General features: G+C 65.6%; 43 protein-coding genes (1 of these 43 running past the window's edge). 15 read left to right on the forward strand and 28 right to left on the reverse strand.

What is annotated here, in order from left to right; translation table 11 throughout:
• Positions 1-63: the 5' end (the start) of a hypothetical protein gene (locus D9T14_RS08180; protein ID WP_121588287.1), read on the reverse strand. It extends 1,038 nt beyond the left edge of the window; 63 of the gene's 1,101 nt are visible here — the first part of the coding sequence; its start codon is at positions 61-63; the stop codon falls past the left edge of the window.
• An 89-nt stretch (positions 64-152) separates the two neighbouring features.
• Positions 153-662: a peptidylprolyl isomerase gene (locus D9T14_RS08185; protein WP_374955786.1), complete on the reverse strand. Its 510-nt coding sequence runs from the start codon at positions 660-662 to the stop codon at positions 153-155.
• A 412-nt stretch (positions 663-1,074) separates the two neighbouring features.
• Between D9T14_RS08185 and D9T14_RS14575 the strand changes: the two genes are divergently transcribed.
• The 3 genes from D9T14_RS14575 (at position 1,075) to D9T14_RS08200 (ending at position 3,658) form a co-directional block, all read left to right on the forward strand.
• Positions 1,075-1,608, forward strand: coding sequence for a sunset domain-containing protein (locus D9T14_RS14575; RefSeq protein ID WP_510403365.1), 534 nt, complete (start codon positions 1,075-1,077; stop codon positions 1,606-1,608).
• 44 nt (positions 1,609-1,652) lie between these two features.
• Positions 1,653-2,828 (forward strand): GNAT family N-acetyltransferase, encoded by a 1,176-nt coding sequence (locus D9T14_RS08195; RefSeq protein WP_232012480.1) that lies wholly within the window; start codon positions 1,653-1,655, stop codon positions 2,826-2,828.
• A 122-nt stretch (positions 2,829-2,950) separates the two neighbouring features.
• The gene (locus D9T14_RS08200) at positions 2,951-3,658 is read left to right on the forward strand and encodes a hypothetical protein (RefSeq protein ID WP_119161718.1); all 708 of its coding nucleotides are present in this window, start codon (positions 2,951-2,953) and stop codon (positions 3,656-3,658) included.
• Positions 3,659-3,689: 31 nt separating this feature from the next.
• Here D9T14_RS08200 and D9T14_RS13335 read toward each other — a convergent pair whose 3' ends face one another.
• The 3 genes from D9T14_RS13335 to D9T14_RS08220 form a co-directional block, all read right to left on the reverse strand.
• Entirely contained in the window at positions 3,690-4,523 is an 834-nt protein-coding gene (locus D9T14_RS13335) for a DUF4282 domain-containing protein (protein ID WP_126464187.1), read from the reverse strand.
• A gap of 112 nt (positions 4,524-4,635) precedes the next feature.
• Positions 4,636-5,685, reverse strand: coding sequence for an anthranilate phosphoribosyltransferase (gene trpD / locus D9T14_RS08215; protein WP_119161721.1), 1,050 nt, complete (start codon positions 5,683-5,685; stop codon positions 4,636-4,638).
• The gene (locus D9T14_RS08220; protein ID WP_119161722.1) at positions 5,685-6,200 is read right to left on the reverse strand and encodes a DNA-binding transcriptional response regulator; all 516 of its coding nucleotides are present in this window, start codon (positions 6,198-6,200) and stop codon (positions 5,685-5,687) included. The genes trpD and D9T14_RS08220 overlap by 1 nt, the downstream gene beginning before the upstream one ends.
• 173 nt (positions 6,201-6,373) lie before the next feature.
• Here D9T14_RS08220 and D9T14_RS08225 point away from each other — a divergent pair, with 173 nt between their 5' ends.
• On the forward strand, positions 6,374-7,837 hold the full coding sequence (locus D9T14_RS08225; protein ID WP_119161755.1) for a GuaB1 family IMP dehydrogenase-related protein: 1,464 nt from the start codon (positions 6,374-6,376) through the stop codon (positions 7,835-7,837).
• Between the two features lie 86 nt (positions 7,838-7,923).
• On the opposite strand, the gene D9T14_RS08230 is transcribed toward D9T14_RS08225, so the two are convergent.
• The 3 genes from D9T14_RS08230 to D9T14_RS08240 form a co-directional block, all read right to left on the reverse strand.
• Positions 7,924-8,274: a HesB/IscA family protein gene (locus D9T14_RS08230; protein WP_119161756.1), complete on the reverse strand. Its 351-nt coding sequence runs from the start codon at positions 8,272-8,274 to the stop codon at positions 7,924-7,926.
• Between the two features lie 81 nt (positions 8,275-8,355).
• On the reverse strand, positions 8,356-9,249 hold the full coding sequence (locus D9T14_RS08235; RefSeq protein WP_119161723.1) for a glycerate kinase: 894 nt from the start codon (positions 9,247-9,249) through the stop codon (positions 8,356-8,358).
• A gap of 92 nt (positions 9,250-9,341) precedes the next feature.
• On the reverse strand, positions 9,342-10,136 hold the full coding sequence (locus tag D9T14_RS08240) for a PspA/IM30 family protein (protein ID WP_119161724.1): 795 nt from the start codon (positions 10,134-10,136) through the stop codon (positions 9,342-9,344).
• 244 nt (positions 10,137-10,380) lie between these two features.
• Between D9T14_RS08240 and D9T14_RS08245 the strand changes: the two genes are divergently transcribed.
• From D9T14_RS08245 to sucB, 3 genes are all read left to right on the forward strand, one after another.
• A complete protein-coding gene (locus D9T14_RS08245) occupies positions 10,381-10,968 on the forward strand; it encodes a DUF3043 domain-containing protein (protein ID WP_170175665.1) in 588 nt (195 codons plus the stop codon).
• Positions 10,968-11,192, forward strand: coding sequence for a hypothetical protein (locus tag D9T14_RS08250; RefSeq protein WP_119161726.1), 225 nt, complete (start codon positions 10,968-10,970; stop codon positions 11,190-11,192). The genes D9T14_RS08245 and D9T14_RS08250 overlap by 1 nt, the downstream gene beginning before the upstream one ends.
• Before the next feature lie 267 nt (positions 11,193-11,459).
• A complete protein-coding gene (sucB, locus tag D9T14_RS08255; protein WP_119161727.1) occupies positions 11,460-13,112 on the forward strand; it encodes a 2-oxoglutarate dehydrogenase, E2 component, dihydrolipoamide succinyltransferase in 1,653 nt (550 codons plus the stop codon).
• 167 nt (positions 13,113-13,279) lie between these two features.
• On the opposite strand, the gene D9T14_RS08260 is transcribed toward sucB, so the two are convergent.
• Positions 13,280-14,368 (reverse strand): glycerol dehydrogenase, encoded by a 1,089-nt coding sequence (locus tag D9T14_RS08260; protein WP_119161728.1) that lies wholly within the window; start codon positions 14,366-14,368, stop codon positions 13,280-13,282.
• 357 nt (positions 14,369-14,725) lie between these two features.
• Here D9T14_RS08260 and D9T14_RS08265 point away from each other — a divergent pair, with 357 nt between their 5' ends.
• The 4 genes from D9T14_RS08265 to D9T14_RS08280 all read left to right on the forward strand — a co-directional run bounded on the left by D9T14_RS08265 (position 14,726) and on the right by D9T14_RS08280 (position 19,683).
• On the forward strand, positions 14,726-15,487 hold the full coding sequence (locus tag D9T14_RS08265) for a DUF4191 domain-containing protein (RefSeq protein ID WP_119161757.1): 762 nt from the start codon (positions 14,726-14,728) through the stop codon (positions 15,485-15,487).
• Positions 15,488-15,530: 43 nt separating this feature from the next.
• The gene (locus D9T14_RS08270; RefSeq protein WP_374955788.1) at positions 15,531-17,321 is read left to right on the forward strand and encodes an ABC-F family ATP-binding cassette domain-containing protein; all 1,791 of its coding nucleotides are present in this window, start codon (positions 15,531-15,533) and stop codon (positions 17,319-17,321) included.
• Between the two features lie 474 nt (positions 17,322-17,795).
• The gene (locus D9T14_RS08275) at positions 17,796-18,767 is read left to right on the forward strand and encodes an asparaginase (RefSeq protein ID WP_119161758.1); all 972 of its coding nucleotides are present in this window, start codon (positions 17,796-17,798) and stop codon (positions 18,765-18,767) included.
• 28 nt (positions 18,768-18,795) lie between these two features.
• Positions 18,796-19,683, forward strand: coding sequence for a polysaccharide deacetylase family protein (locus D9T14_RS08280; protein ID WP_119161759.1), 888 nt, complete (start codon positions 18,796-18,798; stop codon positions 19,681-19,683).
• A 471-nt stretch (positions 19,684-20,154) separates the two neighbouring features.
• On the opposite strand, the gene D9T14_RS08285 is transcribed toward D9T14_RS08280, so the two are convergent.
• The 19 genes from D9T14_RS08285 to D9T14_RS08380 all read right to left on the reverse strand — a co-directional run bounded on the left by D9T14_RS08285 (position 20,155) and on the right by D9T14_RS08380 (position 50,845).
• Positions 20,155-21,624, reverse strand: a complete 1,470-nt coding sequence (locus D9T14_RS08285; protein ID WP_119161730.1) for an ABC transporter ATP-binding protein — start codon at positions 21,622-21,624, stop codon at positions 20,155-20,157.
• 29 nt (positions 21,625-21,653) lie between these two features.
• Positions 21,654-22,388, reverse strand: coding sequence for an energy-coupling factor transporter transmembrane component T (locus tag D9T14_RS08290; protein ID WP_119161731.1), 735 nt, complete (start codon positions 22,386-22,388; stop codon positions 21,654-21,656).
• Positions 22,388-22,990, reverse strand: coding sequence for an MptD family putative ECF transporter S component (locus D9T14_RS08295; RefSeq protein WP_119161732.1), 603 nt, complete (start codon positions 22,988-22,990; stop codon positions 22,388-22,390). The genes D9T14_RS08290 and D9T14_RS08295 overlap by 1 nt, the downstream gene beginning before the upstream one ends.
• 1 nt (position 22,991) lies before the next feature.
• Positions 22,992-24,110: a transposase gene (locus D9T14_RS13655; protein WP_182482063.1), complete on the reverse strand. Its 1,119-nt coding sequence runs from the start codon at positions 24,108-24,110 to the stop codon at positions 22,992-22,994.
• A 333-nt stretch (positions 24,111-24,443) separates the two neighbouring features.
• Positions 24,444-24,587, reverse strand: a complete 144-nt coding sequence (locus D9T14_RS13660) for a hypothetical protein (protein WP_170175603.1) — start codon at positions 24,585-24,587, stop codon at positions 24,444-24,446.
• A gap of 48 nt (positions 24,588-24,635) precedes the next feature.
• Complete coding sequence (locus tag D9T14_RS08315) at positions 24,636-25,451, reverse strand: thioesterase II family protein (RefSeq protein ID WP_119161734.1); 816 nt, start codon at positions 25,449-25,451, stop codon at positions 24,636-24,638.
• Complete coding sequence (locus D9T14_RS08320) at positions 25,451-33,226, reverse strand: non-ribosomal peptide synthetase (protein WP_119161735.1); 7,776 nt, start codon at positions 33,224-33,226, stop codon at positions 25,451-25,453. Before D9T14_RS08320 ends, D9T14_RS08315 begins: the two co-directional genes overlap by 1 nt.
• Positions 33,227-33,238: 12 nt before the next feature.
• Positions 33,239-34,879 (reverse strand): AMP-binding protein, encoded by a 1,641-nt coding sequence (locus tag D9T14_RS08325; protein ID WP_197720649.1) that lies wholly within the window; start codon positions 34,877-34,879, stop codon positions 33,239-33,241.
• Positions 34,876-35,484: a VOC family protein gene (locus D9T14_RS08330; RefSeq protein ID WP_119161737.1), complete on the reverse strand. Its 609-nt coding sequence runs from the start codon at positions 35,482-35,484 to the stop codon at positions 34,876-34,878. Before D9T14_RS08330 ends, D9T14_RS08325 begins: the two co-directional genes overlap by 4 nt.
• A 5-nt stretch (positions 35,485-35,489) precedes the next feature.
• A complete protein-coding gene (locus D9T14_RS08335; protein WP_119161738.1) occupies positions 35,490-41,045 on the reverse strand; it encodes a non-ribosomal peptide synthetase in 5,556 nt (1,851 codons plus the stop codon).
• A gap of 52 nt (positions 41,046-41,097) precedes the next feature.
• Positions 41,098-42,180, reverse strand: a complete 1,083-nt coding sequence (locus D9T14_RS08340; protein ID WP_119161739.1) for a Gfo/Idh/MocA family oxidoreductase — start codon at positions 42,178-42,180, stop codon at positions 41,098-41,100.
• Positions 42,177-43,454: a saccharopine dehydrogenase family protein gene (locus D9T14_RS08345; RefSeq protein WP_183085916.1), complete on the reverse strand. Its 1,278-nt coding sequence runs from the start codon at positions 43,452-43,454 to the stop codon at positions 42,177-42,179. Before D9T14_RS08345 ends, D9T14_RS08340 begins: the two co-directional genes overlap by 4 nt.
• A 293-nt stretch (positions 43,455-43,747) precedes the next feature.
• Positions 43,748-45,106, reverse strand: a complete 1,359-nt coding sequence (locus D9T14_RS08350; protein WP_119161740.1) for a sugar nucleotide-binding protein — start codon at positions 45,104-45,106, stop codon at positions 43,748-43,750.
• The gene (locus tag D9T14_RS08355) at positions 45,107-46,351 is read right to left on the reverse strand and encodes a glycosyltransferase (RefSeq protein ID WP_119161741.1); all 1,245 of its coding nucleotides are present in this window, start codon (positions 46,349-46,351) and stop codon (positions 45,107-45,109) included.
• Positions 46,348-46,968 (reverse strand): sugar O-acetyltransferase, encoded by a 621-nt coding sequence (locus tag D9T14_RS08360; RefSeq protein WP_119161742.1) that lies wholly within the window; start codon positions 46,966-46,968, stop codon positions 46,348-46,350. Before D9T14_RS08360 ends, D9T14_RS08355 begins: the two co-directional genes overlap by 4 nt.
• 138 nt (positions 46,969-47,106) lie before the next feature.
• Positions 47,107-48,270 carry an isochorismate synthase gene (locus D9T14_RS08365; RefSeq protein ID WP_121592109.1) on the reverse strand — a complete coding sequence of 388 codons (1,164 nt, stop codon included), beginning with the start codon at positions 48,268-48,270 and terminating at the stop codon, positions 47,107-47,109.
• Complete coding sequence (locus D9T14_RS08370; protein ID WP_119161744.1) at positions 48,270-49,061, reverse strand: ABC transporter permease; 792 nt, start codon at positions 49,059-49,061, stop codon at positions 48,270-48,272. Before D9T14_RS08370 ends, D9T14_RS08365 begins: the two co-directional genes overlap by 1 nt.
• Positions 49,058-49,846: an ABC transporter permease gene (locus D9T14_RS08375; RefSeq protein ID WP_119161745.1), complete on the reverse strand. Its 789-nt coding sequence runs from the start codon at positions 49,844-49,846 to the stop codon at positions 49,058-49,060. The genes D9T14_RS08370 and D9T14_RS08375 overlap by 4 nt, the downstream gene beginning before the upstream one ends.
• 3 nt (positions 49,847-49,849) lie before the next feature.
• Entirely contained in the window at positions 49,850-50,845 is a 996-nt protein-coding gene (locus tag D9T14_RS08380; RefSeq protein ID WP_197720648.1) for an ATP-binding cassette domain-containing protein, read from the reverse strand.
• Positions 50,846-51,012: 167 nt separating this feature from the next.
• Here D9T14_RS08380 and D9T14_RS08385 point away from each other — a divergent pair, with 167 nt between their 5' ends.
• The 4 genes from D9T14_RS08385 to D9T14_RS08395 form a co-directional block, all read left to right on the forward strand.
• A complete protein-coding gene (locus D9T14_RS08385) occupies positions 51,013-51,306 on the forward strand; it encodes a hypothetical protein (protein WP_119161747.1) in 294 nt (97 codons plus the stop codon).
• Positions 51,307-51,721: 415 nt separating this feature from the next.
• Positions 51,722-52,123, forward strand: a complete 402-nt coding sequence (locus tag D9T14_RS08390; protein ID WP_170175664.1) for a transposase family protein — start codon at positions 51,722-51,724, stop codon at positions 52,121-52,123.
• 176 nt (positions 52,124-52,299) lie between these two features.
• On the forward strand, positions 52,300-52,575 hold the full coding sequence (locus D9T14_RS14465; RefSeq protein WP_375154065.1) for a transposase: 276 nt from the start codon (positions 52,300-52,302) through the stop codon (positions 52,573-52,575).
• Positions 52,572-52,930: IS3 family transposase (locus D9T14_RS08395; protein WP_147434118.1), on the forward strand; the 359-nt coding region annotated here is incomplete at its 3' end. The genes D9T14_RS14465 and D9T14_RS08395, both read left to right, overlap by 4 nt.

Consider the following 52,930-nt stretch of genomic DNA (forward strand, 5'->3'; position numbering starts at 1 on the left):
GGGCACGACGAGCGCCAAGGCCGCCGCCGAGGCCAGGAGACGCCGGGTGGTCCGCATGCTCACCGCGTCGTCCGGTCGTACCGTCCGGTGCGCAGCACGGACAACGCGCGGGACCCGCCCGCAGGTTGGTCCCGCGTCATCGTCACCGGCACTCAGATGATCTCGACGCTGTCGACGACGACGTCCTCGACAGGACGGTCCATCGGGCCGGTCTGCACGCCGGCGATCGCGTCGACGACCTTCTGGGACGCCTCGTCGGACACCTCGCCGAAGATCGTGTGCCGCATGTTCAGGTGCGGGGTGGGTGCGACCGTGATGAAGAACTGCGAGCCATTGGTGCCGGGGCCGGCGTTCGCCATGGCCAGCAGGTACGGCTTCGAGAAGGTCAGGTCGGGGTAGAACTCGTCGGCGAAGCGGTAGCCCGGGCCGCCCCGGCCGGTTCCCGTGGGATCACCGCCCTGAATCATGAAGCCGGCGATGACCCGGTGGAAGATCGTGCCGTCGTAGAACGGGGCGGTGCTCTTCTGGCCCGTGTTCATGTCGAGGTACTCACGCGTCCCCTTGGCCAGCTCGACGAAGTTCGCCACCGTCTTCGGGGCGTAGTCGTCGAACAGGTCGAGCGTGATGTCGCCGTGGTTGGTGTGCAGGACGGCCTGCGTCACGTGCATCCCCTTTCAGCCGTCGATACAAGGACGTCCCCATCCTCCCAGGTCATTCAATGCCGTTCCGGACCCGTCGAGGCCGATCCGGGTTCGGATCGAGGTCGTGCCTGACCCTGAACCGGACCCGGCACGACCCGGCCGAACAGGTGGCGACGGTAGGCTGGCGTCAGCTCGACCACGAGCAGGCTCGATCACGAGCAACCACCGATCATCGGAGAATCTCATGTCGAAGAAGGCTTTCAAGAAGTCCATGGCCGTCGCCGGCGAGAACGCCCGTGAGACCATCAGTGCAGCAGCCGAGAAGGTCGGGCCGCTGTACGGCCAGACCCGCGAGACCGTCAGGGACGGCCTGGAGACGCTCAACGAGAATCTGTCCGAGGTGCTCGAAAGGGCCAGTGACAACAAGTACGTCATGGAGGCGACCCGCCGCGGCGGGGAGGTTCTCGACACGGTACGGGAGAAGGCCGACGACCTGCCCGATCCCTTCAAGAAGCACCTGGCGGAGCCGGCCAAGCCGGCCAGGAAACGCCACCGCCTGCTGACCTGTCTCGGCATCGCCGCCGTGGTCGGCGCCGTCTTCCTCGCCGTCCGCCAGATCCTCCTGCCCAAGGACGACGGCTGGACACCGCACGAGCCCAGCGGGGCCTTCGGCGACGACGACGTGACCACCGATTTCAGTGAGGCCGTCGCCGCCGAACCCGAGACGGCCGTCGAGGAGGCCGCCGAGGCCCCGGCCGAGCCCATCCTGTCGGACACCGAGAAGGACTACGGCGAGGACGCCTACGTCGGCTCCAATCCGCCCGAGGGCTACACCATCAAGGGCAACGAGCGCTCGATGAAATACCACACCCCCGACGGGGCCGGCTACAGCCGCACCAACGCCGATGTGTGGTTCGTCTCGAGCGAGGCCGCCGAGGCCGCAGGCTTCACCAAGGCGCTCCGTTGACGTCCTGACCATTCACCACGCCGATTGTCCGAGGGGTCCCGTCCGTGGGGACGGAACCCCTCGTGCATGGGCGGGCCGCGACCACGGCAGTAGGCTCGTCCGTCATGGAGCCCTTCCGCATCACCGCAGACGGTCTGGTCCTGTCCGCCCCGGGACCGGATGACACCGACGCCTTCGCCCGCATCTGCGCCGAGCCGAGCATCTGGGACTGGACGACGATCCCCGCCGGGTTCACTCGTGCCGATGCGCGGCGCCTGGTGACCGATTCGGCGCGGATGGGCTGGGAGACCGGCGCCCACCCGATGTGGGCCCTGCGGACCGCCCCCGATGGTGAACCGGTCGGCATGCTGAGCCTGCAGGCCCGTCCACTGGGCACCTGGGAGATCGGTTACTGGACGAGCGAGGCCGCCCGCGGGCAGGGCCTGACCTCCCGCGCGGTCCGGGCTCTCGTCGACGCGGCCTTCGAGCCCGGCGGTGAGATCCGCGCCGAGCGTCTGCTGTGGCGCGCCGAGATCCACGACGGGGTCCCGAACTGGGCCAGCTGGCGGATCGCCTGGAAGACGGGTTTCCGCAAGCAGGGCCGGCTGCGTCGTGCCGCCGTCAACGCCGGACGCCGGCACGACATGTGGCTGGCCGATCTGCTGCCGGATGATCCCCGCAGCCCGCAGGCCCCCTGGGATGGCCCGCAGCAGCATCCGGGGCAGGACGCCTGCGACAGCGAGGTGACGCCGACCGATGCGACGAGCACCCGTGAGGGTGACTGTCCCGAGGGTCTGGTGGCGCGGTTCCACCGGGTCTATGGGCTGCCGATCGTCGAGGACGGGCCGAGCCTGGACCGCGAGCACCTGCACATGCGGATGAGCCTCATCGCGGAGGAGTTCGCCGAACTCGTCGGTTCGGTCTACGGCCCCTCGTCCAGGGCAATCGTCGAGGAGGCCTTCACCAGGGCGGTCGAGGCGGACGAGAACGAGCGCGATCTGGTGGAGACCGCCGACGCGCTGGCCGACCTGGTCTACGTCGTCTACGGGATGGCTCTCGAGACCGGCATCGACCTGCCGGCCGTGCTGGCCGAGGTGCAGCGCTCGAACATGTCGAAACTGGGCGCCGACGGCAGGCCCCTCTACCGCGCGGACGGCAAGGTGCTCAAGGGGCCCGGTTTCTTCCGCCCCGACGTGTCCGGCGTGCTCGCACGCGGGGGACGCCAGGCACCGCGCCCATAGGCGGCCATGACCTGGTCTCGGCCGCACCCGGCGTGCTCGCGCGGGGGCCGGGGCGAGCGGCTCGTCCACAGATCGCGCCGGGTCCTTCTGCCGGGACCCTGCCGGCCCCTAGGCTCTGGGCCATGGCCACCCCACCCTCGGCCGTGCTGGCCCGGCTCCTCGGCTGGGTGTCGTGTCTCGTGGCGGCACTGCTGCTCACCAGAGTCCATCTGCGCCTGCTCGCGCTCCAGCCCGAGCCCGATCCCTCGGTGCCGGGGGCTGCCGAGAAGGCCCCCTACGCCGAGCTCGCTGCCGGCAGAGGGGTGCGGTTCGTCTGCGTGGCCTGCTCCCTGGCCGGTTCGGCTGCGACGGCGGCGGCCGGGCCGCTGGCCCCCGCCTGGCTGATCTGGGGTTCGGGCGGGGTCGTCCTGGCCGGGGTCGACGCGGCGTCGACGTGGATCCCCCGTGGCCTGACGAGGCTGGTGCTCGGCGAGCTGGCTGCGGCTCTGCTGCTGAGTGCCGCACTGGCCGGTGACCCGCGGCTCATCGCGGGGACGCTCGCCGGGGCGGGGGCCGTCGGAGGCTTCTTCTGGCTCATCTGGCGGGCCGGCACGGGCCTGGGTTTCGCCGACGTGCGCCTGGCCGTCGGGCTGGGTGCCCTGGCCGGCGCGACAGCGGCTGCCGGCGCCAGCGCGACCGCAGCCGTGGCCGCTGTCCTGGCGGCCGCCGTCATCGGCGCGCTGACCGGGATCGTCCACGCCATGGGGCGGGCCCGCCACGAACCCTTCCCCTACGGGCCGGCGCTGTGGCTCGGCGCCTACGCCTGCCTCGTCTGGGCGGCGGCAGGCTGACGGCGAGACCCGGCCTGCCGCGCCGGGGCGGTCACTCCGACCTCAGGCGCGCGAGGATCTCCTCGGCCGCGCGCTGGGTCTTCAAGCTCGCCAGGACGAACTCGCAGAGCACCCGGGTGATGAGGATCATGAGCGCCCCGGGGATCCAGCCGAACAGGACCGGCATCACCACGGCCCAGGCCCCGCTACCGCCACTGCTGCTGCGGCCGTAGCCGCTGCTGCCGATGCTGCCGATGCTGTCGATGAGGCTGGCGATCCAGATGCTGGAGATGATGGCGGAGAGCCACGACAGGGCGGCCAGGACCATCACGATGATGTAGATGATCTTGACGAGCAGGGGGGTCGCCATGCTGGTGAAACCGAAGTCGAACAGGGCGCGCAGGCCGTCCTTCTGCCCGGGGACGGGTTCGGAGGCCTGGGGTGCGGGGGCCTGGGGTGCGGCGGCGTAGGGCATCTGCTGGGCGTAGGGAGTGGCCTGCGGGGCCTGGCCCGGCTGCTGGTTCTGGTTCTGTCCCCAGGGCTGCTGCACGGGCTGGCCCTGCGGGACGGCCCACTGCTGGGCCGGCTGGGACTGCTGGACTGGCTGACCCTGGGGGGCGCCCCACGAGGCGCTGGCCGCGGAGGAGGGCGTCTGGGCCTGGGTGCCACGCCAGCCAGGAGTCGGTTCCGGGGCCGAGGCGCTGGAGGAGGCCGAGGACGCGGAGGTGGTGCTTCGCCAGGTGGGGGCCGAGCTCTGGGGCGACGCGGGCGGGATGCTCTGGGATCCGGACTCCCCTGCGGAGGGGACCCCGGATCCGGGGTTGAAGATGCGCGTCGAGTCGTCGGGTTCGCTGGGTGAGGGCGTGTTGGTCGGGTTATCAGTCATGAATCCATCATGGCCCATGACGGCATCGCTGTGGTGACGGCCCACATCCCGGAGCACGACCGGCCAGGACCAGGGAACCTCCTGGCCGGCAGGTGCCGAGTCCGCCGCGGGCTCAGTCGCCGGCGTGCGCCCTGGTGGCGGCGACCCACCTGTCGAGCAGCGCGGCGGCTCGGCCGTCGTCGATGACCCGGCGGGCCTGCTCGAGGCGGCTGCGCAGCTGATCGGCGATGGGCTCGTCGAAGTCGGGGCCGTCGAACGCCAGCATCGCGGCAGCGGCGTTCAGCGTGACGATGTCACGCACCGGGCCCCGGCTGCCTGCCATGACGTCGTGGACGACACGGGCGTTGTGCTCCGGGTCCCCGCCGACGAGGTCCTCGCGGGCGGCGGGGGCAAGTCCGAGGTCGGCCGGGTCGAGGACGGTGCGTTCGCAGCGGCCGCCGCCGAGGATCCACACGTCCGAGGGCCCGGTGGTGGTGACCTCGTCGAGGCCGTCGGTGCCGTGGAACACGAAACCGCGGTCGCAGCGGTCCGCAAGGACCTGAGCCATGAGCGGTGCGGTCCGCTCGTCGGCGACGCCGAGCGCCTGGGCGCGCGGCCGGGCCGGGTTCGCCAGCGGGCCGAGGAAGTTGAACACGGTCTGCACGCCGAGGGCCCTACGGGTGGGCGCGAGGTGACGCATCGACGCGTGATAACGCTGGGCGAACAGGAAGACGATGCCGGTCTCGGCGAACACGGCCGCCTCCGCCTCGGGCGACAGGTCGATGACGACACCGAGCGCCTCGAGGCACTCGGCCGTGCCGCACATCGAACTGGCAGCGCGGTTGCCGTGCTTGATGACGGGACGGCCGCTGGCGGCCGTGACGATGGAGGCCATCGTCGAGACGTTGACCGTGTTGGCCCGGTCGCCGCCGGTACCGACGACGTCGACGGCCTCGCGCGGCAGTTCCAGCGGCAGGGCCTTGGCGAGCATGCCGGCGGCGAGAGCCGACAGTTCGGCGCTGGTCTCGCCCTTGGCCCGCAGGGCGACGAGGAAGCCGCTCATCTGCTCGGGGCTGGTCTGATTGGACAGCAGCTGATCCATGGCCCACGCGCCGGCCTCGTCGTCGAGGTCGTGACCATTGATGAGTCCGGTGATGAGGTTGGGCCAGGTCAGTCGAGTCATCAAACTGTCATCTCCTTGGGGACGTCGTGTCGGTCATCGAGTCCGTGACGGCTCGACTGGCCCGGGGCGCCGAAGGCCTCGGGCCTCATGGGCATCTGCTTCTTGGCGCGTGCCGTGCGCACCACGTCGGCCACTGTCTGCGGCAGGCGGATGGGGTCGACGGGGTAGGGCGAGATCGCTTCGGCGTTGGACCAGGCGGCAAGCCAGGAGTCGGCGGCGCGGGCCACGAGCAGGACGACGAGGGGCGGGTGCGCGAACTCGTCCTTCATCTGGTGGGCGACGCCCATGCCGCCGGCCGGGACGGCCTCGCCGTCGAGGACGGCGACGTCGTAGTCCTGCTCGTCGAGGGCAGCCCACAGGGCGGGCTGGGTGGCGAACTCGCTGATCTGGAGCTGCGGCAGATCGGAGGCGATGGTCCGCCCGAGGGCGAGACGCACCTGCTCGCGCACGGTGCGGTCGTCGGAGTAGACGATGACCCTCAGGTCTGCGGAGTCGGAACTGGCGCCGTTGCTCATGGAACCGTCCTTGGCTGGTGCACGGAAACTACTGGCACATCGTAACTCCCCTCACGACACCGCCGGGAGCCGCGGCGCCCGGCAGGACGGCCCACGCGGCACCGCGCCGCGCCGTGAGCGGAGGCGAGCCCCCGTGGCGGTGCGCGGCACGGGTGCCCGCATACAATCTGCGGGTGCGTTTCCTCAACCAGCAGCCGGCCTACGACCTGACGTACAACGACGTCTTCATGGCGCCGAATCGTTCCAGCGTCCGCTCACGCCACGACGTGGACCTCACCAGCCACGACGGCATCGGCCTGCCGCTGCCGCTCGTCGTCGCCAACATGACGGCCATCAGCGGCCGGCGGATGGCCGAGACGGTGGCACGCCGGGGCGGCATCGCGATCCTTCCCCAGGACATCCCCGTCGACTTCGTCGTCAAGGCGATCACCCGGGTCAAGGCCTCCCCCACCAGGTTCGAGACGCCGGTGGTGCTCGACCCGACGGCGACCGTCGGCGAGGCCCTCGCCCTCATCCCGAAACGTGCCCATGGCACGGCCGTCGTCATCGACGACGGCGACCATCCGATCGGCCTGTTCTCGACGGCCGATGGCATCGGCGTGGATCGTTTCGCCCAGGTCCATGACGTCATGACGACCGACCTGACCATCATCGACGCCGACGCCGAGCCGCAGCGGGTCTTCGACGTCCTCGCCTCGACCCGCCACCGCCTGGCGATCGGCGTGGACGCCGATGGCGCCCTCGTCGGTGTCATGAGTTCACGTGGTGCCGTGCGCTGCGGCATCTACGCGCCCGCCCTGGACGAGCAGGGCCGGCTCATGATCGGCACCGCCATCGGCATCAGCGGCGACGCGGAGGGCCGGGCCAGGGCACTGCTCGACGCCCACGCCGACGTGCTCGTCATGGACACCGCCCACGGCCACCAGGAACGCATGCTGGACGCCCTGTCCCGGGTCCGCCCGATCCGGGACGCCCACGCGGAGGCCACCGGCGTGCGCGTCCCGATCGTGGCCGGCAACGTCGTCACCGCCCAGGGCACCCTTGACCTCATCGACGCCGGAGCCGACGTCGTCAAGGTCGGCGTGGGCCCCGGCGCCATGTGCACCACCCGGATGCAGACCGGTGTCGGACGCCCCCAGTTCTCGGCCGTCCTCGAGTGCGCCCAGGCCGCGGCGGGCGCCGGCGGCGCCGTCTGGGCCGACGGCGGCGTTCGGCACCCGCGCGACGTGGCGCTCGCCCTCGCCGCCGGCGCCGGCTCGGTGATGATCGGTTCCTGGTTCGCCGGCACGAACGAGTCCACCGGCGAGATACTGACCGACGCCGACGGGCGCCGCTACAAGGAGAGCTTCGGCATGGCCTCGGCCCGTGCGGTGCGCAACCGCACCCGAGCCCAGAGCGCCTACGAACGTGCCCGCGCCTCGCTGTTCGAGGAGGGCATCTCCAGTTCACGCATGTACCTCGACCCGGCACGTCCGGGCGTCGAGGACCTGCTCGACTGGATCACCTCGGGGGTGCGTTCCTCCTGCACCTACGCAGGCGCGCGCTCGCTCGCCGAATTCCATGAGAAGGCCGTCGTCGGCGTGCAGTCCCCCTCCGGCTACGAGGAAGGACGCCCGCTGCCGGTCAGCTGGGCCTGACCGGCGGCGGAGCACGCCAGATGCCGAGTGGGGCCGCGAACAGACGGCTCGGGGCCCCACTCGGCTGCGCGGAACGCGATTCGGAATCAGTGGAAGGAGTCGCCGCAGGCGCAGGTGCTGGCCGCGTTCGGGTTGTCGATCGTGAAGCCCTGCCGCTCGATGGTGTCGGCGTAGTCGATCACGGCGCCGCCGAGGTAGGGGGCGCTCATGCGGTCGACGACCAGGTCGACGCCGTCGTAGTGGTCGACGAGATCGCCCTCGAGCTGCTCGTCGTCGAAGGCCAGACGGTAGCGCAGGCCGGCGCACCCGCCGGGCTGCACCTCGATGCGCAGGGCGAGATCGTCACGGCCCTCGGCGCGCAGCAGTCCAGCGGCCTTGGCGGCTGCGGCGTCGGTGAGCGTCACGCCCGTGGTCTTCTCGGTCGCGGTATCAGTCATGTCGGTCCTCTTCATCGCCTTTGCCAGCGGGATCGTTCCGGGCCTGGCGACAGCCAGCGGGCCCGGCACACCCCCAAGTTTCTACCAGAACCAGCTTCTCGCAAGTGCCAGGCAGCCATCACCGATGTCGCCATCGCCGATGGCGTGAACCGCCTCGATGCCGTTCGCGCGCTGGCCGGCCAGATTCACATGGTTCGTCCTGCTGACGACGACGACGGGCCGGCCCGCCACCGCTGCCCGCTGCGCGACGTAGTCGACGATCGGTCCGCCCCAGGCGTCCACGTCGAAGCTCTCGCAACTGGTGACGACCAGGTCGGCGGCGGCGATCGTGCGGTCCAGGTCGGCGATCTCGCCGAGAGCCTGCGGGCCGGTGAGCACCCGCCCGCCGAGAGCCAGGACGACGGCGCCCGCTCCCCCGCCCGCACCCGAACCGGGCGTGCTCGCCAGGGCCGGTCCGTCAGCGGGGGCGGCCGGGCCGCTGCCGCCGGCGGCCAGCAGCTCCGCCCACGCGCCGAGCATCCTGTCGAGGCTCAGGCGCTGGCCGAGGGGCAGGTCCTCACGCCGGCCGGCCAGCCCCAGCATCCCGGTCAGCACGGCGTCCTGCTCGCCCGACCGGCACAGACCGATGAGCGGGCGCTCGGCCAGGTGGCCGCGGACCCGGTCGATGTCGAGAGCTTCGGCGCCAGATGCCGGGCCGGCCGTACCGACGGCGTCGACGAGCGTGCTCGGCCCGCCTCCGTTCAGGAAGGACCACAGCATGGGGCCACTGTCGTGATCGTGCCCATCGAGCGGGATGAACAGGGTGTTGTCCGGCCCGGCCAGGTTCTCCCTGGCCTGCTGCCAGTCCGACCCGATCTCGGCCAGCGGGACGAGCGCGACCTCGGCACCGAACTCACGCCACGCGCGGCCGATCCTGGCGCCGGCACGCCAGGCGTCGAAGCCGGCCATGGCGCCTGCCGCCACGAGAACTCTCATTGCGTCCGTCCTGCGCCCGATACCACGGATGATCCGGTCACTCAGCAGCCGGCGACCGTGACTCCGCCCTGGGCGGCGTGCAGATCCCCGGCTCAGCCCTGGCCCGGTTCTGCCTGGTCCTGCGGGGCCGGGGCGTCCTGCTGGCCCTGCTCCAGCTGAGCTGCGGGTGCGGCGGGGCCGGCGTCCAGCCCGAGCTGGGTCTTCATGGCGGCGAGCTCGTTCTCGACCGAGGCCGAGGAGGCCATCGCGTCGAGCTCGCGGGAGATGTCGTCCTTGAAGGTGCCGGTGGGGTCGTCGAGCACTCCCGACGCGAGCAGCTCGTCGACGGCGCCGGCACGTGCCTGCAGCTGAGCGGTCTTGTCCTCTGCCCGTGCGACAGCCGCACCGACGTCACCGAGCTCGTCACTCAGACCGGTGAAGGCCTCGTTGACGCGAGTCTGGGCCTCGGCCGCGGAGTACTGCGCCTTGATGGTCTCCTTCTTGGTGCGGAAGGCGTCGACGCGGGCCTGCAGCTGGGTGCTGGCGCGAACGAGCTTCTCCTCCTCCTCGGCCAGCGCGGCGTGCTGACTCTGGAGATCGTCGAGCTGGGCCTGCAGACCGGACTTGCGGGTCAGGGCCTCACGGGCGAGGTCCTCCCTGCCCTGGGAGAGCGCGCGCTGGGCCGCGACGGTGAGCTTGTCCATCTCCTGACCGAGCTGGTTGCCCTGGATCTCGACACGCTTGCGGCTGGTCGCCACGTCGGCGACGCCCCTGCGCACCTTCTGCAGCAGTTCCAGCTGACGCTGGTAGGAGTAGTCGAGGGTCTCACGAGGGTCCTCGTGCTTGTCGAGGGCCTTGTGCGCCTTCGACCTGAAGATCATGGCGAGCCGTTCGAAGATTCCTGCCATCTGTCGTCGATCCTTCCGCTGCGTTGCCCTGCGCATGGATGCGCTGCGGGCCAAAACATCTCAAGCCTATTGCCTGAGGGGTGGGATGGGCATCATCTTGCCATTCGGAGCGGGGCGATCCCAGGGCCGGGAGGGATCTGCCCCAGGGAGGGGAGGGGTCCGCGCAGAGCTCGGGGCCTCTTGAACGAGTCCTCGCCGGTCAGCCTAGAATCGGTTCCCAGGAATCACGACGAAAGGGCACCCTGTGGCATCGCTGCGATCCAAGAAGACGGCCAAGGCTGCCGATGAGGATGTCGTGGACACCGCTGGGGCCGAGACATCCGGCCAGGGTCAGGCCCCCCGCAAGAAGAACGCCCCCACTCCCAGCCGCAAGCAGGCCGAGGCGGCCCGCATGCAGCGCCTGCACCCGGTTCTGACGAAGAAGGAGCAGCGGGCGCGCAACCGAGAGATCGACTACCGTCGGCGCGAAGAGGCATTCCGCACGGCCAGCGCCCGGCCCGAACGCGTGCTGCTGCGCAACAACGTCGACGCGCACTGGTCGGCCTGTGAGTTCGCCTGGCCGGTCGTCCTCATCCTCATCGCCGCCATGCTGGCCACCCAGTGGCTGCCGTGGCTCTCGGTCGTCTCCAGCCTCGGTATCTGGGTCTACTTCCTCGTGTGCGGCGTGGACGTCCTCCTCCGCTGGCGCTCCTACAAGAAGGAGGCCTATGCCCGCATCCCGGGGTTCAACCCGAAGGGCAAGCGTCTGGTCTCCGAGATGATGTCCCGAATGATCACCCTGCGCCGCTTCCGCAACCCGGGCTGCGCCGTCAAGCGAGGGGAGAAGTACTGATGAGTTTCCGCTGGGAGGAGGAGCTCGAACCGGAGGCCGAGCTCAGCGAGGACGAACGTCACGGTCTCGGTCTGGGGCGCGAGTTCGACACCCGGGAGGACGCCGAGTCCTGGCTCGGCGAGAGCTTCGACGAGCTGGCCGACTACGGGGTGGCCTCCGTCAGCCTGTACGAGGACGACGAGCTCGTCTACGGGCCGATGGGGCTCGGCAAGCAGGAGGAGTGAACCGGACATCGGGAACGTGAGGCCCGGCCCGTGTCGCACCGGTCCGTGCCGCAGGGGCAGGATCGGTCTGTTCCAAGGCCAGTCCGACGTGCGGTGGGACGGTCAGCGGCCCTGTTCGCTCAAGGCATGGCCGCGGGATCGGGCCCGGGCCCTCGCAGGATCGGCACGCCCCTGGCTTTGGGGTTAGGCTGACCGCAGGGATGCCATCGGAACGATTCCGGTGGTCGATCCTCTCCAAGAACTCTGACGAAGGAGTCCGGTAGAACCATGTCGACCGAAGTCACTCTCCCCACGCTGGGCGAAAGCGTAAACGAGGCCACCGTCTCCCGTTGGCTCAAGGAGGTGGGCGAGCACGTCGACGCAGACGAAGCCCTGCTGGAAGTCAGCACCGACAAGGTCGACACCGAGGTCCCCTCCCCCGTGGCCGGAACCCTCCTCGAGATCCGCTTCGCCGAGGACGAGACCGCCCCAGTCGGCGCCGTCCTCGCCATCGTCGGCGAGCCCTCCGAGGCCCCCCAGCCCCCCGCCGAAACACCAGCGCCCGCACCGGCGCCAGCAGCCCCGGCCCCCGCCGAGACACCGGCCCCGACACCAGCAGCACCCGCCGCCCCGACAGCAGCCGGCACCGAGGTGACCCTGCCGAGTCTGGGCGAGTCGGTGAACGAGGCCACCGTCTCCCGTTGGCTCAAGGAGGTGGGCGAGCACGTCGACGCAGACGAAGCCCTGCTGGAAGTCAGCACCGACAAGGTCGACACCGAGGTCCCCTCCCCCGTGGCCGGAACCCTCCTCGAGATCCGCTTCGCCGAGGACGAGACCGCCCCAGTCGGCGCCGTCCTCGCCATCGTCGGCGAGCCCTCCGAGGCCCCCCAGCCCCCCGCCGCAGCACCAGCGCCCGCACCGGCGCCAGCAGCCCCGGCCCCCGCCGAGACACCGGCCCCGACACCAGCAGCACCCGCCGCCCCGGCACCAGCCCCGGCCCCTCGCGCCACCCTGCCCGAGTTCGAGGGCTATGTCACCCCGCTGGTGCGCAAGCTGGCTCGCGACAACGGAATCGACCTGGCCGGGCTCAAGGGCACCGGCGTCGGCGGCCGTATCCGCAAGCAGGACGTCGAGGATGCGATCGAGGCCAAGAAGGCCGCGGCAGCTGCTCCGGCGCCTGCCGCCGCCAAGGCCCCGGCCCCAGAGGCCGCCAAGCAGGGCACCACCGAGAAGATGACGAAACTGCGCTCGATCGTCGCCGCCCGCATGCGCGACTCGCTGCAGATCTCGGCCCAGCTCACCGCGACCGTCGAGGTCGACCTGTCGGCCGTCACCCGGGTGCGTGCCGGTGCCAGGGACGAGTTCCGCAAGCGCGAGGGCGTGGGCCTGACCTACCTCGCCTTCATCACGAAGGCCGCCACCGAGGCCCTGCGCGAATATCCGAAGGTGAATGCCAGCATCGACACGGAGGCCGGCACGATCACCTACCACGACTCGGAGGACATCGGCATCGCCGTCGACACCCCTCGGGGTCTCATGGTGCCCGTCATCAGGGGCGCCGGTGATCTCAACGTCGGAGGGATCGCCAAGAGGATCGGTGACCTGGCCGCTCGTGCCCGGGACAACAAGATCGGCCCCGATGAGCTCAGTGGCGCCACCTTCACGATCACGAACTACGGTTCCACCGGCACCCTGTTCGACACCCCGATCATCAACCAGCCCAATGTGGCGATCCTGGGCACCGGTGCGATGGTCAAGCGGCCGGTCGTCGTCACCGACGGTTTCGGCAACGACACCATCGCGATCCGCCCGATGATGTACCTGTCGCTGACCTACGACCATCGTCTCGTCGACGGCGCCGACGCCAGCCGTTTCCTGTCGGCCGTCAAGGCCCGCCTCGAGGCGGGCGATTTCGGCGGCGAGTTCGGTCTGGCCCAGTGAGCACGGGCGGCGCCCGGTGACCCGGGCCTGCCCGAGAACCCCGGACGCGGGGCGGTGAGATTCCTCACCGCCCCGCGTCGTCGTTGGATGGGCCGTCGGTCACGTGTCGTGCGCCGGTGGGTCCGCGGGGGCCGCGGCCCAGGAGTCCGGCGGCATCGTCTCAGGGGTTACTCCACCGCCGCGCTGAGGGCATCGGCGGCGCGGAGAGCGGCGAACACGTCGTACGGGCTCACCACGAAGGGCATGTTGCCCATGGTGTCCTCCGGTGCGCACGCCGCCTCGGCGACCCTCATGAGCTCGTCGTCGCTCACGCCGTCCAGACCGATGTCGGCGAGACGGGTGGGCAGGCCGACGGTGCGGCAGAACCGCACGATCTGCTCGAACTCCTCACGTGGCGCGGCCTCGAGGACGAGCTGGGCGAGGGTGCCGTAGGCGACCTTCTCGCCGTGGAGCTGCTGGTGGGTCCGCTCCAGCGCCGTGAGCCCGTTGTGAATGGCGTGGGCGCCGGCCAGACCGGAGGACTCGAAACCGATCCCGGACAGCAGCGTGTTGGCCTCCACCACGGCCTCGAAGGCCCTCGTGATGACGCCCTGCTGCCCGGCGATCCGCGCCTCGTTGCCCTGGTCGAGCAGGGTGTCGAGGCACAGCCTGCTCAGCGCGTGGGCCGCATTGGTGGAGCGTCCGCCTGCCATCGTCTGCGCATCGGCCCGGCGACAGGCGTCGGCCTCGTAGTAGGTGGCGAGGGCGTCCCCCATGCCGGCCACGAGGAAACGCACCGGTGCGTGCACGATGATGTCGAGGTCCATGACGACCATCACCGGGTTGGCCGGCAGGAACAGATAGGACTCGAACGCCCCGTCGGGGGTGTAGACCACGCTGAGACGCGAGCAGGGGGCATCGGTGGAGGCCGTGGTCGGGGCGATGATGACGGGCAGACCCGCGTAGTGGGCGACCGCCTTCGCCGTGTCCAGGGTCTTGCCGCCGCCGATGCCGATGACGACGTCGCACTGGCGGACCGGTTCCGCGTGCCGGTCGAACTCCTCGCGCGAGCACTCCCCGCCGAACACCGCGAGGGTGCAGGACAGGCCGGCCGGTTCGAAGGAGGCGGTGATCCGGGTGTTGTAGGTGGCGTTCACGAAGGGCCCGACGATGAGATAGGCGCTCGTGGCGCCGATGCTCTGACAGTACCGGGCGAGATTGGCCATCTCGCCCCGGCCCTGAACATAGCTGCCGGGGGAAACAAGAGTTCTGGTCATGGTGTGTCCTGCCTGTCGCCGTTGACATGCCGCTGACGATGACCGCGCCATGGCGCGCACGGTCGTCGCCGTCAGCCTAGGAAGCGGCTTCGCGGGGCGTCAATGCCGGGTTCCGCCAGGACCCGGGGCTGCGGCATCGAACGGGAACGCTCTGCTTCCCATCGCGGGCACGCTGCACGGCCCTGAGCCGCCCCGGGGCAGGCGCTCCCGCCCCCTCTCGCCGCCCGCGGCTCCCCGCCCGAACGATCTTCGGGAGCGACTGCGTGCTGGACTAGAATGGCGCGGTACGACCGTTCGCGCCGCACCGCAGGCGGCGAGGGGCGCGGCACCACCCGGGACGACGGCGAGGAGACGGACATGGCGAGCGAGCGGGCCAAGGAACTGGCCAGGAAGCAGAAGGCCGAGGCCAAGGCCCTCAAGGAAGCCAGGAAGCACTCCGACAACCCCTCCGACTGGGGTACCGTCCGCCAGCTGCGCGAGACGTACAAGCTCGCTGCGCAGTACAAGTCCTCGACCCCGTGGATCCTGCTGGCCTGCATCCTCGGCTGCACCGCCGTCGGCGTCGTCCTCGGCCTGCAGTTCGGCTGGCTGGTGATGTGGATCCTCCTCGGCGTCTTCGGTGGCCTCACACTCGCCCTCTACGTGATGCAGCGCATCGTGAAGAAGGCCGCGTTCGCCCGCGCCGTCGACCAGCCCGGCGGCGGCGAGATGGCCCTGAGCATGCTCGACAAGAAGAAGTGGCACTACACCGCCGCCGTCGCCGTCGACCGCCAGATGAACTGCGTGCACCGTGCCGTGGGCCCGGGCGGCCTCATCCTCATCGGCGACGGCAAGGGGGCGCACAATCTGCTCGGCGCCGAGGCGAAGCGCTACAAGCAGGTGCTCTACGGCGTCGAGGTGCAGACCATCATGATCGGCGACAAGAAGGGCCAGGTGCGGCTCGAGGACCTCACCGCCCACATCAAGAAGCTCCCCAAGACCCTCAACAAGGAGCAGATCGAGGAGATCGCCTACCGTCTCAAGGGCCTCGACCGGATGCACTCACGTGTCCCGATGCCCAAGGGCCCCATCCCCACCAGCGGCAACATGAAGGTGTCCCGCCGCGCCATGCGCGGATGAGCCGCCGAGCGACCGCTGCCGTGTCCCCAGCCGGGGGCCGGCGCTGATGGGCGCGCACCTGCTGGGCGCGGAGGACCTGCACCTGGAGTACCCCACCCGGGTCGTCCTCGACCAGGTGACGCTCGGGGTCAACGAGGGCGACCGCATCGGCATCGTCGGTCGCAACGGCGACGGCAAATCCAGCCTGCTGGGACTGCTCGCCGGCACCATCACACCCCAGGACGGCCAGGTCACCCACCGCAACGGCCTGCGGGTGGGCATGCTGTCCCAGTCCGACGGGCTGAACCCCGCCGAGAGCGTCGGCCACGCCATCGTCGGCGACCGCGCCGAGTACGAGTGGGCCGGGCAGGCTCGCATCCGCGGCGTCATCGCCGGGCTGGTGTCCGACCTGGACTGGCACGCGCCGATCGGGGACCTCAGCGGGGGCCAGCGCCGCCGCGTCGAACTCGCGGCGCTGCTCGTGGGCGAGTGGGACCTGCTGATCCTCGACGAACCCACCAACCACCTCGACGTCGAGGCGATCACCTGGCTGGCCGGGCACGTCACGCACCGCTGGCCGCCGAACGCCGGTGGCCTGCTCGTCGTCACCCATGACCGCTGGTTCCTCGACGAGGTCTGCACCGCCACATGGGAGGTGCACGACGGCATCGTCGAGCCCTTCGAGGGCGGCTACGCGGCCTACGTCCTGGCCCGCGTCGAGCGCGACCGCATCGCGGCGGCCACCGAGGCCAAACGGCAGAACCTCATGCGCAAGGAACTCGCCTGGCTGCGCCGCGGCGCCCCGGCCCGCACGTCCAAGCCCAAGTTCCGCATCGAGGCCGCCAATGCGCTCATCGCGGACGTGCCGCCCGTGCGCAACCCGCTGGAGTTGCAGCGCCTGGCGGTCGCCCGGCTGGGCAAGGACGTCGTCGACCTCGAGGACGCGAGCGTCGACTTCGACGGGCACGAGGTGCTGCACGAGGTCACCTGGCGCATCGGGCCGGGCGAGCGCACCGGCATCCTCGGGGTGAACGGCGCCGGCAAGTCCACCCTGCTGGGCCTGATCAGCGGCGCGCTGGAACCGACGAGCGGTCGCGTCCGGCGCGGCAAGACCGTCAGGGTCGGCATCCTCGACCAGCAGTTCCGCCAGCTCGCCGAGATCGCCGGGGACCGGGTCCGCGATGTGCTGGCGCGCACCCGCACGACCTTCCGCGTCGACGGCCGCGAGCTGACCCCCGCCCAGCTGCTGGAGCGTCTCGGGTTCGCCCACGAGCACCTGGCCACCCGGGTCGAGGAGCTGAGCGGCGGTCAGAAGCGGCGCCTGCAGATCCTGCTCCTGCTGTTGAGCGAACCGAACGTCATGATCCTGGACGAGCCCACCAACGACGTGGACGCCGACATGCTGGCCGCCCTGGAGGACCTGCTCGACTCCTGGCCGGGCACCCTCATCGTCGTCTCGCACGACCGCTACCTCATCGAGCGGGTCACCGATCAGCAGTACGCGCTGCTCGACGGACGGCTGCGTCATGTGCCCGGTGGCGTCGACGAGTACCTGAGGCTGCGCGCCGACGCGAGGGCCGCCGCGGCCGGCCACACCGAGTCCTCGCCGGGGACGACGGACTTTCCCGGTCCCTCTGGAGCCGAGCTGCGCGCCATGCAGAAGCAGTCGCGGGCCATCGAGCGGCGCATGGACAAGCTGGCGGCGGCCCGGCAGCAGCTGCAGGAGGAGATGGCGGCCACCGACCCGTCCGACTACGAGGCACTGACCCAGCAGGCCGCCCGGCTTCAGGCGATGGACGCCGAGACGGCCGAGCTCGAGGAGCACTGGCTGGAGCTCGCCGAGCTGCTGGGCTGAGAACCCGGCACCGTTCACCATGGCAGGCATCCGGGCCACGTGAGGGCCGCGCACCGGGACCCCACACCGGTCAGCACGCAGGAGGGACCCGGGGACCGGCCCTGGACGGCGGCGGTCACGGCAGGGCACCGATCAGCACGGAGGGACTGGGCCAGAGCACGGCACCAAGCCGGCAACCGACGGGCCCAGCGAGCGCGCCGCCCGACACGTCAGCACACCACGAGGTCTGGGCCGAGACCGCATCATCGCAACCATGGACCTGGGGCCGGCGAGCATCTATCGTGAGATGCAGCGGACCGCTCGGACGATCCGGTGCGGACGGCGGGCACTGCTGGAGTCCTCGCTCGGTCGGCTTCGGCCGGCACGGGAGGGGCGTCCGGCGCCGGACGGGTCGGCAGCACCGGGTCCTCGCGGGTCCGGCATGTCGTGGTCAACGGTGACCACGGTGCGCACTTCCGGCGGGAGGAGCACGACATGTCCCATGTGCGGATCCTCGGCACGGGCGGGACGATCTCGTCCCGGTCCGGTGCAGGCCTCCAGGGGGCCACGGCCAGCGACGACGCCGCCCGGCTCGTGGGCGAGGCAGGCGGCCCGGTCGAGGTGCGCACGACCGACGTCCTGAAGACCGGCAGCTATCTGCTGACGTTCGCCGATCTGCGGGTGCTGCAACGGGCCGTCGCCGAGGCCCTCGCCGACGAGGACTGCGCAGGTGTCGTCATCACCCATGGCACCGACACGATGGAGGAGTCGGCGTTCCTGCTCGACCTGGTGCACGACAGTCCCAAGCCCGTGGTGCTCACCGGCGCCCAGCGCACCGCGGACTCCCCCGCCCCGGACGGGCCGGGCAATCTCAACGACGCGATCACCGTTGCGGCCTCCCCGGCGATGCGCGGCTGCGGCGTACTGATCTGCTTCGCCGGCGAGGTCCGCTCCGCCCGCGGCACCCGGAAGGCCCGCACCTGGTCGCTGTCGGCGTTCGACGGCGGCACCGTGGTGGCCACCGTCCGCGACCAGCAGCTGCACCAGGTCGCCGTCCCCCGCAGGTTCCCGCCGCTGCCCGCTCCGGGTGAACGTTTCGACCGGACCAGGGTCGAGGTCGTGCCCTGCTACCTCGGCGCGACGCCGGGCGTGCTCTCCCACGTGATCGACGAGGGCGCCGACGCGATCGTGCTCGCCGGCACCGGTATCGGCAACGCCGGTATCGGCTTCGGTGAGCAGGTTGAACGCGCCACCAGGGCCCAGATCCCCGTCGTCCTGTCCACCCGGGTGGCATCAGGTCCCACGGTGCCGGTCTACGGCAACGGGGGCGGGGTCGACCTGGTGGACGCCGGCGCGGTCGCCTCCGGCGACCTCAACGCATACCAGGCCCGGATCCTGTCGGCCCTGCTCGTCGCGAACGGGGCATCGGCCGACGGTTTCCGCGAGCAGTTCTACTGCTACGTCTGACACCACGAGTGGACAAGGAGTGATCACCATGTCGAAGAAGATCTACGTGTCGTTCGGCATCGACATCGACGCGGTCGGCGGCTGGCTGGGGTCCTACGGAGGCCAGGACTCCCCCGGCGACATCTCGCGCGGCATGTTCGCCGGAGAGGTCGGCGTGCCACGGCTCCTGAAACTGTTCGAGCAGCAGGAACTGCCCGTCACCTGGTACTGGCCGGGGCACTCGATCGAGACCTTCCCGGAGCAGTTCGACCAGGTTGTCGCCTCCGGCCACGAGATCGGCGTGCACGGCTACTCGCACGAGAACCCGATCGCGATGACCCGCCGCCAGGAGACCGAGATCCTGGACTACTGCACCGACCTGATCGAGAAGCGGTCGGGCACCCGCCCGGTCGGGTACGTGGCGCCGTGGTGGGAGTTCTCCCCCATCACCAACGAACTGCTCGTGGAGCGGGGCTTCCTCTACGACCACTCGCTCATGCACAACGACCACACCCCCTACTACGTCAGGGTGGGTGACACCTGGACGAAGATCGACTACGAGGCCGAGTCGGCCTACGAGTGGATGAAACCGCTCGTCCGGGGCGAGGAGACCGACCTCATCGAGCTGCCGGCGTCGTGGTACCTGGATGACCTGCCGCCGATGATGTTCATCAAGTCGAGCTTCACCAGCCACGGCTTCGTGTCGCCGCGGGACATCAAGCAGCTGTGGACCGACCAGTTCGACTGGGTGCAGCGGGAGATGGACTACGCGGTGTTCCCCATCACGATCCACCCCGACGTGTCGGGCCGCCCGCAGAACCTGCTCATGCTGGAACGGCTCATCGCGCATATGCGTGAGGCCGACGGGGTCGAATTCGCCTACATGAAGGACGTCGCGCTCGACTTCGCGCAGCGCTTCCCCCGCACCACCTCGTGACGACGCGCCGACGTCCGCCGAGAACCGCAGGGTGAATGACCGCCCCAACCGCAGGGCCAGCGTCATCCTGCGGTTCTTGTGTGTCTTTTCACGAAAACCGCAGGACGAGCGCGCCATCAGCCCACGACAGCCCGTTTGGGTATATAACGGACTGGAGCGCTTGGCGCTTTTCGAACAGTGGGTGAAATGATCGTGAGGTAAAATTAGATCATATCAACATCGAAATTATAGTGCTGAATTCAAGGAGGATTATTTAAAACCCTGGTTTTTGGATGATCTTGAAATCTGTTTTACCGGCACTGGTGCGTCGCAGTGAAAGACGAGGACCCGCCCTGAGATTGTCGATTACTAGGTAACTCAATTATCTCTGCAACAGGCCTTCCTTGTGCTCTGGAACTCCGACAAGAACAGCAACAAACCGATCAAACAAAAAGTTTTGCATAACCCTCCATGTGTGGCATATGAAAGCGTTTATCTCACGTTTTCAAAGTAGCAAGACGCAAACTCAATATTTTCATCTGTCCATTCCCCAAAACGGGACACCGCTCCGTTGTCCATAAACACGATATAATCGCAGCAACGAGCTACCAGTTCTGGGTCGTGAGTGATAATCAGTTGCGTTTTCCCCATTTCAGAAAGTCTCTGGATGCACGCAGAGACCTCCTTCATATGCCGATAGTCCAAGCCGCTGGTAGGCTCGTCGTACACGATGATTTCTTTATGGGAAGCAATTGCCCCCGCTATGGCGACGCGCTGCTTCTGTCCACCGGAAAGAGACATGGGGTGCTTATCCTTGTGTGCCAGCAAATCCAACATAGACAGGATGTTTTGAACATACTCTGTCTTTTCTTCTTCCGCTATATCCTTGATGCCAAGCGTTACTTCATCTAGCACGCTTTCGGCAAAGAGCTGATGGTTTACGTCCTGCATAACCATATAGCAGAGTTTCAGTCTCTGCTTTGGCTTATATTCTTTGCCTAGAAAAGCGAAAGTACCGCGCATTTTCTTCTCCAGGCCGCATAAACACCGAGCCAATGTTGTTTTACCTGCGCCATTATCCCCCAACACGGCAGCAACGGCTCCTTTGGGAACCGTCAGGTTTTCAACATGGAGAAGGGCTTTCTTTTTGCCAGTAAAGTAAAAATCCCTAAGCTCCAGCCCCTCCTCCGCTCTGCTCTTTTTCACGAATTGTGGAACAAATCGACTTGTTCCCCTGAGCCCCATTTCATGCAGATCGGGCAGCGGTTTTTTAAAGAAGGCTTCTCCGGTGAACTCCTGTTCAATTTTCCCATCTTTGAAATACAGTACACGGTCTGCAAGAAGGCGAAGCCAATCCAACCGATGCTCCGCTACGATGACGGTCTTCCCCTGTGCTTTCCACAAGCGCAGAATGTCCTCCAATTCATGGATTGTTCCTATGTCCAGATTTGAAGTGGGCTCGTCTAAAACCAATACATCGGGTTGCACAGCATGAACAGAGGCGCAGGCTATTTTCTGTTTTTCACCACCGGACAACGTAAAAAGATTTCTGCCAATCAACGACTCCAAGTGCATTGCAGTCACGGTGGTATCAAAACGACGTAAGATTTCGCGGCGATCCATACCCATATTCTCGCAGGCAAATACAATCTCCGTATCTGTTATCAACGTGTAAAATTGGGCTTTGGGATTCTGGAACACGGAACCAACATATGGTGCCAGCTCGTGCAGCTCGACATCCTCCGGGTTCTTGTTCTCGACCTGAACTTTACCGATAAGCGTACCTTCATAGTAGTTTGGAATCAGCCCATTTATCAATCGGCTGAACGTGGTTTTTCCACTGCCTGATTCTCCGCACAACAGGATGATTTCCCCTTTGGAAATTTGTATGGAATTATCAAGAATTGCCGTACCATTGTCGACATTTTCATAAGTAAAAGATACATTCTCAATCCTTATCAAACGGAATCTCCTCCTTAAAGCAGTTTCTACTACCAGCCATAAAAATTTGAGAGGACAAAGCAAATGATGACCGCGACACAGAGCAGCAGCGCAGCACCGTCCTGCCAATGAAATCCAATCGGGCAGATATTGGTGCGTCGTACAGGTGCATCCAGCCCTCTCGTAAGGGCAGATGTGGACAGTTCATTCCCGATTGTGACAAGACCGGTCAGCAGCGGCACCATCCGATACTCCAGCATCTCCATAGGATTGCGCCATGATCCGACTTCCCGAAGCCGCATGGCATCCCGAATCGCTCTGTATTCCTCCCATATTGTGGGGAGAAAGCGAAACATCACGGATACTGGAATCGAAAACTTCTTGGACACATGCAGCCTGTCCATAGCTGCAACAAACTCGCTTACCGTGGTTGTCAACACCAGAAGGCAAAACATCGACATCCCCGGAATCAGCTTTGTAAACATGGCGATCATGCCGGTAAAAAGGAGGTTGAACAGGGGTGATAAATGCGGCATCAGCAGGCGGGGAACCGTCGCCGTGACCGCATACATCACTGTATAGTAGGCTGCAATTTGCGGTTTCTTAAGTAGAATTAGGAATAGTAAAGGAATCGTGGCAAGGCATGGCAGTACAACGTTCATAATTCCGAAGCTGTCGCTTGAAATCATAACGCAGGAAACCGTCAGGCAAAGCAGAATCTTTGTCCGTGGATCAAGAAACATCTGCTTTGCTGTCGGCCTTGTGTTTCGCAGTACCGTTTCCATCAGACTAACCCACTTCTGACAAAGTGTTTTTTCAGCACAGCCCTACCAAGCAAGCCACCAATCAGACCTCCAACAAAGGCGGAAAGGATGACCAAAGGCAGCATCCACCAATAGTCGAACCAACCGGAAATCGTGTACATAAAATCCTGTCCATATGTTGCCGCATTTTTGTCAAGCCACTCTGCGCTGGCGTTCAACCAATGAATGTAATTGGCACAGGATGCGACCATCAGAATGGCGTATCCCAGAACAGCGCGCTTGGCGCTCTGGTAGTTTCCAGACTTAATAATAAGTTCTACGATCAGGCCGATAACAATTCCACAAATGAGCGCGTCGGGTCCCATGCCCGTCAGCAAAAGGACAACGCCATTTACAATCTCAAAAATCAAGATCATTCCGAACTTTTTGATTTTGGTAAAGTAAAGCATCATTGGAATGCCAAGTATGACTGCAGCAACACTTGGGATCAGCATAAAGCCAATGGGGGTCAAACCGATCGCCACGGCAATCAACACACCTAATGTGACATTGATTGCAGTGAAAATACCCACATTCATCAGGTCTTTTCCGTTCAACCGGTTCTTATTCATTTCTTTTTTCATGTTAAGTGCCCTTTCCAGACAATAGTGATTCTATTTCATTTGATCTTCCATGCCAGACTCTTGTTCTGCGTTGAATAGAGACGGTAAGTACAAGCCACCCCTCTGCATCAGTTCTCCGTGTGTGCCAGATTCTATGGCAGTCATGAAACACGATCGGTTGTTGGTCGGGGTTTGGGGAGGTGTTCGAAGTCGTAGTCGAAGGTGCGGCCAGTGGTGTACGAGGTGAATGTTCCAAAAGCTTGGCTAGGGTTTCGTGCTGGATGTTCGCGATGTTGTTCTTGGCGGTGTTCCAGACGTGCTCGACGGAGTTGTTATCGGGCGCGTACGGTGGCAGGAAGATTGGGGTGATGAGTTCCAGGAAGCTGGCCGGCTGGTAGAGACGGTCAGAGCCTTGGCTTAGTGGAATCGGGTATCGTCCAGCACGACAGCGATCTGGTTGGTGAGGGGTTTCGCGTTGCAGTTGTTCCAGGGTTAGGATGATCTGTTCGGTGTTCTGGTTTCCCTCGATCGGGTACATCCGCATTTTCTTGTCAGTCAGTGAGAAAGCACCGAAGAAGGACCGGGGCACTTTCCGCCGGTCCACGTACAGTTTCGTGCGCTGGCTCATGGGGAGCCTCCTCCTAGTCTCGGCTTCGTGTTCCAGGCGCACCTCGTCTGCCGCATACACCTCCCAGCAGGCTTCCAATAGGTGGTTGACTTGGGTTTTCACCTCGGTCATGCGTCGGATGATGGCTTGTTCGTCGCGGCGCTTGTCGAACGGGTCCGGCAGCTTGAAGCTCTCCCGCAGAACGGCAGGAAGAACTGGTAGGAAGAGTCTGACTCGTAGTCGACGTCGAACAGGATCTTCACCACGTCTCGTAGGACCAGCACGTCCCAGAACTCGGCGTCGATACCGGACTGTGAGGGCGGCAAAGCCAGAACAGCCTTGAGGTCTTCCTTCTGGTGCGGGTGAGTTGCGCTGCGTCTGGTTTCTCGCATGACCGGTGAGTACCGAGCACATCCTGGTGTCCTGCCAGTCGCCAAGCCATTCTCGGATGGTTTTCTCACTGCGTTCGACCATTTTCGTGATAATTTCCAGTGTGATTCCTTCGGAGGCGTACAGGATGGCTTCTGCTTTCATCCATACCAGCACGTAACTGTCTGTACGTTTCTTCCACCTGATCAGAACAGCGGTTTCTTCCGGATGGCCACAGCCTGCATACTCTCATCATATCCAAAGCAAGACCACAAACCCATCAAAAACACGATTTCGATTCAGGTGACCATATCAGTTTCCCTTCGTTTAAAACTACGACCTTATCGCACGCTACTATGGATCGAGGTTTATAGGCAATCAGGACTGTCTTGTTCTCAATGAGCCTGCCGATGGCCTTCTGAATTATTGTTTCGTTCTCAGGGTCAATGGATGCTGTGCTTTCATCCAGCAGTATCAACAGTATGTCCGACTTGCGCATCATCGAGTAAACAGGATGGTGGGGATACCTAGGACCAAGGCCTGCAAAGAACTCACCATCACATAGCCCACCGGAGTGATCCCCACGAAAGCCACGCCTATACCCACCTGCGTGTTCGCGACGAAGAAGATGCTGATCGTCATGAAATCGGTGATCTGCAGTCGCTCGAAAGCTCGGGGCCTGACATGGCCTCATAACTCATCCTTCTCTTCCACATCTCCTGGTCGATTCGACTGTAGGTGGCGCTGCCGTTCCGATGTTCGCGGATTCGCGCACATCTCTTCCTCAAGCTCCCGGTAGTAGGCCGCTCCCAGCTGGTGGGGGAAAAAATGGTCCCCCTCGAAGCTCCGCAGCTCGAACTGCGCATTCGTCATGGCCTGCCATCCGACCACGAGTTCGGCAGGTGTATCGGTGTCTCTACACCCGACATGGGCATGAATCGGGCAGCTGAGTATCTCCCCCCGGTGGACCAACGTCTCGTCTATGCGGTAGTCGGCAATGATCTGTGGCAGTAACCAGCCCAGCAGTTCACGGTCAGCGAGTAGCTCGGCGGGGGTGCCGCCGAGCCTGACTAGTTCAGTGATCAGCGCTTCCTCACCCTGAGAGCTGTGGAAATGGCTGACGGGGCTGCGCAGGGGCTCGTGGCGGCCAGCCACGACCATGAGCCGCGGCACCAGCCCATACTCAGACTCGAGGAGCGCTGCCGTTTTGAATCCAAGCATCGCGCCCATCGAATGACCGTAGACGCAGTACTCATGGTCGTTGATCATCTCAGCCATGGCCCTGGCGAGTGAGCCCACCAGCTGCTCCCCATCTGTCGCGGGCTTCTCACTGATCCGTGTCGCCTTACCGGGCAGTTCAACAGGCACGACCATGAGCCGTTCCTGATACCTGGTCCATGGTCGGAAGACCGCGGCGGAACCGCCGGCATGGTGGAAGCAGAACATCATGCGGAGCCGGGACGCGCCTGTGTCCTCAACGAAGGGGAATTCCGCCAGCCGTTCCATCAGATCTCCCCCTCCTCGACATCAGCCCCCACGCTGGCCTCGATGTGATCGGAAAGCTGACGCACCGTCGGGAGAGCAAAGACATCACGGATGGAAATCTCCACCGAGATCTCCTTGCGGATCGCGTTGACCAAGTGGACTGCGGCGAGCGAGTCGCCGCCGAGCCGGAAGAAATCGTCATCGATACCGGGTTCGTCGCTGTTCAACAGCCTCGACCACATCGCGACGAGTCGAGCGTCCCGTTCATTACGTGGACCCGTCGGAGCCATGAAAGACTCCTGGGACTGCGCTTCAAGGCTGTCCCTGTCAATCTTGCCGTTCCAGGTACGTGGGAGCTCGGCGAGTGGAACGATCCGTCGGGGCCGCATGTACTGCGGCAGTGTTTCGGCCAGTCGTCCCTCCACAAGCCCAAGGACATCCTCAGACTCGACCACAACGTACAGTTCAATATTGCCGGTGCGTTCGGACGCACGCGTCGTCGGTGAAGTGCGATCGGAAACACCGGCCCTGCTGACGACGGCGACGCACTCCCGCAATCCGGGTACCGTCAAGGCCGCCGACTCGATTTCCCCGAGTTCAATGCGGTAGCCGCCGACCTTGACCTGACCGTCACGGCGTCCGAGGAAGACGATCTGTCCGTCGCGCCCGTACATAGCCTGGTCGCCGGTGCGGTAGAGCCTCTCGCCCGTCCTAGGGTGCCGGAGGAAGGACTGCCCGGTCCGCGCCGGGTCCCTCCAGTAGCCCAGCGCGAGCCCACGGCCGGCGATGTACAGATCGCCCGGCACGAGCTCGGGACGGTCCTCCAGTACGTCGTCCAGGACGTACATCCGCTGGTTCGCCAACGGCTTGCCGTAGGGGATGCTCGGCCGTTGAGCGTCGGCGACACTGATCGGATACCAGTTAGACCAGATCGAGGCCTCGGTCGCGCCGCCCAAGCCGTATGCACGGCAGTCCCGGAAACTGTCCGCGATGCGCAGCGCCACGTCGACCGGGATCCAGTCGCCGCTCAACAGCACCGCCCGCAGATGCTCGTCCACGAGTCCCCGGTCGGCCAGGTGTCCGGTGTACATCGAAAACAGCGAGGGCACCGAGTTCCACAGGCTGACCTGGTGACTGCACGTCAGCTCCCACCAGTGTGCAGGATCACGCAGACCCTGCAGGGAGGGCATAACGATCGCGCCGCCGCAGGCGAGCATGCCGAAGACATCGTAGACGGACAGATCGAAATTCAGTTCGGACAAAGCGAGGACACGGTCCTGCGGGCCGGCCCCGAGCCTCGCGTTGACGTCCCGGATGGTGTTGACCACCGCCCGATGGGTGATCGCGACCCCCTTGGGCACACCGGTCGTCCCGGATGTGTAGATCACATAGGCCAATCCGTCGGCTGCTGGTCCGCTCCCGATGGGCGCTGCGGAGGAACTGATAGGAGAGAACCCGCCCAGCACGTCGGCAAGTTCGATCACGGCACGGTCACGCCCGATAGGCTCGGGCAACCCCTGGCGGTCCTGTACCAAGACGATGTCGACCCCCGCGTCGGTGAGGATCCTACTGTTGCGCGCCACCGGATGGGTAGGGTCCAGGGGGAGATAGGCGCAGCCGGCCTTGAAGACGCCGAGGACCGCGCTGATCTGATGGGTGGACTTTGGCAGCAGGATCGCGACGAGGGAGCCGGGTTCGGGGGACTCGGCCGCGATGAGCCGGGCCCAGCGCTCCGATTCCTCGTCGAGCTCTGTGTAGGACAGTTCGCGCTCGGAGTCAATGACCGCTGTGCGCCCGCCGTGGTCCCGCAGGCCCTCGTCGAAGAGCCCGAGCAGCGTCTGCGTGCCGTCACCCGGCCCGGAGTCCTCGCTGCGGACGCCAGTATGGTTGAGCGCCGCGATCTCGTCACGGTTGAGGCTTGGGCAGACTGTGACTGTCTCCTGCCCCCAGAAGAGCGGCTGCGCCGCGAATCCCTTAGCGAGGGACTCCACCGCCTGCACCAGCGAACGGAAAATCCCGTTAACCATCTGCTCGGGGAAGATGGCCTCGACGGCGTCGAGGTTCAGCACCAGCCCCCCATCGTCCTCGTAGACCTGCAGGTCCATCCACACCTGGGGCGTCTGGGAGAGCCCGTAGTCGATGACGCCGAGATAGGGGCTGGTGGACGCATCGCGTTCGACCACCCCCAGGCCGCAGGTGAAAACCACCGGCATGGTGATCTGCGATCGGCGCTGCCGGTTGAGCATGCGTTCGACGCTCACCCCGCTGACATGGCTGTGCGCCAAATTGCACCACATCCGCTGTTGCAGGGCTCTGGCCCGCTGGCTGAAGGAGGCGCCGCTGCGAGTGTCGACGCTCAGGATCGACAGGCTCGTGAAATCGCCGACGATCTCGTCGACCTCCGGCGCGAAAGGTGTGCGTTCGAACTGTGTCAAATTGATGCTGAGCCTCGGCTCCTCACTGTATCGGGCCAGCGTCTCCGCGTAGACCTCGGCAAGGAAGGCCGCCTCAGTGAGGCCCTCCTGACGGAGGCCCTCCTTCACGGCCTGCCAGGCGGCGGGCTCCACGAAGGCGCTGTGCCGGACGAAGGCCGACGAAGAGTCCCCATCGGGCTGCGAGACCGGCAGCTGCGGCGCAGGGTGGATGCGGTCAAGGCAGCCCTCCCAGTAGTCGAGGTCCTGCTGGAAGGCCTCGCTAGCCCGGAGTCGTTCCATCGCCTCCACATAGTCCTTGAAGGAGTACGCGGGAGTCTGCCCGGCGTACGAAGCGGGCCCAGCCTCGTAGAACTCTTTCCACTCGCGGAAGATGTGGAACATACTCCAGCCATCTATGAAGACGTTGTCGAAACTCAGGAAAAGCCGTCCCTTGCCCTCGCCGGTGTCCGCGTAGCGCACGTCGAAGCATGGCCACTGCGTCGGGTCGAAGCGCTGACGCGACATCTCTTGCCGGATTCGTTCGACGCGCTGGGTGCCCTGCAGACCCTTCCCTTGGACATGGGCGATCCTGTAGCGCGGCACCTGCGGCAGGAATCTCTGGCTCAGACCGTCCTCGCAGACGACGGCGCGGAGCATCGGGTGACGTTCAACGAGAGCGTTGAAGGAGTCCTCCAGACGCGCCAAGTCGAGCCTTGCGGTGGCCATTTCGAAATAGCAGTGGCTCGACACCTCACCAAGATCCACGGCTCCCGAGGCGCCGATCAGATAGGACTGCTGCACCTCGGTGAGGGGGAAGGGTGCGTACTGGTCCTCGGCGTGCACGATCGCCGGCAGTTCGTTACCACTTCCCGTCCGCGCCGCGAGCGAGTCGATCCGGGCAGCCATGTCCTTCAGCACTGGCGAGTCGAAGACGATGTCCAGCCCGAAGTCGACATCGAAACGTTCCTCGATCCGCTTTCTGAGTCTGGTCGCCACCAGCGAGTCCCCTCCCAGCCGGAAGTAGTCGCTGTCCGTCCCGGCATTCGCGTCTAACAGCTCTTCCCAGATGCCGATCAGAGCTTCCTCGGTGGCGCTCAGCTCGACCTCGCTCTTGGCCGCCGTGGGCTCGTCTTGAAAACTCTCGGGCGTGAGGAGCCCCACAAGTGCCCTCTGGTCCACCTTCCCGTTCGCGGTTAGGGGGAACTCGCTGAGGCGCATGATCCGTTTGGGGAGCATGTACTCGGGGAGTCTGGCCGATAGCACGCGGACGACCTCCTCGTACTCCTGGAGTGGCAAGGGCACCGGTTCGGCTCCGCCGACCCTGACCGCCAGGAAGAGCATCAGGGACTCGGTCAGCCCGATGCTCGACAACAGGCGGAAGTCGGCGCCCTCGAGCGCCTCTCGCCAGGCCTGCGCGTCGAGCAGCATCTCTCCACTGCCCTGGCGAGCATCGCTGGACTGCACGCTGAGGAAGGCGGCGCTCACCTCGGCCAGGGGCGTCGAGGAGATTGGCTCGACAAGCAGCAGCAGGCCCTGCTCGGCGAGCAGAGCGTGGATGCGTCGCAGGCTCGCGCCGATGTCGGTGCTCTGGTGGACGCTCTGATTACAGATCGCCAGGTCAAAGCGCTCGGCGGACGACACCGGGGCCGGCTTCCCGATAGTTGTGAACAGCATCCGCCCGAAGGAGCCGGGCTCGGACTCGTCCACCCGGTCGAGATAATAAGGCGAGTAATCAGCGATTGTATAGGAGGACGAGCCGCTCGCCTGGGCGTACTCGCGAGACTCACGGAGGCGTTTGGCGCCCAGTTCAAACACCCGCATCTCCGCCTCGTCCGCCTGCCCGAGCGCGCGCACGATTTCCCTGATGGCAGCGTGCGTCAGACGCCCCACGGCCCTGCCGGACAGGAATTCCTCGACGGGCACGACATCAGGCCGCTGGACGAACTCGGCCAGTGGCTCGGCTTGCGCCGCCTCGACGAAGGCCCTGCCGAAGGGCCTCACGAAGCGATCGAGCTCGGCGCGTTCGGCCTCACTGGGTAGGACCGCGGTCACGGCGTCCTGATCGGCAAGCCAGTGCGCCCATCTGCGTTTCAGGGCGACGAGACGGTTGCTGGCGGAGAACCTCCTGCAGGTGAGCTGGGCGGTCCATCGGCGCATGGTCTCCATGGCGTAGCCGCACTGCACGGCTTCGTCGTGCGCGACCGCGGCGCGCAACTCCTGGTCGGCTAGGACGGGTGCCAGGACGGCGTCGACATCGATACGGCCGACGCCCTCAGCTTCCGTCTCGAGCGCTCCCCCACTCTCCGGGCCGTCCGGAGCCAGGGGCTGCTCGGGTTGGACAAAGACGACCAGTGAGCTCGAGGCCGAGCCCCGCACGGGGACGCACACGGCCCGTGTCACGGGCAACAGTGCCTCGCAGGCGGCCTCGACCTCCCCCAGCTCGATCCGGTGCCCGCGCAGCTTGATCTGATTGTCGGAGCGGCCGAGGAATTCGATGGTCCCGTCCTGCCAGAAGCAGCCCAGATCACCGGTGCGGTACCAGCGGCTTCCCTCTGCGTCCACGAACTTCTTTGCAGTGAGCTCCGGGTCGTCGACATAGCCGGTGGCGACGCCGAGCCCACCGATCCACAGCTCCCCCGCCACGTGGTCCGGACAGTCCCGCCCCTCGGCGTCGACCACTCGATAGGCTTGGTGCTCCAAGGCGCGCCCGTAGGGGATCGAGACCCAGTCCTCGGGGACGGCGCCGGTCAGTTCGATGGCGTTCGACCAGATGGCGGCCTCAGTCGCCCCTCCCATGGCGAGAATGTGTCCGTCGGGCATGAGCTCGGCCATCCGGCCCGGCAACCCCACGTCGATCCAGTCGCCGGACAGCAGCACGTGACGCAAGCTCGCGAGCTTTTCCGGCGCATCGGCGGCGCTCGCCAGAAGCATCTCGAACAGAGTGGGGACCGAGTTCCACACGGTGATCCGGCAGGACTCTACTAAGTCCAGCCAGACGCCGGCGTCGCGACGCGCCTCGTCGGCGATGGTCACCAGGCAACCGCCCGCCGCGAGGACGCCAAAGGCGTCGTAGACCGACAGATCGAAGTCGAAGGCCGAGACACCCAGCGCCCGGTCATAGGGCCTGATGCCGAGGCGGCGGTTCACCGCCTCGATCGTGTTCCAGGCGGCTCCGTGGCTGAGCTCAACCCCTTTCGGGACACCGGTGGTCCCGGATGTGTAGATGACATAGGCGGGGTCCTGCGGTCGTGGCCTGGGCAGGGACAGCTCCCCGCTGCCGCGGCGGGCCTCTTCGAAGCCGATGACGCGCACACCGTTCTCGTACCACCGTTCCCGGGGCTCCTGATCGCTCAGCAGGAAGCCGATCCGCGGGGAGGAGAGGATGGCCGCGAGCCGTTCCGGTGGCTGCTGAGGACTCACCGGGACGTAGGCGGCTCCTGTGAGCATCACCCCGAAGGCGGCGATGACCTGCTCGGGGCCCCTGTTCATCATGACCACACAGAGTTCACCGCGCCGCAACCCAACAGCCGCCAGTGAGCCGGCAACGGCCCGCGCGTGTTCGACGAACTCGCGGTGGTTCAGTGTGCGCCCGTCGTGTGAGCGCAGGGCGGGACGATCGGGGAATCTGCTCGCCGCTGCGAGCAGTTGGTGGACTAGAGTGGTCTCAGGCAGGGCCCAGTTCGTTAGCTCGGCGCGTTCGGCGCGCCTGGTGAGCACTCCTCGAGACTCGACGGGCCCCGCGGATCCCAGCTGCGAGGTGATCACCTGCTCGGTCTCCCGCACGAGACAGTCGAAGATCTCGTCGAGCAGGCCCTCGGGGAAAACCTGTTCGACGGCGTCACAGATAAGGGTGAAGCCGTCGATGGTGTTGAAGACCTGCAGATCGATCCAGACTTGCGGGGTCTGCGAGATCATATAGCCGATCTCACCGAAGGTCTCCACGAACTCCTCGTTCACCAGCGGCTCGCCGAGATTGCAGGAAAAGACGACGGGCGCTAGGAACTGCTCGCCGCGTCGGGCACGCAGATCGCGCAGAACCCTGACCGCCGAGTAGCCACAGTGGGCGACGTCCTCATAGAAGGCCTCCTGGATGGCACGCAGGTCCTCGATGAAGGACCGTCGGCAGCTCAGGTCGACGTCGGTGAGGGTGAGGGTGGTGAAGTCCGCCACGACGTCCTCGATGGCGGGATCGCTGTCACGGTTGAACAGCGGAACGCTCATGAGGAAACGCTTCTCCTCACTCCACTGCCCGATCGTGCGCGCATAGGCCGTCAGGAGCACCATCGCCGGTGTCGTGCCGTGCCACTCGCAGGCCTTGCGCAGGGCCCTCCAGCTGCTCCGGTCGAAGCTGTGACAGCGGCGCACGAAACGCGGAGCTGCAGCAAGTTTCCCGCCCCGGCGCAGGGGCAGCTGCGGGCCTGAGGGGAGTTCGTCGATGCGCGCGCGCCAGTACTGCCTGTCCCGCTCGACGTCATCGGCGCCCTCACGCGCCCTGGTCTCCAGATAGTCCGCGAAACTCCACTCTGGGTCGGTCCGGGGCGCCTCGCCCGTCGCGTAGTGGTGCGCGAGATCGCGCAAGATGATTTGGAAGCTCTGCACATCGCAGACCAGCAGGTCGATGTCGAAGTGCAGGAGTGCCCTGTTCTCATCGAGCAGGCTCAGCTGCAGGCAGCACACCTGCCCCTCGTCGATGGCTAGGAGCCGGTGGGACAACGCCTCGCGCATTTCCAGCAGCGCCGCCTGCTGCTCATCGGCACCCAGACCGGTCAGATCATGGATGGTCACGGAGGCGTCGGCTGGTTCGGCGCGCACGTACTGTCTGCCGTCGTCGGTGTAGCAGGCCCTCAGCATGGGATGGGCGCGTAGCAGCGTCTCCCAGGAAGCCTCCAGCCGAGCCGGGTCCAGCCAGCCGGTCTCGACCTCCACATAGCCGTGACAGCCGACACCGCCCATGTACTGCCCCTGCCTGCGGCCGATCCAGTAGGCGTACTGCACGTCTGTCAGGTCGAAAGGCTCGGCGTCACTGCGCGCCCCCGCGGCCTCGGGCGGCTCCGCGTCCTGACCGATTCCGGCGTCGGCCGGGTCTTGGGACCCCGACTGTGCGAACGCAATAGCCGCTCCTTCAGCCGAGCCGTCAGCGGGCTCGCCCGGGGAGGCCTCGACGAGCAGCTGCACCCATTCGGCGAGAGTGGGATGGCGCATGAACGAGCCGAAGGAGACGCGGTAGCCCTGCTTGATCCATCCGGCAAGCAGCCTCATAGTCGGCAGGGACTCCAGCCCCAGTGTGAGCAGATTGTCCGTGTCAGCGATCTCGGTCTCGGCGCCGAGAATCGCCGAGACCGACGCCGCGAGCCTCTCGCGGATCTCGTCCTTGGTGAGCACCTCTGTCCTTCCTCAGTCTGTCCGCTCGGTCTGCTGCTGGGTCATCGCGCGGAGTGCATTCTTATCGACCTTGCCGATGTTGGTCCGGGGGATCGCATCGACGACGATGACCTCGTCGGGCACTTTGTAGCGAGCGATACCCCGCTCCTCGAAGTCCTTCATGACCCTCCGCCGGTCGAGGGGCCCGTCGGTGACGACGACCGCCACCGTCCGCTCCCCCAGCTCCTCATCGGGTGCGCCGAGGACCGCAGCCTCGCGGACGCCACCGATCAGTCCCAGGAAATGCTCGATCTCGCGCGGGGAGACGTTCTCCCCCAGTCGGTTGATCTGCTCAACGACGCGGCCGCAGACGACAAGATTGCCGTCGGCATCCAGATAGCCGAGGTCGCCGGTCCGCAGGAAACCGTCAGCGGTGAAGCAGTCGTCATCAGCGTGCGCACCGTAATAGCCAAGGAAGGTGTAGGGGCCCTTCTCGATGATCTCGCCGGCGACGCCGGCGGGCAGCTGTCTGCCCTGCGGGTCGACGATCCGCAGGACGTCACCGTCCGAGATCGGCGTCCCCTGGGTGCCGAGGGCCACCGGCTCCGGATCGTCCAGGCGGGTGAACGTGGTGATTCCCTCGCCCAGCCCGTATCCCTGCTGGATCAACGCACCTGTCCTAGCCATGAGCGAACGCCCCAGCTCCGCGTCGAGCCTGGCTGCCCCGATGAGGATCTGCCGGAGACTGGACAGCTGGGCTGGGTACCACTCCAGGGCCTCGTTCCACAGCTGAGCGACGGCTGGCACGATCGCAGTCACTGTCACCCGGTTGGCCTCGATCGCGGCGAAGGCTTCGTCGAAGGCGGCGCTGGCGCACATCACTGCGGTCCCGCCGCACAGCAGCGTCCCCAGGACGCCCGGCTGTGCCAGAGGGAAGTCGTGGGAGCTCGAGAGCACCGCAAGGTAGACGCTGTCGGGACCGATTCCGCAGCGCAGAGCGGCCACCCTCGCATTGTAGGCGTAGGCCTCGTGCACCCGCGGGATGATCTTGGGTTCGCTCGTCGTGCCCCCAGAGAGCAGATTCAGGGCCACGTCCCGGTGTCCAGGCCCGGCCACCGGAAGCGGCGGGGGCTCGGGATCGGCCGTCCCCGGCAGCGGGGGCAGTCGATGGCACGGCACAGGCCCGGCGTGCTCAGGGCCAGCGTCGGCGTAGAGGAGACGGATGCCCAGCTCCTGCGGATCGGCTTCCTCGACCATCGCGACGCAGTCGAATCCGAGCTGGTCCCGCCCCCCGATGTAGGCGACGGGACGAAGCTGCCGGGCCAGCCGGACCAGTTCGCTGTGACGGTGTGAGGGCAGCATGAGCGTCGGGACGGCGCCGATCCGCATGAGCGCGAACAGGCTCACCAGATAGGCGGCGCTGTTCGGCAGCTGCACGAGCACTTGGTCTCCTCCCGACAGCCCCGCCTCAAGGAATGCCCGGGCCCAGTGCGCGATCGTCAGGTCCAGCTGCCGATAGCTCAGCTCCGCGTCCGGGGCGACGACGGCGCGGCGCTCGCTGTGGCGCAGGCAGACCTCGTGCAGTTCCTCGCACAGGCTCCTCCTGCGCAGATGACCGCTCGCCTCATAGGCGTCGAGGATCTTCTGCGCCCTCATCCGCGCTCCGGCATTCATGCGAAACTCACCTCGATGGTGCCGTCCCCGATGCTGCACCTAAGTCGTTCCTCGGCCTGCGCGCCTAGGCAGATTCCCACGGCTGTCTCGCTTCCGGCGTAGCGGATCTCCTCGATCCGCGTGAAACCATTGGGATGGGCCGATGCGCGGTGTGTGTCCACTGCGAACGGGGTGACGAACATCGGCACACTCCAATCGTCCGGCACCAGACAGCGGCAGGAGATCCGACGCCCGTGCGGGTCCTTCCTGGTGACCGGCGAGATCACCGTCGACCGGTCGTGCACGGCACACAGATGTTTCAGGGCCGTGAACTGCTCGCGTTCGACCTCGAAGACGATCCGGCTGTAGCCCTGCGGGGCCTGCGCCAAGCGGTCATAGTCCTCGACCATGCGCCGGTGCCCTGTGAGCGCGAGAGCACCACGCACCACGGCAGGCATGTGGATCCCCGCGATGATCTCCACATAGGGGCCGGTGGAGAAGTAGATCAGCGCATTGTGGGGATTCCTGGCTTTGCCGTACTCGACCTCGAAACCCTCGGCGCGGAACTCAGCCACGGCCTGTTCCAGATCGTCCGCCTTGTAGATGACATGTCCTATCCTGGCCATGCTTGTCAATCCCCCTGGTCCTGCTCGAAGTAGGCCAGAATCGAGCGATAGTTCTCCTCGGTCAGACAGTCGGAGTGCGAACCACTGATGATCCCGGTCCGCAGCTGCCCCAGGACGGTGCTGGGCCAGTCGACGTCGCCGCCGAGCGAGGGATAGAAGCCATCGACTCCGCGCTCGGGCTGCAGAGCGAGCACCGTGCCCAAGTAGACATCCGGCCGGTATCCGATCGTCCCGCGCAGGGAGTGCCGGAAGACATCGTAGAGGATCTCGAGCATGGCTCGAGCGCTGCCTGCATCGTTCTCGTAGCCCTTGATCGTCTCGTAGATCCGCTGGCGGCGATGCTTCGGTGACATGCGCGAGCAGGCAGAGAAATAGGAGCCAAGCGAGGCATAGCGACCGTCGAGGGCGCACAGCTCCTCGTCCGTGATGTCCCTGTTCTGGCCACCTAGGATGTGTTCGAGGCCCTCACGGAGCAACTCAATGCTGAAATCAGCACCGAGAGACCGTGGGTCTGCCTCGACGACGCAGCCGTAGGCGAACTCGCATAGCATCTCGTTGGCGATGCGGTGCGGGCACAGATGGGTGCTCACCGCGACCACCCTGCTGACCTGGCGCCCCAGCTCGGTGAGGATCTTCGCCGTCTCCAACGCGAAGAAGCCTCCGATGCAGTAGCCGACCAGCTCGTAGCTGTCCATGTCCAGTTCGAGTAGGTCCTGAGCGTAGAGGCGCGCCCGTTCGGCGATGAGAGCATCAGTGGGACTGGCCAGGTACTCGTCGGCGTCACCAGAGGTGAAACCGACATGGGTCGTTGCAGGGCTGCGCTCCATGAGCGCTGGGACGAGGAGATCGTAGTCCTTGATGCGCCCGGTACCGGCGTGGAAGAAGGCCCGGCACGAACCCTGATCCTCTCCGAGCCCGTAGACGTGCAGGCGCTGTGCACCAGCAGCAGTCACCGAAGACGACGAGACGGCAGGGCTGCTCGAAGCCACCCGCGCTTCACTTGGGGCGACCACGGTATCGGCGGTCGTCCGGGGGTCGGATGCCTCAACCGCCCCACCCCCGAGGGCCTCGGCGATCCCGGCGACCGTGGGCGTCTTGAGCATCTCACGCATGATGAGATCCCAGCTATGGTCCTTCAGCGCGTCGATCTCCTGGCGCATCCTTGTGACGGCCTTGGCCATGAGCAGGGAGTCGCCACCGGCTGCGTAAAAGTCCTCGTCGCGGCCGATCCGCTCGTTCTCGAGGACATCGCGCCACAGGGCCGCGATCTGCTCCTCCAACCCCCCCTGGGGCGCGGCGAGCGGCTGCTCTTCGGATTCCTGACGGGACGTGAACGAACTCAGAAGAGCCTTCCTGTCGATTTTACCGTTCGCACTCAACGGCATCGCGTCCATCACGGTGAGGGATGCGGGCACCATGTAGCCGGGAAGCATCTCGCGCAGGAAACCCGTCAGCTCCTCCTCGTCGATCCTGCGCGCACCAGGCTCGGTGAGGACGAACAGGCGCTGGCCGCACTCGCGCAGCGGGTCGAACTTGCCGGGGTACTCGGCGATCCTGCGCAGTCCCGCCCTGGTGAAGACTCCCTCCCACTGCTCCTCGTCGAGGAAGACCCGATGGCCGCCGGCGCGCACATCGGTGAACTCGACCAGGCTCATCTTGATCGATATCGAGATGAGCGCGGCGTAAAGCTCGGTGACCGGTTCGATCATGACGATCACGCCGTCGGGCCGCCGCAGCTGGTTCAGCCGGGCGAAGGTCTGGTCGATGTTCACCGCGTTGTGCAGGACATTTGCACAGACGATCACGTCATAGGCGCCCAACTCGACATCCTGCCCGGCGCACTCGGCGTTGAGGTCGAAGATCCCGTAGCTCATGAAGCCGTAGTCGCGGTAGCTCTCCCTCGCATTGCGTAGGAAGAAAGTAGACAAGTCGGTGAACCGGTACTCCGCGATGTTCTCGGGGAGCTTAGGCAGGATGTACATGGTGCTGGCACCCACGCCCGCTCCGATCTCCAGGACACGGATCGGACGGTCCCCGCGTGCCTCGGCGACTCTCGCCACCGCATCCGCGACAGCCGCATTGGTGGCCTTGCTGATCCTGTTCTCCGCGTAGATGGCGTGGGCGTTGTCGGTCTTGCCGCCGGGGAAGAACAGATCAAGAGGATTCAGCTCGCCACGGATCTGGCGCAGCAGTGTGCCCGCCGCGTAATGCTGGTACTCGAACAGAGCAGAGCTGTTGAGCACCTGGGCCTCCATGGCCGCGAAGTGGTTCCATCGTTCGGCCATGCGGTAGTGCTCAAGGCTCTCGGACGTGAGGGTAAAGCCCCCCTCGTCGGCCTGCAGGACGCCCTCGGCCGTGAGCATGTCGAGCCAGCGACCCACCAGCTCCCGGTACTCGGGATCGGGCCTGAGCCTGGCGACGATCTGCTCCTGGGAATGAACCGCCCCTGGCTCGGTGAAAAGCCCAGCTTCGACAAAGGCCGCCAACAAAGCGGCTAGGGCGGCCTCGTTGCCGGCCTTCGTCCATGCTGCATAGCATGCGGCGTCAGGACCGCTGGTATCGCCCGAGGACCAGAGCTCACGCAGCGCCGCGCCCAGCACCTCGGGTGTGTCCGCCCGCTCTTCATCTGCCGCAGAAGAGTCCTGCTGCTGGTCAGGTGTCACGAAGGCCCTCAGCTTCTTACGGCCGTCTGCCTCTTCCACGACTACGACGGCACGGCCGATGTCCTGGTGTTCTTCAAGGACGGCCTCGATCTCACCGATCTCGACCCGGTAGCCGTTGATCTTGACTTGGGTGTCCACCCGGCCGTGGAAGTCGATCACCCCGTCCGGACGGTAGCTGCCGATGTCGCCGGTGTCGTAAAGACGGCAACCTTGCTTGGCCGAGAAGAAAAATTTGCGTTCCGTGGTCTCGGGATCGTCGAAGTAGCCGCTCGCGAGGCTCTCGCCGCTGATGTGGATCCTGCCCCTGACCCCGTCGGGGCACTCGTTCATGAATGCGTCGAGAACGTACATGCCCTGACGGGACAGGGCGCTGCCGTAGGGGATGTTCTCCTCGCCGGTGTGACCGTTCATCCGATAGTGGATCGACCAGATCCCTCCCTCCGTGGCCCCGCCGAGGCTCATGAGTTCGGCACGGGGGAAGTGCGAAGCTGCCTGGGCAGGCAGGGTGCGGGCAATGAGATCACCCGAGAGCAGGACGAGCCCAAGAGTCTCATCGGGTGCCAGGCCAGCAGCCACGCGCTCGGCCAGGAGCATCTGGAACAGGGCGGGCACCGAGTTCCAGGTGTCCACCCGCCAAGCGCGCATCAGTTCAATCCAGCTACTCGGATCCTTCGCCTCGGACTCAAGGGGCAGAACGAGGCGTCCCCCGCTCGCGAAGGTCCCGAAGACGTCGTAGACGGACAGATCGAAGGACAGCTTGGACAGGCCGAGCACCGTCCGTGGAGTCGCTCCCGCGAGGCGCTGGTTGACGTCCTCGATCGTGTTCATGGCTGCGGTGTGCGTCATTACGACGCCCTTGGGCGTTCCCGTGCTGCCTGATGTGAAGATGATGTAGGCCGTATCCTCCGCCGAGCCGGCCACCGGAACCGTCCCGTCCCAGGACAGTGGGTCCAATGCGTCGACGTCGACGACGGCCAGCTGCCCGTCCGCCGCACGATAGTTCGCATCGGCTATGACCGCCCGGGGGCGGCACAGCGAGATCATCCGGCGCTGGCGCGCCGACGGCTGGTCGTGGTCGATGGGGACATAGGCCGCTCCTCTGGAGACGACGGCGAGAACCGCCGCCACCTGCCAGACGCTCTTACCCAAGACGATCGCGACCCGGTCCCCTCTGTCAACCCCGGACAGTTGCGCGTTCAGTGCTTGGACGTGGCCGGCGAGCTCACTGTAGCTGAAGCTCTCGCCGCCGCACACCAGTGCGCACGCCTCGGGCTGGCTCTGTGCCTTTTCCCAGAAACCAGTCTGGAGCGTACGGGGCGCCAGCGGGGCATCTCTCCGGTGGATCCGCTCACGCACCTGTTGTTGCCGCTCGCCCAGTTGCACGATGTCCTCGGCATGCCAGGGCTCCTCCTCGGCGCCGAGCAGCCGCTTGAGCGCCTCTGTGAAAGCCTCCCACATAGCCTCGAGGACCGTGGGCGCGAGGATGCCCTCTCGGACGTCCCAGTTGATGTTGCAACCGCCGGCCTCCTCGAAGGCCTGGCAGTCGATCCAGACCTGCGGTGTGCGACTGACGCCATGGACGAGTTCAAGGGCTCGTCCTTCCCTACGTCGCAGACCGGCACCCAGCGCCCCGGTGAAGACTATCGGCACGACGGCACTTCCACCTCTGGTCCGGCCGAGCTCGCGCAGTACGTCGAGGCCGCCGAACGCCGAGTGAGAAAGCTCGTCGACGAGCTGCTCCTGGGTTTTGCACACCCGCTCAAGAAAGCTGCCGGTCTCCCGGCGACTGGCGTGAACGCTCACCTCGGTGAAGTCCCCTATGATGCGCTCGACGCCCGAGAGCTCATCGCCGCGGTTCATCGAGGTGATGTTCACGCAGAACTCCGGCTGGGAGGACCAGCGCCGGATGACATCAATGTAGGCGGTCAGTAGCACATTCGAAGGTGTCACGCCGAAGGCAGCGGCCCGTTCCACCAGCAAGGCCCACTCGGCAGGGCCGCACCGCCAGCTATGACGGGTGAAGCGGACCGTCTCCCCCTCGGATCTCTGCGGGGCGGTGAGAATCGGTAATGAGGGCCTTTCCGGCATGGATTCGAGACGCCCGAGCCAGTACTCCTTCGCGCTCTCGTACTCGGCGCGCCCGGCCGGGGTCTCCTTGCGGATAGCCCGCGCAACCAGGACGTCCCTGAAGGTAGCCTGAGGCAGGGGCTCCAGCGGTTTGCCCTCGTAGATGTCCATCAGTTCCTCGACCATGGCCGAGACGCTGATGGAATCGGCGATGATCATGTCGATCGAAAACTGCAAAATACTACACTCTTCGAACTGGAGGATCCGGAAGCAGTGAAGGGGCCAAGCTCCCAGCGGATAGCTCCGCTCTTCCATCTCGCGGCGGTAGTGCAGATGCTCCTCGTCAGGCGACTGCGGATCATGGCCACGCAGATCGATTTCCTCCAGCCGCGGCATCCTCTCGGCGGGCAGTTCCTCGGGAGGGATAACCCGCAGCGAGTCCGGGGGCAGCACGAATGCCGAGAGCATGTCGTGGCGGCGGATCAGTTCGTGCCAAGCCCTCTCCAGCCTCTCGCGCTCCACGGGCTGCGTGCGCAACTCCGCATAGCTGTGGCAGTCGGTCCCACCGAGTTCGTAGCCGGCGTGCTGGCCGGTGGTGTAGGCCCGCTGAATGTCCGTCATCTCGAAGGGCATGAAACGCGCGGCGCTATCATGCTCGATGGCTTTCTCGGCCCTCAGGTACTCAAGGATCTCGGCCTTGTGACTCCTCAGGCTCGCCAGGTCTGCTGGGCCCAGCGCGCCCTTGGGTGACCGGTAGCCCAGTCTGTCCCCGTTGGCCCATAGGGCGATGCCCCGCTGCTGGAATTCTTCAATCAGTATTGCGATGTTCACTGGGAGCTCTCCTGACATTTTCGAAATCACGAGCGAGTCGCTCTGGGGACCGTCATCTGGGCGCGCCATCTGGCATCTGCTCTGTGAGGTGCGCAAGGGAAAGGAACCGGGGGGGTGTCTCAGCACCCAACGGTTCGGCCGGGCCCATGAGCTGGCCAGCATAGGCCCACACCGCGCAGAGGGTCAGCATGTACTCGGCCTCGCGGGCCCGAGCCGCCGGGCTACCCGTCTCCTGACGGAGCGCATCGAGGAATCTGGCAACGGCTGAGGGCCAGATGCGCTCAAACTGGCAGCGCCTGGTCACCTCGGTCTCGACGGCGAGGCTCTCATGCAACCGGACGGTGCTCAGGGCCTCGTCGGCCTCGATCTCCAGGAGACCCTCCGTAGTACGCGGGGTTGTGACATTGGGATGCCAGATGATCTGCCCATCGGTCTCGGTCAGCACGAGATTGCCCGCCACCGTGAAAACGGTGATCCGATGGCCCACATGGGCGAAATCATCGGGGTCGAGAGGATTCATCCGATTGACGACGCGGAGGCTCACGGGGACACCCCTGAAGGATCCGCCCAGCTGCGTAAACACGCCGGCGACGGTGCCCTGCGCCTGGACCTCCCAAGGCGTGAAACCACCAGTGATCCGACCGACGAGGTCGATCATCGAGAAGAGGAAGTGGATGCTGCACTCGGCCTCGACGCCAAGGATCCCGTGGTCCTCGCGCAGGACCCGCGCCATCTCCAGATAGCTCGCAATGGTGGGGCTGTGACGGTAGAAGGGGTTGATGAAGAAGGCGCCGCCGCTCCTGGCTGCCTCGCGATAGCACTCCACCGCGTCGTCGCGGTGGATCGGATGCTCGAGAACCACGTGCCGACCGTCCGCAAGAAAACGCCTGGCCAGCTGGGAGCCCTTGCCACCCACGATGCCCGAGCGGACCACCACGCAAGCCATATCAAACTCGGGCAGTTCCTCAATCGTGGTAAACAGCGGCAACCGCTGCTGGCTGGCGAAGGCGCGGGACTGCTCGCTCCCGCGCGAGAGTATACCGACCAGTTCGTAGTGCTCGGGAAGTCGACGGACACCCGCCACGTAGACACGGCCGAAGGTGGTTCCGCACACGACCACGCGTGTTCTGTTCATAATGTGCCTTCCTTCTCGGGCAGAGCACGATCACCAGCGCCCGGACCGGAGCGCGATGGTTCGGTGAGGGACGAGGCCCGGCGGGGAGGGGCGCACAGGAACCCGGACTCGACCGCCCCAGCATGCTGATGGCGTTCTGTCATCAGCTCGTCCGGCCCACTCTCGCTTAGCCGCATGCCAGCCTGCCGCAGCGCGCCCATCACCGATTCGACATCCAGGAAGCGGTAGGCCCAGTGGGCTCCCGGGGGGCAGCCGGTCTCGAGTGCATGGAGCACGGTCTGCGCGAGCACGACTGCCGTCAGCTCGCTGCTGTCATCGGAGCACACGGCTACAGAACTCCGCTTGAGCACGCCCGCCGTGTGTCCGCGCGCGCTCACCTGCATGGCGAACCAGTTCTTCTTACCCTCATCTAGCCTCGACTTGGCGCCGTCGATCTGTGCGAACAGTCCCATGAGCTCTTCGGGCTCACCACTCTCGCTGAGGCTCATGGCCTTCAAGAGCAGCTGCTGTGAAGCTTGGTCGGGGATCACTAGGAATCCGGCTAGCTGTGCGATGGCACAGTCACGAACTACCCTGTACAGCTCGTCGGTGACGAAGGGAGAACGTAGATTCTCCGGTTCCTGCGGGAAGGAGGCGGTGTCCTGCATCTGCCAGTCGCTCTCGACATGGGGGCAGACACGCCCCTCTACCAGCATCTGACCAGGATGACCGTATCCGTCGCGGGTGCTGAGGATGACGTCAGCGAAACCGGCGACTCCGCCCTGTTCCCTTCCGCCGCAGCAGACGACCGCTGTGGTGCACTCGTCGAAGGACCCCGCCAGATGCCTCGTCAGGAGGCCCGCCAGTCCGGGAGTGCAGCCCGCATTGATGATGCTGGGGCAGACCCCCGCGTAGTGCTCGAAGCAATTCCCCCCGAAGGGATCGACGTAGATTACATCTGCAGGCAGCGCAGCGGCGACACGGTCCTTGATTAGGTACGAGGGCCCAGCGCAGTTCACCACCACCGCGCAGCCTCGGGCGAACTCGCGCACGCTGTCTGCCTTGTGAGCGTCGACGAAGAGGGTGTCCCCATCGGGCGTTCTCCTGGTCCTGTTACCGCAGATGACCTCACACCCCTCGGCGCACAGGAGTTCGTGTAGAGCCCTACCGACGGCTCCGTGCGAACCGATGACACCGATTCGACGTCCTCGAGCACTGCTCCCCACATTGACTCCTTCACACATCAGCAACTGAGCGACGGACGCATCGGTTGCGGCGAACTCAAACCCAGTCATCCGCTTCCCCTGAAACGAAGAGGCAGTCTGGACATAAGTTATGTAAACCTTACCTAAGCTCAACGCCGCCGTCAACAGCGTCTCAGATAGCCCCGCAAGCCCAGCAGGATTCCATAAAGATCCAATTCACAAGGTATTTCATTGTTCATACGCAATAGCGCAGAGATCACCTCCCAGCGCCACGCGAATACGGTTAACGCGTTTCGAGAAGAGCGCTAAAGGATCGGCTCGCCCGTCATGACAGTCGGTGCGCAGGCGGTTGCCCACGCCCCGAGTCCTCGACACGGACCCGTTCAACCTCGTTTGACATGCGAATCCAGCAGCTCCTCGAGGCGCCCGGGGACGAAACCCGTCGCCATAACCCTGGCCAGGTCAAGTCTCGAGTTCCGCGGCCTGCGTGCCGAGCGAGGGTGCTCTTGCCGGTACTGCTCGGAGGAGATCCGCTGCACGTCATCTGCCGATCTGGCGCATCGCTCGAAGACGAGGGAAGCGATGTCGGCCCAGGAGACAACCGGGCCATCGTCGGTGACGTGATATGTGCCGTACGGGGCATGGTGCTCGAGAAGATGCACGATCGCCCGGGCGAGTGTATGGGCGGAGGTGAGACGCCCGAACTGGTCATCCACCACACGGGGGCACTCTCCACGTCGGGCGAGTGCGATCATCGAGTCGACGAAATTCCTCCCCTCTCCGACCACCCATGAAGTGCGAATCGTGTACTGCCGCCCCCAGGTCGCGGCGAGTCGTTCCCCGGCCGCCTTGGTCGCCCCGTAAAAGTTCAACGGCCCAACCGGATCGTCCTCTCCGTACCAACCCTGCTTCTGGCCGTCGAAGACGTAGTCGCTGGATACGGTCACCAGGACAGACCCGGCACGGCGCGCGATCCGGGCCAACTCGCCGATGGCCGTGACATTCGTCAGCCAGGCCTCCTGTCGGTCGAGTTCGGCGCCATCAGCGCTTGTATAGGCGGCCGCGTTGATGATGCACTCGGCGCCCTCGAGGAGGGCGTGGTCCAGATCCGCCAGATCGCACTCATCACGGGCGAACGCGCGTGCCCCCGGGAGAACCTCTTGGAGGGCACGTCCCAGCTGACCCTCAGCACCCAGGATCACCGTAGTGGACGCATCGAGCGGGGCCTGGGATCCGGTGTCGGACCCCGGCTCGGGGCTTGGTTCGACCTGGATCGGCCACTCGACGCCGAGACTCGGGTCGCCGGGATCTATCGCAGGCGGGAGCACCGACTGTTCACCGTCGGTGCATTGACTGGCCAGGAAGGAGTAGATCGTGCCGTCGACCAGCGCCTGGTAGCCGTCACCGACCCCGCGCGGCACGTAGACCGCGTCACCCGGGCGAACCTCCCGGGTGACGACTCGACCGTGCTCCGATCCGTCTCTAAGGTCCACCCACATCCCAAAGGCACGGCCGCTCGCGACCGAGACGATCCTGTCTCGTGGCTCGACGTGGATTCCGTGAACGGCACCCGCCTTAGGGCAAAAGGACAGACTGTGTTGGTTCGGGGAGAAGTCCGGGACACCGGCTGCAGCCATCTGCGCGTGGTCCCAGTTCTCGTGTGACCAGCCGCCCCGATCCGCTCGTGTTTGCGACTCCACCATGAGTAGCCCGGGGATCTCTGTGTGTCTCACCGTGATCATTCACTGTCCGTTCTCGCCGATGGCCTTTTCAGAGGCGTCCCTGAAGCCTGCGGTGAGACCGAGCAGGACCTCGACTGCCTCGTCGACCCCCTGCTCCGCCTTCAGGCGCGGAGCGAGCCCCCGAGCCGCCTCATCGTGGTCACCACTGAGTAGCTCGTCCATGCGTACGGCGAGCATCCGCCGAGTAAGCTCCCCCCGCTGGGCGTCGATGTAGGCCGGACCGGCACCGTTGCGGTGCACGGCCTGAGCATGGAACTGCTGGTCGCCACCGAAAGCGACCGTCATGACTGGGACACCCGCGCGCAGCGCGGCCCCGATGGTGCCCACTCCCCCATGGCTGATCACACCCCGACAGCGCCCGAGCACGGCCTCGAAGGGCACCCGCGCGAGGCTAAGAAGCCCGTCCTCCTCACCGCGGGGATGCTCCGGTTCCACGATGATCGCCCGCTGCCGACGTTCGACCAAGAGCTCACGGACCCAAACGCGGGCCCTCGGCAGCTGCGAGGAGGCCACACTGCCGAAGCTGACCAGCAGTGGTGCCTCCCCGTTGCCCAGGAAGTCCTCGACCTCCTCGTCAAGATGCTCGGGGTCCTGGGGACGGCACAGCCATTCCCCGGTCACGTGGACCCGTTCGCCCCAGGCCGGGTCCGGCGGACTGAGAGTGGGGCTGAACTGGTAGAGCGTGGCGTCAGGCCGGCAGGGGCAGAAGCGCGGCAGGCGCAGACGACGCCGCCAGGCCCCCATCACAGGGGCCATGGCCCAGACCATCATGAGATTCGATGCGCGATGCCAGGCGGTTGCCCGCCAGCTCCCATCGTTGCGTCGCGGGTCGACCAGGCTGTAGCGACGGCCCGGTTCGGTCGGATAGGCCAAGACGCGCAAGCAGGGCACCCCAGCCGCCGCCGAGAGCAGACGCGCCATCTCGGTGAACTGATTGTGCAGAACGACGTCGATCCCGTCCATGGCCCCCTCGAGTGCCTCGAAAACGGCCGGTTCGCCCATCATCTCGCGGAAACCTCGGACCGCGTCCAGCACCCCCTTGGTGTCCCCCAACAGCCGCCTCATGAGCCGCTGGCAGTCGCCGGGCAGAGGAAGATAGTCGATCCCCTCGGTCTGCACGCGGGTGGCGAAGTCCTCGAAACCTGCGAGCACCAGTTCGTGGCCGCGTTCAGCCAAGCGCTGTCCCAGCGCGATGAAGGGAATGACGTCGCCCTCAGAACCCAGAACGGCGGCAAGCGCCCTCATGACGTGCCGTCCTCACCCTGTCCGGAGGCGGTCAGCAGCCTGTCCTGGGGGCCGAGTCCGCGAATCACCCGACAGGGATTGCCCGCAGCCAAGCTCATCGGCGGAACGTCCTTGGTGACCACGCTTCCGGCCCCGATGACGCTCCCCGCCCCTATGCTCACACCTCCTGTGACCACACAGTGACCGCCGATCCACACGTCGTCGCCGATACTGATCGCGCTGGATGTGCAGATCATCTCCCGCCTCTCATCGGGGTGGAGGGCATGATTCCCGGCGAAGAAGGAGCAGTTCGGCCCCACCATGACGTTGTTACCGAAGACAACCGGCGACATGTCAAGCACGGTCGTCCCGAAGTTGAAGGTGGCCCCGTCACCGATGGTTATGTTGAACCCGAGAAGAGCGTTGAAGGGGAGGAAGATTGTCAGCGACTCCCCGATCGAGCCGATTAGATCATGCATCGCCGCCAGTTTCTCGTCCCACTGCGAGGGCTTGAGCTTGTTCATCGCATAGCATTTCTCGGCAGCCGCCATCATGTCCTCGTACATCGACCAGTCGTCGATGGGCCTGAAGGGCTGTCCAGTACGGATCTTCTCCTCAATCTCTTCTCGAGAGTCCATGTTCACTCCTCAGTTGCGCATTGAATCGGATGGTGGATGGGATTGGGCTGTGACTGGTTTGCCTTGCAATGGCCCGCGCGAGGAATCAGACGACGATGCTCACGGCCATGGCGCCACTGTTGGCACGAGCACGGCCGCTCAGGGATCGTGTCTGCCCTCCTGCCCGCCGAGGGCCGCCAGGAAGGTCCGCATCTTGGCTGCGGTCTCGCGTAGCTCTGCCTCTGGTTCGGAGGTGGCGATGACGCCGGCTCCTGCGAACATCGTCGCCTGGTCCCCGCGGAGCACACCTCCGCGCAGGGCCAGCGCCCACTCGCAGTTCCGATCGGCGTCGATCCATCCGATCAGCCCCGCGAAGAGGCCTCTGTCGAACCCCTCGTGGTCGACGATGAAATCGCACGCACGTTCAGGGGGCCAGCCGCACACGGCCGGCGTGGGATGCAACTCATAGAGCAACTCGAAGGGGCTGGCTCCGCCCCTGAGCGTTCCCGTAATCTCGGTGCCAAGGTGCCACACTGCTGGGGTAGGCACCAGTCGTGGACGCGAGGGGATCCTCGGATCATCGGTGCGCGCGCGAAAGACCTTGGCGATCGCCCGCACAACATATGAGTGCTCAGCCAGGTCCTTCCCAGACGCAAGGAGGGCCTCGGAGGCCCGCTCGTCCCGCTCGAGATCACTCCCGCGGACCATGGTGCCGGCCAAGGGCACAGTACGCACCCGCGAACCCGAGCAGGACAGCACGAGTTCGGGGCTGGCGCCCAGGAAGACCCCTTCCTGGGCGAATTCGCCACTATAGCCTCCGGGCACGTCAATCAGGTAGACGAAGGCGTCTGGATTCTGTATCCCGAGTCGGACGAAGACCGACTGAGGATCCCAGGGGACCGCTGCGCACACCGTCGCGCTGCGCCCCAAAACCACCTTGTCCAGCTCCCCTGAGCGGATCGTCTCGACGGCCTTGGCGACAAGGCACCGATAGCCCTCGTGGCTGGGCCGCCGATCGGTGACGGCGATCGTGGACGCAGAGGGAACGAAGGGCTCGGGCAGACCGGGAAAAGTGCAACTCCTCCAGCAGGCCTCTGCAGGACGGTAGAGCATCCCCGGCCTTGCGCTGTCGAAGGGAAGCACCCCCACCACGAGCTGGGGGGCCTCAAGGGGAGCAGCCAGCACATCCTCGACGGCCCTGGCAACCTCGGTACCGACCCATGAGCGCGGCTCGACGTGCCGCACGACTCCAGTGGCGACCAGATGACGCCCTGAGGAGGCGAACTCGAAGCGGGGCTCCCGCGCCGCAGACGAACTGCTCATCACAGGGCCCAACGCCGCAGACCGCTTGCCCGGCGCCACAACACTAAGAGGCTGAGCGCTACGAGACCGCCGAACCAGAGGACAAAGACAAGCAACTGCTGGCTTTCAAGGCCCCCGTTGATGATCGCATCGACGAGTTCGGTGACAGCAGTGATCGGTGAACCGTCGACGAGGGGGCGCAGCACTGCCGCATACATCTCGCGGGGCATCATGGCGGTGTTGAAAAACATGGCGGCCATCACCAGCGGCGCGAAGCTGAAGGCGCCTTGCGGGGTCTCCACGAGATGACCGAGCATGACGCCCACAGCACCGGCCGAGATCGCGACGAGCACCAAGACGACGAGCACGCCCAGCAGATGCACCGCACCACCGAACTCCGCGCCGAGGACAAGACCGAGGGCCACGGCCGCCAGTGTTGCAGCGAAGGCACGCACTGCCTCAGCGAGGATACGCCCGACGATCGCCGCACTACGCGGTCCCGGCATGCTGGCGAGGCGCTGCGGCAGCCCCTCGTGACGCTCCTGGACGATCGCCCCTGCACCGAGCAGGCCCCCAGTGAACGCCTGGGAGACGCCGACCATGACGGCCACATCGGTCATGTCCATCTCAGAGCCACTGAACTGTTCGACCATGCCAGCGAACATCACCCTGATGATCACGATCATGACCACGGGTACACCAAGCGCGGCGCCTAACGTCACGGGGGATCTGCGCCAGCGCCTCAGCAGACGTCCAGCGTGCACAGCGACCGCGCCCGCCCATCCAATGTGGTTCTGCTCGCCGCTACTCATGCCGACCTCCTGAAGGCTCGCGAGACCCACCAGGCGCCAAGAACGAGCCCGCCGGTCAGCCATACCAGCGCCTCCCAGCCCGAGTCGCCGGGCGTCTCACCGTTGAGCAAGGCCCGGTTCGTATCGATCATTGGGGAGAAGGGCATGTGGGCGATGAGCGGTTCCAGACGATCAGGCAGGGTGCTCAACGGGATGAAGGCCGTCGAGACCATGAGCAGGGGAAGTTCCACGCCTTGGATGAGTCCAGCCATCTGGACCGGCTGTCTCGAGCGCAGGGCTAGCCCGGAGAAGACCAGCACCAGTACCTCACCCATCGCTAAGGCGACGAGGAACGCCAAGACCAGCCCGGACCAACTCGCTGGTTCAGCCCCGCACAGCAGCCCTAGGACGATCACGGTGCACAGGGAGAGGATCGCGCGGATCAGATCGCAGATCATGCGCCCCATGATCACGCTCAGGGCGTGGACCGGCATCGCGCGAACCCGGGCCAGAAGCCCCGACTCGACGTCGACGGCCAAGGCCATCGCCGATCCCCCGGCGGTAAACATGACAGCTTGGAACATGGCCGCCGCCATGAGGAAAAGGGCGTAGTCGAAACCGGAGCCACTAGCAGCGTGACCGAAGACCACCCAGAAAGCGAGCATCGACATGCCGGGGATCACCAGCGCCGAGACCAACGAGGCGGAATTGCGCATTAAGCGCAGATTGTTGCGCCAAGTGGCTCCGCGTACAGCAGTGAGAGCACTCGACCGCAGCTGGGCAGACGAGGAGTTGGAGAGCGCCATCCCTCAGCCCTCCTGCGTGTCGGCGAAGGCTGTGCCGAGAAAAACCTCGTCCAAGGAAGGCGGGTTGAGCGAGGCCGAGACAGGCTCCAGCTGCGCGTCCGCCAGTGCAGCCACGCACCGGGACAGATCTCGGGCCCCATTGCGCGTGGTGAACAGGACCTCGAGAGCCTCGGCCCGGAAATCCTCGGCCGGACGCGAAAGCACGCCCGGCAACAACTCGATGGCGCACCGTTCGGCGGTTTCTGCCTCGTCGAAACCGAGTCGGCAGATCGGGGCGCCGAAGCGGCGGCGCAGTTCGCCTGGGGAACCCTGAGCCGCGGCCCGCCCCCCGCGCAACAGCACGATGTCGTCGGAGAGCCGCTCAGCCTCGTCCAGGTACTGGGTGGTGAGCAGCACCGAGACCCCGCGGTCGCGCAACTCGTCGACGGTCTTCCACAGTTCACGCCGCGACAACGGGTCCAGACCGGTCGTTGGCTCGTCGAGGAAGAGCAGTGAGGGCTCGACGACGAGGGAGGCCGCGATGTCGAGCCGGCGACGCATGCCCCCTGAATAGTTCGCCACACGCCTATCGGAGTCATCGGTCAGGCGAAAGGTCCGCAACAGTTCATCGGCGCGGGCCCTGGCCGCGGACGCGCCGAACCCGTGAAGTCGAGCGAAAAAGACGAGGTTCTCGCGGCCGGTCAGTTCACCGTCGACGGCCGCGAACTGACCTGTGAGGGAGATTGTGCGGCGCACCGCGGCTGGTTCATCGACGACATCGGCTCCGCACACCCGCACCGTGCCTGCACTGGGCAGCATGAGGGTCGAGGCGATGTTCACCAACGTCGTCTTGCCGGCACCGTTGGCACCGAGCAGGGAGACCACCGAGCCTCTCAGGACCTCAAAGGAGAGCCCTTTGAGCACCTCGGTGGCTTTGTCACCCCGTCCGAAGGTTTTGCAGAGCTCGCTCACGCACAGCACTACCTCGTCGTCGCGTCCGGTCGGCAGGGACTCGAGCATGAGCATTCCTCCATAAGGTACAGCCACGGCGGGACTGTTCGTCGCCGCTCTATTAAGCCTGTCAGCATAACTGTGATTAGTATAGCATTACCTAACCAATTATGTCACTGAGGACCGCTCGCGAAACGGTCCCGCGTCGGGCTTCGTAGCGGGTTGGTTGTGGGGGCGTGATCGGTTTCTGGGAGCGGGTGGGCGTGACCATGGGACGGTCGCCGGTGCTCGGCCTGGAGACCGAGACCCCGACCGTGTTGAGCGTGTTGCGTGGTGAGATCACCGTCACCGTGGCGGCCCGCATGGAGAGGGCCTGCGAGCAGACGATCGGCCGGTGGGCGGTGTTCCTCGAAGGCAGGGAGGACTGTTCTGGTGGCCGGAAGGCCGGGCCCGCCCGGCCCGCGGGGCCCAGCTCGGAGGTCGGGTCGAGGGTCTCACGCTCGTGCTGGGCGAAGCGACAGTGGAGTTGAGGGGTCTGGAGAGAAGAGCGCCGAGAGCAGGCTGGGTGCTTCGAGGACCCCTGGGGCAATCCGGATCGTGGAAGGGATGTCGGTCTCAGGGTTCTGCGGGCTGTTCGGCATTCCCGGACGAGCCGGGAATGTTCAGTGGTTTGTGTAAGCCTTCACTGAAGGACTGCTACTTGGAGTACTTGGTGTTTTTCGGACAGTGGGTGAAATGATCGTGAGGTAGAGGGTTATTCAAAACCCTTAGTTTGAGGGGGTGATCTTGGAATCTGTTCTACCGGTGTTGGCGTGTCACGATGAAAAGTGAGGACCTACCGCTGAGAAAATTGGCTTGTCGAATACAATAATCTCAGAACAGGTCCTCGCGTGTGCCATACAACAAGCCTGCCGGTCGAAGCAATCGCAGTGTGCTACCAGACCCTTGCTCACAATTATCCCCGTACCCCAGGCCACCGGGCGCCTGCCCGCGTTGAGTCAGGCAGAGCAGATCAGGGCCACACTGGCCTATCTGCGACGCAACCGGGCTCAATCCGAGCTGGCCGAGTCGTTCGGGGTCAACCAGTCCTCGATCTGCCGGGCCATCAGCCGGTGGACGCCACGGATCGTCGAGATCCTCGCAGACCTTGTGCCCACCGCAGACGACTTGGACCAGACCCAGACCCTGATCGTGGACGGCACTCTCGTGCCATGCTGGGACTGGAAACACGAGCCGGGCCTGTACTCGGGCAAGCACCACACCACCGGGTTGAACCTTCAGGTGGCCTGCACCCTGACCGGAAGACTCGTATGGGTCTTGCGACCCTGCCCCCGGGTCGACCCATGACGCGAAAGCCATCCAGTCAACGGGTTTTCTTGAGAATTTCCCGGACATGCCGCCATTGGGTGACAAGGGCTACATCTGGCTGGGTATGACGGCTCTTCACAGATTGGAGTGCTTGGTGTTTTTCGGACAGTGGGTGAAATGATCGTGAGGTAGAATTAGATCATGTCGGCACCGAAATACAGTGCGGAGTTCACCGAACAAGTCGTTCCAGAGGTCGTCCAGAAGTCCAAGCCGATTCGGGTGAGGTCGCCAGGTCGTACGGGCTTGTGGCGCAGACAGTCGGGAACTGGGTCGCGAAATGGCGGAAAGAACACCCCGATCCCAGCACTGATGGCACCACCGCGGAAGAACACGCCGAAATCAGACGCCTAAAAGCAGAGCTCCGGGAGGCTCGCATGGAAGCCGAGTTCCTGAAAAAAGCGGCGGCCCTCTTCGCCCCTGGACCCGGGTGAGCGCGAAATACCGTTGCATCCACCGCGAAGAAGGCAACTACCCCATCCAGCCCGTGTGCCGGTGGGCGAAAGTATCCAAGTCCGGCTACTATGCCTGGCGAAACCGCCCCAAGTCCTCGACAACCAAGCGGAGAGAAGACCTGACGGCCATCATTGTCGAGTTCTTTGACGAGTCCGAACAGACCTACGGTTACCGCCGGATCCACGCCGAACTGGCCCGGAGCGGCGTCAAGGTCTCACCCGACACGGTCCGCAAGATCATGGCAACAGAGGGTCTTGTCGCTTGTCATCCCAGGAAACGGGTCAGGACGACCACCCCGGCCCCAGACCTTCCCAGCCGGCCCGACCGGTTGCG

The sequence above is a fragment of the Propionibacterium australiense genome, assembly GCF_003666605.1.
Taxonomy (GTDB): domain Bacteria; phylum Actinomycetota; class Actinomycetes; order Propionibacteriales; family Propionibacteriaceae; genus Propionibacterium; species Propionibacterium australiense.

Coding starts and splice junctions, on each gene's coding strand:
- D9T14_RS14575 (WP_510403365.1), top strand. CDS start 1,075: ATGGAGGCGACCCGCCGCGGCGGGGAGGTTCTCGACACGGTACGGGAG.
- D9T14_RS08200 (WP_119161718.1), top strand. CDS start 2,951: ATGGCCACCCCACCCTCGGCCGTGCTGGCCCGGCTCCTCGGCTGGGTG.
- D9T14_RS13335 (WP_126464187.1), bottom strand. CDS start 4,523: ATGACTGATAACCCGACCAACACGCCCTCACCCAGCGAACCCGACGAC.
- trpD (WP_119161721.1), bottom strand. CDS start 5,685: ATGACTCGACTGACCTGGCCCAACCTCATCACCGGACTCATCAATGGT.
- D9T14_RS08220 (WP_119161722.1), bottom strand. CDS start 6,200: ATGAGCAACGGCGCCAGTTCCGACTCCGCAGACCTGAGGGTCATCGTC.
- D9T14_RS08230 (WP_119161756.1), bottom strand. CDS start 8,274: ATGACTGATACCGCGACCGAGAAGACCACGGGCGTGACGCTCACCGAC.
- D9T14_RS08235 (WP_119161723.1), bottom strand. CDS start 9,249: ATGAGAGTTCTCGTGGCGGCAGGCGCCATGGCCGGCTTCGACGCCTGG.
- D9T14_RS08240 (WP_119161724.1), bottom strand. CDS start 10,136: ATGGCAGGAATCTTCGAACGGCTCGCCATGATCTTCAGGTCGAAGGCG.
- D9T14_RS08250 (WP_119161726.1), top strand. CDS start 10,968: ATGAGTTTCCGCTGGGAGGAGGAGCTCGAACCGGAGGCCGAGCTCAGC.
- sucB (WP_119161727.1), top strand. CDS start 11,460: ATGTCGACCGAAGTCACTCTCCCCACGCTGGGCGAAAGCGTAAACGAG.
- D9T14_RS08260 (WP_119161728.1), bottom strand. CDS start 14,368: ATGACCAGAACTCTTGTTTCCCCCGGCAGCTATGTTCAGGGCCGGGGC.
- D9T14_RS08265 (WP_119161757.1), top strand. CDS start 14,726: ATGGCGAGCGAGCGGGCCAAGGAACTGGCCAGGAAGCAGAAGGCCGAG.
- D9T14_RS08275 (WP_119161758.1), top strand. CDS start 17,796: ATGTCCCATGTGCGGATCCTCGGCACGGGCGGGACGATCTCGTCCCGG.
- D9T14_RS08280 (WP_119161759.1), top strand. CDS start 18,796: ATGTCGAAGAAGATCTACGTGTCGTTCGGCATCGACATCGACGCGGTC.
- D9T14_RS08290 (WP_119161731.1), bottom strand. CDS start 22,388: ATGGAAACGGTACTGCGAAACACAAGGCCGACAGCAAAGCAGATGTTT.
- D9T14_RS08295 (WP_119161732.1), bottom strand. CDS start 22,990: ATGAAAAAAGAAATGAATAAGAACCGGTTGAACGGAAAAGACCTGATG.
- D9T14_RS13655 (WP_182482063.1), bottom strand. CDS start 24,110: ATGAAAGCAGAAGCCATCCTGTACGCCTCCGAAGGAATCACACTGGAA.
- D9T14_RS13660 (WP_170175603.1), bottom strand. CDS start 24,587: ATGACGATCAGCATCTTCTTCGTCGCGAACACGCAGGTGGGTATAGGC.
- D9T14_RS08315 (WP_119161734.1), bottom strand. CDS start 25,451: ATGGAACGGCTGGCGGAATTCCCCTTCGTTGAGGACACAGGCGCGTCC.
- D9T14_RS08325 (WP_197720649.1), bottom strand. CDS start 34,879: ATGAATGCCGGAGCGCGGATGAGGGCGCAGAAGATCCTCGACGCCTAT.
- D9T14_RS08330 (WP_119161737.1), bottom strand. CDS start 35,484: ATGGCCAGGATAGGACATGTCATCTACAAGGCGGACGATCTGGAACAG.
- D9T14_RS08340 (WP_119161739.1), bottom strand. CDS start 42,180: ATGAACAGAACACGCGTGGTCGTGTGCGGAACCACCTTCGGCCGTGTC.
- D9T14_RS08345 (WP_183085916.1), bottom strand. CDS start 43,454: ATGACTGGGTTTGAGTTCGCCGCAACCGATGCGTCCGTCGCTCAGTTG.
- D9T14_RS08350 (WP_119161740.1), bottom strand. CDS start 45,106: ATGATCACGGTGAGACACACAGAGATCCCCGGGCTACTCATGGTGGAG.
- D9T14_RS08355 (WP_119161741.1), bottom strand. CDS start 46,351: ATGAGGGCGCTTGCCGCCGTTCTGGGTTCTGAGGGCGACGTCATTCCC.
- D9T14_RS08360 (WP_119161742.1), bottom strand. CDS start 46,968: ATGGACTCTCGAGAAGAGATTGAGGAGAAGATCCGTACTGGACAGCCC.
- D9T14_RS08365 (WP_121592109.1), bottom strand. CDS start 48,270: ATGAGCAGTTCGTCTGCGGCGCGGGAGCCCCGCTTCGAGTTCGCCTCC.
- D9T14_RS08370 (WP_119161744.1), bottom strand. CDS start 49,061: ATGAGTAGCGGCGAGCAGAACCACATTGGATGGGCGGGCGCGGTCGCT.
- D9T14_RS08375 (WP_119161745.1), bottom strand. CDS start 49,846: ATGGCGCTCTCCAACTCCTCGTCTGCCCAGCTGCGGTCGAGTGCTCTC.
- D9T14_RS08380 (WP_197720648.1), bottom strand. CDS start 50,845: ATGCTCGAGTCCCTGCCGACCGGACGCGACGACGAGGTAGTGCTGTGC.